The organism is Pseudomonas sp. V98_8, from assembly GCF_029967975.1.
Lineage (GTDB): Bacteria > Pseudomonadota > Gammaproteobacteria > Pseudomonadales > Pseudomonadaceae > Aquipseudomonas > Aquipseudomonas umsongensis.
The window spans coordinates 1-57671 of the sequence record NZ_JASCAE010000030.1 but is presented as its reverse complement, the minus strand read 5'-3'; the positions used below and the strand labels follow the sequence as shown (position 1 = coordinate 57671).

The 57671-nt window shown below is 62.0% G+C and carries 41 protein-coding genes and 2 pseudogenes (1 of these 43 running past the window's edge); 15 read left to right on the top strand and 28 right to left on the bottom strand.

Annotated features, from left to right (window positions below; all coding sequences use genetic code 11):
- The 9 genes from QLG10_RS08665 to QLG10_RS08625 form a co-directional block, all read right to left on the bottom strand.
- Positions 1-657, bottom strand: the 5' end (the start) of a protein-coding gene (locus tag QLG10_RS08665) for an NAD-dependent succinate-semialdehyde dehydrogenase (protein WP_110752928.1). Its footprint begins 795 nt before the window's first position; the window shows 657 of its 1452 coding nt (coding positions 1-657); the start codon lies at positions 655-657; its stop codon lies off the left edge, out of view.
- Positions 658-805: 148 nt separating this feature from the next.
- Positions 806-1291, bottom strand: a complete 486-nt coding sequence (locus QLG10_RS08660; protein ID WP_282486842.1) for a flavin reductase family protein — start codon at positions 1289-1291, stop codon at positions 806-808.
- Positions 1292-1303: 12 nt separating this feature from the next.
- The gene (locus tag QLG10_RS08655; protein ID WP_110752924.1) at positions 1304-2785 is read right to left on the bottom strand and encodes an aldehyde dehydrogenase; all 1482 of its coding nucleotides are present in this window, start codon (positions 2783-2785) and stop codon (positions 1304-1306) included.
- Positions 2782-3615, bottom strand: coding sequence for an alpha/beta fold hydrolase (locus QLG10_RS08650; protein WP_110752922.1), 834 nt, complete (start codon positions 3613-3615; stop codon positions 2782-2784). The genes QLG10_RS08655 and QLG10_RS08650 overlap by 4 nt, the downstream gene beginning before the upstream one ends.
- A gap of 42 nt (positions 3616-3657) precedes the next feature.
- Positions 3658-4248, bottom strand: a complete 591-nt coding sequence (locus QLG10_RS08645; RefSeq protein WP_003225712.1) for an amino acid synthesis family protein — start codon at positions 4246-4248, stop codon at positions 3658-3660.
- A gap of 343 nt (positions 4249-4591) precedes the next feature.
- Positions 4592-5572 carry a helix-turn-helix domain-containing protein gene (locus tag QLG10_RS08640; protein ID WP_282486837.1) on the bottom strand — a complete coding sequence of 327 codons (981 nt, stop codon included), beginning with the start codon at positions 5570-5572 and terminating at the stop codon, positions 4592-4594.
- Between the two features lie 98 nt (positions 5573-5670).
- Complete coding sequence (locus tag QLG10_RS08635) at positions 5671-7761, bottom strand: hydantoinase/oxoprolinase family protein (protein WP_188265622.1); 2091 nt, start codon at positions 7759-7761, stop codon at positions 5671-5673.
- Between the two features lie 34 nt (positions 7762-7795).
- Positions 7796-9541, bottom strand: coding sequence for a hydantoinase B/oxoprolinase family protein (locus QLG10_RS08630; protein ID WP_110752918.1), 1746 nt, complete (start codon positions 9539-9541; stop codon positions 7796-7798).
- A gap of 1011 nt (positions 9542-10552) precedes the next feature.
- Entirely contained in the window at positions 10553-11596 is a 1044-nt protein-coding gene (locus QLG10_RS08625) for an AraC family transcriptional regulator (protein ID WP_020800028.1), read from the bottom strand.
- Between the two features lie 355 nt (positions 11597-11951).
- On the opposite strand from QLG10_RS08625, the gene QLG10_RS08620 reads away from it, so the two are divergent.
- The 7 genes from QLG10_RS08620 (at position 11952) to QLG10_RS08590 (ending at position 23331) form a co-directional block, all read left to right on the top strand.
- On the top strand, positions 11952-12518 hold the full coding sequence (locus QLG10_RS08620; protein ID WP_020800027.1) for an alpha/beta hydrolase: 567 nt from the start codon (positions 11952-11954) through the stop codon (positions 12516-12518).
- A gap of 127 nt (positions 12519-12645) precedes the next feature.
- A complete protein-coding gene (locus tag QLG10_RS08615; protein WP_110751159.1) occupies positions 12646-14649 on the top strand; it encodes a DUF1302 domain-containing protein in 2004 nt (667 codons plus the stop codon).
- A gap of 41 nt (positions 14650-14690) precedes the next feature.
- The gene (locus tag QLG10_RS08610) at positions 14691-16049 is read left to right on the top strand and encodes a DUF1329 domain-containing protein (protein ID WP_020800025.1); all 1359 of its coding nucleotides are present in this window, start codon (positions 14691-14693) and stop codon (positions 16047-16049) included.
- A gap of 209 nt (positions 16050-16258) precedes the next feature.
- Positions 16259-17347 carry a YCF48-related protein gene (locus QLG10_RS08605; RefSeq protein WP_110751163.1) on the top strand — a complete coding sequence of 363 codons (1089 nt, stop codon included), beginning with the start codon at positions 16259-16261 and terminating at the stop codon, positions 17345-17347.
- A 16-nt stretch (positions 17348-17363) separates the two neighbouring features.
- On the top strand, positions 17364-19883 hold the full coding sequence (locus tag QLG10_RS08600; protein ID WP_188264080.1) for an MMPL family transporter: 2520 nt from the start codon (positions 17364-17366) through the stop codon (positions 19881-19883).
- 6 nt (positions 19884-19889) lie between these two features.
- Positions 19890-21668: an acyl-CoA dehydrogenase C-terminal domain-containing protein gene (locus QLG10_RS08595; protein ID WP_188264079.1), complete on the top strand. Its 1779-nt coding sequence runs from the start codon at positions 19890-19892 to the stop codon at positions 21666-21668.
- A gap of 19 nt (positions 21669-21687) precedes the next feature.
- Complete coding sequence (locus QLG10_RS08590) at positions 21688-23331, top strand: fatty acid--CoA ligase (RefSeq protein ID WP_282486822.1); 1644 nt, start codon at positions 21688-21690, stop codon at positions 23329-23331.
- Between the two features lie 13 nt (positions 23332-23344).
- Here the strand turns inward: QLG10_RS08590 and QLG10_RS29605 are convergent.
- Positions 23345-23440 (bottom strand): annotated as a pseudogene (locus tag QLG10_RS29605) (outer membrane lipoprotein carrier protein LolA); the annotation flags it as partial.
- A gap of 205 nt (positions 23441-23645) precedes the next feature.
- On the opposite strand from QLG10_RS29605, the gene QLG10_RS08585 reads away from it, so the two are divergent.
- On the top strand, positions 23646-24971 hold the full coding sequence (locus QLG10_RS08585) for an OprD family porin (RefSeq protein ID WP_110751171.1): 1326 nt from the start codon (positions 23646-23648) through the stop codon (positions 24969-24971).
- A gap of 189 nt (positions 24972-25160) precedes the next feature.
- On the opposite strand, the gene QLG10_RS08580 is transcribed toward QLG10_RS08585, so the two are convergent.
- From QLG10_RS08580 to lldD, 5 genes are all read right to left on the bottom strand, one after another.
- Positions 25161-29258: a bifunctional nitrate reductase/sulfite reductase flavoprotein subunit alpha gene (locus QLG10_RS08580; protein ID WP_282486820.1), complete on the bottom strand. Its 4098-nt coding sequence runs from the start codon at positions 29256-29258 to the stop codon at positions 25161-25163.
- Between the two features lie 423 nt (positions 29259-29681).
- Positions 29682-31388, bottom strand: a complete 1707-nt coding sequence (locus QLG10_RS08575) for an amidase (protein ID WP_282486818.1) — start codon at positions 31386-31388, stop codon at positions 29682-29684.
- A gap of 84 nt (positions 31389-31472) precedes the next feature.
- Positions 31473-31991, bottom strand: coding sequence for a hypothetical protein (locus QLG10_RS08570; RefSeq protein WP_020800054.1), 519 nt, complete (start codon positions 31989-31991; stop codon positions 31473-31475).
- Positions 31992-32250: 259 nt separating this feature from the next.
- A complete protein-coding gene (locus QLG10_RS08565) occupies positions 32251-33018 on the bottom strand; it encodes a metallophosphoesterase (RefSeq protein WP_188264074.1) in 768 nt (255 codons plus the stop codon).
- 37 nt (positions 33019-33055) lie between these two features.
- Complete coding sequence (gene lldD / locus QLG10_RS08560) at positions 33056-34201, bottom strand: FMN-dependent L-lactate dehydrogenase LldD (RefSeq protein ID WP_282486814.1); 1146 nt, start codon at positions 34199-34201, stop codon at positions 33056-33058.
- Positions 34202-34374: 173 nt separating this feature from the next.
- Here lldD and QLG10_RS08555 point away from each other — a divergent pair, with 173 nt between their 5' ends.
- Entirely contained in the window at positions 34375-34590 is a 216-nt protein-coding gene (locus QLG10_RS08555) for a hypothetical protein (RefSeq protein WP_110751179.1), read from the top strand.
- Positions 34591-35180: 590 nt separating this feature from the next.
- Positions 35181-35702, top strand: a complete 522-nt coding sequence (locus QLG10_RS08550; RefSeq protein WP_188264072.1) for a GNAT family N-acetyltransferase — start codon at positions 35181-35183, stop codon at positions 35700-35702.
- Here QLG10_RS08550 and QLG10_RS08545 read toward each other — a convergent pair.
- On the bottom strand, positions 35689-36024 hold the full coding sequence (locus QLG10_RS08545; protein WP_110751187.1) for a hypothetical protein: 336 nt from the start codon (positions 36022-36024) through the stop codon (positions 35689-35691). The genes QLG10_RS08550 and QLG10_RS08545 overlap by 14 nt on opposite strands.
- A 261-nt stretch (positions 36025-36285) precedes the next feature.
- On the opposite strand from QLG10_RS08545, the gene QLG10_RS08540 reads away from it, so the two are divergent.
- Positions 36286-38016 (top strand): FAD-dependent oxidoreductase, encoded by a 1731-nt coding sequence (locus QLG10_RS08540; protein ID WP_110751189.1) that lies wholly within the window; start codon positions 36286-36288, stop codon positions 38014-38016.
- Positions 38006-39832 (top strand): alpha/beta fold hydrolase, encoded by a 1827-nt coding sequence (locus QLG10_RS08535; protein WP_110751191.1) that lies wholly within the window; start codon positions 38006-38008, stop codon positions 39830-39832. Before QLG10_RS08540 ends, QLG10_RS08535 begins: the two co-directional genes overlap by 11 nt.
- 9 nt (positions 39833-39841) lie before the next feature.
- On the opposite strand, the gene QLG10_RS08530 is transcribed toward QLG10_RS08535, so the two are convergent.
- From QLG10_RS08530 to QLG10_RS08505, 7 genes and pseudogenes are all read right to left on the bottom strand, one after another.
- Positions 39842-41011 carry a GGDEF domain-containing protein gene (locus tag QLG10_RS08530; RefSeq protein ID WP_282486809.1) on the bottom strand — a complete coding sequence of 390 codons (1170 nt, stop codon included), beginning with the start codon at positions 41009-41011 and terminating at the stop codon, positions 39842-39844.
- A gap of 120 nt (positions 41012-41131) precedes the next feature.
- A complete protein-coding gene (otnI, locus tag QLG10_RS08525; protein ID WP_110751459.1) occupies positions 41132-41917 on the bottom strand; it encodes a 2-oxo-tetronate isomerase in 786 nt (261 codons plus the stop codon).
- Between the two features lie 21 nt (positions 41918-41938).
- A pseudogene (locus QLG10_RS29600) lies at positions 41939-42019 on the bottom strand (outer membrane lipoprotein carrier protein LolA); the annotation flags it as partial.
- 142 nt (positions 42020-42161) lie between these two features.
- Positions 42162-42800, bottom strand: a complete 639-nt coding sequence (locus tag QLG10_RS08520; protein ID WP_282486807.1) for an aldolase — start codon at positions 42798-42800, stop codon at positions 42162-42164.
- Positions 42797-44089 (bottom strand): 3-oxo-tetronate kinase, encoded by a 1293-nt coding sequence (gene otnK, locus QLG10_RS08515; protein ID WP_282486805.1) that lies wholly within the window; start codon positions 44087-44089, stop codon positions 42797-42799. Before otnK ends, QLG10_RS08520 begins: the two co-directional genes overlap by 4 nt.
- 10 nt (positions 44090-44099) lie before the next feature.
- Positions 44100-45074 (bottom strand): D-erythronate dehydrogenase, encoded by a 975-nt coding sequence (gene denD, locus QLG10_RS08510; protein WP_110751199.1) that lies wholly within the window; start codon positions 45072-45074, stop codon positions 44100-44102.
- A 15-nt stretch (positions 45075-45089) separates the two neighbouring features.
- On the bottom strand, positions 45090-46400 hold the full coding sequence (locus QLG10_RS08505) for an MFS transporter (protein ID WP_110751201.1): 1311 nt from the start codon (positions 46398-46400) through the stop codon (positions 45090-45092).
- A gap of 162 nt (positions 46401-46562) precedes the next feature.
- On the opposite strand from QLG10_RS08505, the gene QLG10_RS08500 reads away from it, so the two are divergent.
- Entirely contained in the window at positions 46563-47348 is a 786-nt protein-coding gene (locus QLG10_RS08500) for a FadR/GntR family transcriptional regulator (protein WP_033043139.1), read from the top strand.
- Between the two features lie 252 nt (positions 47349-47600).
- Here the strand turns inward: QLG10_RS08500 and QLG10_RS08495 are convergent, their stop codons facing one another.
- The 5 genes from QLG10_RS08495 to QLG10_RS08475 form a co-directional block, all read right to left on the bottom strand.
- A complete protein-coding gene (locus QLG10_RS08495; protein WP_282486800.1) occupies positions 47601-49727 on the bottom strand; it encodes a TonB-dependent receptor in 2127 nt (708 codons plus the stop codon).
- A gap of 313 nt (positions 49728-50040) precedes the next feature.
- Positions 50041-51594 (bottom strand): amino acid permease, encoded by a 1554-nt coding sequence (locus QLG10_RS08490; RefSeq protein WP_110751461.1) that lies wholly within the window; start codon positions 51592-51594, stop codon positions 50041-50043.
- Positions 51595-51805: 211 nt separating this feature from the next.
- The gene (locus QLG10_RS08485) at positions 51806-52969 is read right to left on the bottom strand and encodes an iron-containing alcohol dehydrogenase (RefSeq protein ID WP_282486797.1); all 1164 of its coding nucleotides are present in this window, start codon (positions 52967-52969) and stop codon (positions 51806-51808) included.
- 3 nt (positions 52970-52972) lie between these two features.
- Positions 52973-54364: an aldehyde dehydrogenase family protein gene (locus tag QLG10_RS08480; RefSeq protein WP_110751205.1), complete on the bottom strand. Its 1392-nt coding sequence runs from the start codon at positions 54362-54364 to the stop codon at positions 52973-52975.
- A gap of 7 nt (positions 54365-54371) precedes the next feature.
- Positions 54372-55745 carry a glutamine synthetase family protein gene (locus QLG10_RS08475; RefSeq protein ID WP_020796416.1) on the bottom strand — a complete coding sequence of 458 codons (1374 nt, stop codon included), beginning with the start codon at positions 55743-55745 and terminating at the stop codon, positions 54372-54374.
- 206 nt (positions 55746-55951) lie between these two features.
- Here QLG10_RS08475 and QLG10_RS08470 point away from each other — a divergent pair, with 206 nt between their 5' ends.
- A complete protein-coding gene (locus tag QLG10_RS08470; RefSeq protein ID WP_188264064.1) occupies positions 55952-56344 on the top strand; it encodes a GFA family protein in 393 nt (130 codons plus the stop codon).
- Between the two features lie 155 nt (positions 56345-56499).
- On the top strand, positions 56500-57498 hold the full coding sequence (locus QLG10_RS08465; RefSeq protein ID WP_282486787.1) for a bile acid:sodium symporter family protein: 999 nt from the start codon (positions 56500-56502) through the stop codon (positions 57496-57498).
- Positions 57499-57671: the final 173 nt, after the last annotated feature.

The following is a 57671-nucleotide window of genomic DNA, read 5'->3' as shown; positions in this document are numbered from 1 at the left end:
CTCAGCGCCAATGGCGATGGCATCGCCGGTGATCACGTTGAAAATACCCGCAGGAATGCCGGCCTGTTCGGCCAGCGCCGCCATGGCCAGTGCCGAGAATGGCGTCTCCGGTGCCGGCTTGACGATGCACGGACAACCGGCGGCCAGCGCCGGGCCGGCCTTGCGGGTGATCATCGCTGCGGGGAAGTTCCACGGCGTGATGGCCGCGACGACACCGATAGGTTCCTTGCTGACGACGATGCGCGCATCGCCCTTGTGGCTGGGAATCGTGTCGCCGTAGATGCGCTTGGCTTCTTCGGCGAACCACTCGATGAAACTGGCGGCGTAGAGGATTTCACCCTTGGCTTCGGCCAACGGCTTGCCTTGTTCGAGGGTCAGGATTTCGGCAAGGGCATCGGCGTTTTCCAGCATCAGCGCGTGCCAGCGCTTGAGGGTGTTGCTGCGCTCTTTGGCGGTTAACCCGCGCCAGGCCGGCCACGCGTTGTTGGCGGCGACGATGGCTTGGCGGGCGTGCTCGGCGCCAAGGTTCGGCACGCTACCGATGAGTTCACCGGTGGCGGGGTTGAAGATGTCCTGTCGCGCCCCATCGGGCGCATCCAGCCATTGGCCGTTGATGTACGCCTGCTGGCGGAACAGTTGCGAGGCTGCTGGGCTCATGCCGGCTCCTGGAGAAACATAAAAGACCTGCGCGGGCCCCTGTGGGAGCGGGCTTGCTCGCGAAAGCGGTGGGTCAGTCAATATTGATGTCAACTGACACTCGGCCTTCGCGAGCAAGCCCGCTCCCACAGGGCATTGTGTAGAGCCATCAGGCCAGGGTGGGCAGGGGGCCCAGCTTGCCTTTGTGGTAGATCATCGGCGTCACCGGTTGCTCGGGCAGGATCAGGTTCTTCACCGCGCCGACGATGATGGCGTGGTCGCCGCCATCGTATTCACGCCACAGTTCGCACTCGATGATCGCCGTGGCTTTGCGCAGCAGCGGGTTGCCCAGTTCGCTCAAGTGCCACTCGATGCCCCGGGCCTTATCCTTGCCTTTGCCGGCGAACGCATAGGCTTCGGCGGTCTGGTCGGCGGACAGCAAATGAATGGCGAATTGCTTGCTGTCGCGCAGGATCGGGTACGTGTCAGAGGCGTAGTTGGGGCAGAACAGCACCAGTGCCGGATCGATCGACAGCGCGCTGAAGGCGCTGGCAGTGATGCCGACGATGCCGCCGTCCGGGTCCAGGGTGGTGACCACCGTGACCCCGGAAGGGAACGAGCTCATGACGTCTTTGTAAATGCCGGGTTCGATCATTTCTCAGGACTCCTAGCGCATCACAAACGGATCAGGCATCGGTGCCTGGGAAAGATTGATCCACACCGTTTTCAACTCGGTGTAGGCCAGCACGGAATCGATGCCGCTTTCGCGTCCATAGCCACTGTTCTTGAAGCCGCCGATCGGCGCCATGGCCGACACGGCGCGGTAGGTGTTGACCCAGATGATCCCCGAACGCACGTCCCGGGCCAGGCGATGGGCACGCCCCAGGTCGCGGGTCCAGATGCCGGCGGCGAGGCCGAACTGCGAGTCGTTGGCGATCGCCAGGGCTTCGGCTTCGTCCTTGAAACGGATGACCGAGGCCACCGGACCAAAGACTTCTTCCTGCATGATCTTCATCGAGTTGCGGTCGCATTCGAACAGGGTCGGCTCATAGAACCAGCCTTCGCCGAGGTTCTGCGCACGCTTGCCACCCAGGCGTAAACGGGCACCTTCGGCAATGGCATCCGCCACCAGGCCTTCCACCACGGCCAGTTGCTGGGCAGTGGCCATCGGGCCCATTTCACTGCTGTCTTCCTGCGGGTTGCCGATGCGGATGCGCTGGGCGCGTTCCACCAGGCGAGCGACGAATTCGTCGTAGATTTCGTCCTGCACCAACAGACGCGAACCCGACACACAGCTTTGCCCGGACGCGGCATAGATCCCGGCGATGGCGCCGTTGATCGCGCTGTCGAGGTCGGCGTCGGCGAAAATGATGTTCGGCGATTTGCCGCCCAGTTCCAGGGACAATTTCGCGAAGTTCTCGGCACTGCTGCGCACCACATGCCGGGCCGTGGCCGCGCCGCCGGTGAAGGCGATCTTGCGTACCAGCGGATGGCGGGTCAGGGCGGCGCCGGTGCTCGGGCCGTAACCGGTGACGACATTGACCACCCCCGGTGGAATCCCGGCTTCCAGCGCCAGGCGCGCCAGTTCCAGAATGGTCGCCGAGGCGTGTTCGGACGGCTTGATCACGATGGTGTTGCCTGCCGCGAGAGCCGGCGCCAGTTTGATCGCGGTCAGGTACAGCGGGCTGTTCCACGGAATGATCGCGGCGACCACGCCCATGGCTTCGTGCACGGTGTAGGCAAACAGGTCTGGCTTGTCGAGGGGCAGGGTGCCGCCTTCGAGTTTGTCGGCCAGGCCTGCGGTGTAGTGGAAGAACTCCGGCAAATAGCCGACCTGGCCGCGGGTCTCGCGGATCAGCTTGCCGTTGTCGCGGCTTTCCAGCTGCGCCAGTTGTTCCTTGTTTTCGGCGATCAGGTCGCCCAGGCGGCGCAGCAGTTTGCCTCGGGCAGTGGCGGTCAAGCCGCGCCAGGCCGGGCTGTCGAAGGCGCTCTGCGCCGCCTGTACGGCGCGCTCGACGTCGGCTTCGTCGGCATCGGGCAGTTCGGCCCAAGGTTCGGCCAGGGCCGGATTGAGGCTTTCAAAAGTCTTGCCGGACAGGGCATCGACCCATTCACCGCCGATGCACATCTGGAAGCGTGAGAGAGTCATGCAACGATCCCCTTAATCTGATTTGGTCGGGCGTGCGCCGTGTCGAGAAACTCCAGCAACAGCTGGTTGACCAGGCGCGGCGATTCTACGGGCATCATATGCCGCTGCTCGGCGAGTACGGCAACCTTGGCGCCGGGAATGCGCTGGGCCAGTTGCTCGGCCATTTCCGGGGTCGACCCCGGATCGAGTTCGCCGGTAGCGACCAGCGTCGGCACCTGGATGCTGGCCAGGTCATCGGCGCGGTACATGTCCTGGGTGGCGAACAATTCATAAGTAGTCAGGTAGCCCTGCGGATCATTCTGCGCGAGCGTCTGGCGCAAAGCGGCGATCTGCGCCGGATTGGCTGCCTGGTATTCGCGGCTGAACCAGCGCGACAGTGCGGCTTCGGCGTTGGCATCCGGCCCGTGTTCGGCCGCCTGGGCTGTGCGGGCGATGACACCGGCGCGTTGCTCGGCGGTGCGATTGAACACACTGTTGAGCACCACAAGGCTCTGCAGGCGCTGCGGGTAATGCAGGGCAAAAGCCCGCGCCACCAGCCCGCCCATGGAGAAGCCGATCACTGCCGCCTTGGGCAATTGCAAATGATCGAGCAGCTCCAGCAACTGGTCGGCGTAACCGAGCAGCGGCGTGCCGCTTTCCGGACGCGGGCTGGCGCCATGACCGAGCATGTCGTAGGCGATCACGCGGTATTGGGTGGCCAGGCCAACGATCTGGCCGCCCCACATTTCTTTGTTCAGGCCCACGCCGTGGATCAAGACCACGGGCTGGCCTTGGCCGGTCGCCAGGTAACTGGTGCCAGCCGGGGTGCGTTCAGCGGTGAGCCGAATCATGGAGCGCTCCTGCATACCTTTTTGTTGTAGTGACCGACCGGCTTACTGGGCTTTTTCGGCGGCCAGTTCTTCCAGGTCGATGTAGCGATTGCCGATGCGTGGGTGCAGGCGGCCGCCATCGGCGCAACCCAGGACCACGACGATTTCGTCGGCACGCGGCGCGTCTTCGATCTGCATTTCCAGGGTGATGTAGTGCGAACGCAAGCCTTCGTCGTCCTTGTGCATCATCGGGATCTGGATGGAGGTGCCCGGGCCGCCGCGCTTGTTGGTGAAGCTCAGGTAGCTCTTGGCTTTCACCGCTTCGCGGTAGTGGTTGCCGAAACGCAGGGTGTGGATCACCGCGGAAGCGTGTTCGATTTCACCGTCGGCGCCGACCACGGCGGCCTTGCCGTACGCTTCGATTTTCTCGGCACCGCCGATGATGCCCACCAAGCGCTCGACCATCAGCGCGCCGAGGTCGGAGCAGTTGGCGCGGATCTGCGGCTTGAGGTCTTCAACGAAGCCGTTGCCCACCCAAGGGTTCTTCATCACCACGGCCAGCCCGACCATGGTCACGGGCTTGTCGGTGGCCTTGCCGCCTTCAATGAAGGTTTCTTCGACATAGCTGACGATCTTGCGGATTTCGAAACTCATGAGCTGCTCCGTATCAGGGTGAAAAAGTGTCTGTGCGTCTGATGGTATACCATAATACCGGATGCGCAATACCCTGAAGGGAGTTTCTGGTCGGATGGTGATGAAAAGAGGGGGGAGGACAGTAGTGCTGGGCGTGGCCCACGAGGCAGGACCGGAGCGAGGGCATGCCGAGCCTTGGCGAGGCACCGAACGCCAAGGGCAAGAGCCCTTGGTTACTTGGGGTCGGGCGGCGTTCCGTTCTTCCAAGTGACTCGTTGTAAAAGCGAAACCCTAGGTGGTCGTTACCGCAGCAACGGATATGTACACCAAGGGAACGGCTCGGCTGTCAGAGCTGAAACCTGCCTCAGACCCCAAATTTCGAAGAAGCAGCCAACCGAACCCCACTGCGCACTTCCCTGGCCGTACACCCAAAGTGCTGGCGAAAGCTTCGGGTAAATTGCGCCTGGTCGCTGAAGCCCCAGCGCATGGCCAGCTCGCCGATCGACAGGTGGCAGTTGGGGTCGCGCAGGCCTCTGTTGACCGCCTCAAGGCGGCGCAGGCGAATCCATTCCCCGAGGCTGTAGGGCGTGGTGCTGAAGAGTTTATGCACATAGCGTACGGACAGCCCGCAGGCCTCGGCGATCATTGGCGGCGCCAGGTCCGGGTTGCCCAGTTGCTGGTCGACGTATTGCTCTATGCGTTGCAAATGCAGGGCGGCCAGGTTCGAGCTTTCGCTGCTCAGCACCCGCTCGTCATCACGCAATGCCATCAACAACGTTGAAAGGGCCTGCTCCAGCAGCATATGCCGGGCGGCCTCGTCGCACTCGTCGAAACGTGCGGCGCACATCGCCAGTTGGTCGACAAAGACTCGCCCGAGTGCGCGCCTGGCGTCGAAGCACAGGCGCGTGTAGCGTTCGGCGCCGCGCAATTGGCCATGCAGCGCGCGTTCCGGGAGCTTGAACACCCACAGATCGTTGTCGCTGGCATAGTGAAAGCGGTAGGGCGCGTCGCCCCGTTCGAAGATGAAACCACCCGGTTGGCAATGCAGGGCGCGGCCGTCCTGTTCGAAATGCACTTCGCTGCGCCGCGGTACGGTGACGAGGTAGCAGGCTTCGTGATCTTCACTGACCTGGGCCTTGCTGCGCGAGTAGCCCAGTTGAGTGGAGCGCAAGCGAGAAAGGGTCAGTGCAGTGCTGCCGGTTTCCCAGATCTGCAGGCTGCCACTGAAAGGGCTGTCGGGCGCGAATTCCAGGGACAACGGAAAATACGCACTGCCAATGGCCTGGGCCCAGAGCGGTTGGCGTTGACTGTCTGGCCAGGAACGGGTGGAGAATTTGCAGGCCATGGCTGCCCTCGTATCTTTTTTATTATGAGGACGGTGCCAACGCAAAAAAAGCCGTTGGCACCGTGGGGTTGCCATCATTTGCCAATGTTTACGGGCGGTCAATCACCGGGTGTCAGCCGGTAGGTGGCCGATGGCGCCAGCGTGGCCTGCCAGCCAGGGGGGACGACGATGTTGGTGGTCGTCTCTTCGATCACGCAAGGGCCTTGCACCGTTTGCCCCGATTGCAAGTGTTCACCGTTGTATACCGGCGTTTGCTGCCAGGACGACTGGGCGCTGAACAGCATCGACCGATGACCGCTGGCCTTGGGGGCGACATCCTCGGCAGGTGACGGCAGTTCCGGCATGGGCGGACGTTGCAGGCGCGCTATTACCGAACACTCAAGGTTGACCAGTTCTGCCGGGCTTTGCGGTTCGCTATAGGAGAACAGCGCCTTGTGCCGGGTGTGGAACGCCTCACGCAACGCGACCAGGCCCGACTGGTCCAGCCGATCGCAGGTCAGCTCGACGCTGCATTCGTGAATCTGACCGAGGTAGCGGATCTCCAGGTTGTACAGGCATTGGACGTTATTGCCAGCGCCAAAGCCATCGTCGCGCAGGTTTTTCATCCCGCGCTCGCGCAGGTCACGCAAGGTCTGGTTGAGCAACGGCAGGTCGACCAGTTCGTCGTCGAGGCGCATCGGCAGCGTGGTCAATTGGTCGTAGCGGATATCGGAAAGAATCTGCCCATAGGCGCACAGCCCGGAAGCCACTTTCGGAATCAGCACCACTTTGCTGCCGATTTCCTCGGCCAGGCGCATGACGTGCATGCCCGCCGCACCGCCCGCGCCGATCAGGGCAAAGTCCCGTGGGTCATAGCCGCGTTCGACCGACACCCGGCGAATGCCGCTGACCATGTTCAGGTTGACCAGGGTGATGATGCCGATCGCCGCCCGTTCGACGCTGATGCCCAAGGGCTCGGCGATTTTGCTCCGGATCGCCTCTATGGCGGCCTGGCGATTGAGCCGGATGCTGCCGCCCAACAGCGCGCCGTCGGCCAGGTAACCCAGCGCCAGGTTGGCGTCGGTCACGGTTGGCTCGGTGCCGCCCTTGCCGTAGCACACCGGTCCCGGGTTGGCGCCGGCGCTGCGCGGGCCGACCTGGAGCATGCCGAAATCGTCGAGATAGGCGATCGAGCCGCCGCCGGCGCCGAGGGTTTCCACCTGGATCATCGGCACGCCGATGCGATAGCGCAGGAAGTCAGTGTCCTTGCTGAAGTTGGTGCGTCCTGACTTGCTCAAGGTGATGTCGAACGAAGTGCCGCCCATATCTACCGTGATCACGTTGTCGATGCCGAATGGCTGCGCCACGCACAACCCGGCTTGCGGCGCGGACGCGGGTCCTGAGTTGATCGCATTCACCGCACGTTCACGCATTACCACGCCGGGTGCCAGGCCACCGTTGGATTGAAAGTAGCGCGTGGGCTGCTGCGCGCCGAGCTCTTCGAACAAGGCGTCGATGCGTTCGATGTAGCGGCCCATGACCGGGCTCAGGTACGCGTTGACCACGGTGGTCGAGGTGCGGGTGTATTCGCGGATCTGCGGGAACACTTCGTTGCCGGTGCAGACGAATACACCCGGCAATGCCGCGCGCACCCTCTCGGCGGCGCGTTGTTCGTGGCTCGGATTGCGCACCGACCAGACGAACGAAATGGCCACGGCCTTGACGTCCTGTTCGCGGAAATAATCGATTGCTTCAGCAATCGCGTTTTCGTCGAGGGCGGCGTATTCGCTGCCGTCACTGAGGATCCTGCCGCCGATGGGGCGCCGCAGATGACGCGGCACCAACATGTAGGCCGGCGGGTAGCTGGCATCGTAGCGATGCCCGTCTTCCTTGTGGCCCAGGCGGATTTCCAGGCTGTCCTCATGCCCTTCGGTGCACAGCAGGCCAACCTTGACCCCGGTTTTCTCGATCAACGCGTTGAGGGCCACGGTGGTGCCGTTGATGCACAGGTCACAGTCGCCAATGATTTCGGCGGGGGTGCGGCCGATGGCGTCAGCGATTTGCGCCAGCCCGTTGCGGATGGCGATCGTACCGTCCTGCGGCGTCGACGGTGCCTTGAACAACTGCACGTTGCCGTTGCGATCGGCCAGGATGAAATCGGTGAAGGTGCCTCCGGCGTCGATACCCAGGCGATATTGTTGTTTGCTCATGATGAGGGGTTCCAGATAGCTCAAAGGGGGGCGATCAATGTGTGGCGCGGCACGCACGAGTCGCGGCGTCGTCGACCTGGCCGTTGCCGTCGATCACCACGCCGTATTCCAGGCGGGCACCTTCGCGGGACACCAGGCCGTTGCGTACGTCGTCGGCCACGCTGGCGACCGGGCGCCGCCGGGGATCGCCATAGCCACCGCCGCCAGGGTTGATGTTGATCACCCGTTCGCCCGGTTGCGCGATGAGCTGCGCGTTGTAGATAAAGGACTGCTCCTCACCGTCGTTCTTGCGGTGAATCAATCGGCCCAGCTTCGGTTCGAGCAGGACGTTGTTCGCGCCCGCGGCGCCCGACGTCGGCAGTTGTCGGCCCTCGCCAAAACCAACCACGGTCATCGCGTGGTCCAGCGGTTCGATTTCGATTCGCGTGCCAGAACCACCGCGAAATTCGCCGGCACCACCGCTGTCAGTCATCAGGCTATAGCGATGGATGAGGATCGGGTAGGCGTACTCCAGCAACTCGATATCACCGGACATCAACGCGCCGAAACAGCACAACGGACCGCACGCCGGCCAACCGTCCATGGTCTTGTTCGCACCGGCGCCGGAAATGATCGAGGCGAGCACCATGGTCACGTACTCGTCGTTGCCATTGCGCGGATCAAGGCCGGCAATGTTGATCCCGCTGGCGTGACCCCAGGAGGCCGTGACCCGATCGGGGGCCGCTTGTTCCAGGGCCTGGCGCACCGCGTCGGCCAGGGTTTCCATCGGTGTGGTGGTGCTGTTGACGTGGGGCGCTGGTTCCTGGGCGTTGCATAACGTGCCCGGCGGGCCGAGGTCGACGGATACGCAGCGGTACAGCCCTTCGTTGTACGGTGGCGGTACCTGGGCGAACATCATCAGCCCCAGGTACACCCCGGACACCGAGTTGCCGGCGTAGGAGTTGATGAAGTACGGCACCTGCGGCGGACTTTCGATCAGGATGTGCGCCTCGTCGCCGCGAATTTCCACTTGCGCGGTGATCGACAGTTCACCCAACCCATGGCCCGAGTCTTCCAGCACGGCAGTGCCGCTGTAGAGGCCATCCGGTACTTCTCGCAGCAAGGCCCGCATGTGCCGGTCCGCCATGTCTTTCAATTCGGCGATACACGCACGCACCTGCGCCACGCCATAACGATCGAGCAGTTCCAGCAAATGCCGTTCACCCACATTGCAGGCGCCGTACTGGGCGTTGAGATCGCCTTCTTGATAGGCCCGGGCGCGCATGTTGGTCAGCAGCAGGTTGATCACGTCTTCACGGCGCTTGCCTTGGGACCAGAGCTTGACCGGCGGGATCCGCAAGCCTTCGGCGTAGATTTCCCTGGCATCGGGGTTGTAGCCGGCGGGCACCGGTCCGCCGATGTCGGTCAGGTGACCTTTGCACACCGCCCAGAACACCAGCTCGCCTTGGTAGAACACCGGTTTATACATGCAGCAGTCAAGAATATGGCTGCCCATGTAAGCGGGGTCATTGTGATAAATCACATCGCCTTCCTGGACGTCATCGCCGAAGAAACCGGCCACGCATTTCATCGCCGGAATCAGCGATCCGAGGTGAATCGGGATGTCCTGGCCTTGCAGGATCATTTCCGGAAGGTGATCGAAGAGTGCGTTGGAGTAGTCGTGGGCCAGGTTGAAAACGCTTGAACGACCGGTTTTCTCAAGGGTGATGGTCATTTCCCGTTGCGCGGTTTCGAGCGCGCCACGCACGACTGCCAGGGTGATCGGATCTACTGTGCTCATGGGTCACCAGAAATCTTGTTGTTATTCAGGTGGAGGTCAGGACGAACGTCTAACCCACGACACAAAACTACGCGCTCTAGCCAGCGGCTGGCTTGGCGCAAAGTGCACTGGTTTTTGATTGTCAGTGCACTTGTGATGGCGGCCTGACAGCCGACCAGGATGTTGGTGACTGAGTACATATCCATTGCTGCGGTAACGGCCGCCTATGGTTTCGCCCTTACGGCGAGTCCCTTTTTCAAACGCCAAAAAGGAACCAAAAGGCTTTGCCCCACCACTCGGTGCCTCGCTGGGGCTCGGCATGCCAGAACGAAGGCATTGCTCCGTGGGTCGCCGCGATGGGCCGTCCCTGGCCCAGCGCGGCTAAACCGGCGTCCTGCCGGTTTACCCACTGCGCAATGCCTGCGTTCGGCCATCGTGGTTAATGGGGCGCCCAGATCAAAAACAAAAGCGAGGCGGCCTTAAAGCCGACCTGACTTTGACGGGTGTACCTGGATCCCCTGTAGGAGCGAGCATGTCGAATCGTCGCACCGTCGCGATGGTCGTCAACGATGACGCGGGGCACCTGGTAGCCCGCGGTGCCCTCAGGTTCATCGCGAGCATGCTCGCTCCTACAGAGGGTATGCGTATGGCTTCCGATCAGGCCGGCCGGTCGGCCGCCTCGCTTTTGATTGTGATCTGGCTTTTGATGTTCTTGCCCCCTCGAGAGGCCGAATGGAGGTTCTGCGCAGTGGGTAAACCGGCAAGGATGCCGGTTTAGCCGCGCTGGGCCATGGATGGCCCATCGCGGCGACCCACGGAGCAGGACCGGAGCGAGGGCATGCCGAGCCCTAGCGAGGCACCGAACGTCAGGGGCAAGAGCCCTTGGTTACTTGGGGCTCTTCCAAGTGACTCGCTGTAAAAGCGAAACCCTAAGTGGTCGTTACCGCAGGAATGGATATGTACACCTGAAAGAAATTGGTCGGCTGTCAGGCCGCCTTCGCGAGCAGGCTCGCTCCCACAACACGCGTGATATCAAGAGGGCTTGGGTGGGGCCGCATCCGACGGGGCTTTTGCCGAACCCTGCTTTTGCGCGCGCCACGTCGCCGGAGGCATGCCGAACTGGCTGATGAACCAGCGCGTAAACGAACTCGCCATCGAGTAGCCAAGCATGTCGGCAATGCGACTGAGCGAGTAATTCGGGTTGTCCAGGTAACGCAGCACCAGGTCGCGGCGCACGTCGTTGATCACATCGTTGAAGGCACAGCCATCATCCTTGAGGCGACGTTGCAGTGTGCGTACGTTCATGCCCTGGCTCTGCGCGACCTGTTCGATGGTGGCGCGGCCCATGGGCAGTAGCAGGTAGATGGCCTTGCGCACTTCGAACAGCATCGAAGTGCCCTGGTGGCTTTGCAGCGAATCGAGGTAGCTCTGGGCATAGCGTGCCATGGCCGGGTCGGCGTTGGGGTTGGTCATGTCCAGGCTGGCGCCGGCGCAGACGATGCCGTTGAACTCACTGCCGAATTCCAGGGTGCAACCGAACAGGCGGCGGTGCAGTTGAAGGTTGTCGGGGGCCTGGTGGGTGAAATTGACGCTGTAGGGATGCCAGTGTGAGCCGAGCAGGGCGGCGCACAGGCGGAACATCACGCCGATGGCCAGCTCGGTGGCCTGTCGACAGGGCATCGGCGATTCGGTGACCACCTCTTCGCGAATGATCACCATCTTGCCGGCCTCTTCAATGAAGATGGCCAGCGAGTCATTCATCAAGTGCCGGTAATGCACCACCACCTGCAAGGCATCGCGCAGCGTGCGCTGATGGCTGAGCAGCAGGCTGACCACGCCGAAGTCCGAAAGCTGGCGTGATTCGGCCATGCTCAAGCCGAAGGTCTGGCAGCCACTGGCAGCGGCTGAATCCTCCAGCAGGCGCACGGCGGAATCGATGGGGATGCGATGTTCCGGGGCCTGCAGCAAAGCCTTGGACAAGCCAACACTGGCCAGCAAATCGCGAGGGTTGAACCCCAGGTATTGGGTGACCTCCAGGTAGTTGGTCAAGACGGCGGCGCGAACAAGCTTGGTCATGCGAAGGTCTTTCCTGGGCCGATTGCAATTCAAGTGAGCGTGGCGACTATATCCAGCGCATCAGCAATTGCAACAGTTGTTAAGTGAGCGATTGCACCCGCCCATTGCTGTCCGATTTACCACTCTTGAACCTGCCTCATCGAGGCTCACCCATTGATTACAGTGACCCGCACAGAACTTGCTGAGATTTTCGACCGGTGGTCGCACCGCGCCATCACCGAAACGTTTGTCATGAAAAGAAAAGTGCCTGACGTCCAATGAAAAGCGCCTGGGGTGGGCGCTCTTTAATGTCAGTCCTACAAAAAGCCCCTGGCGACAGAGCCAGTCGAGTCATCGAGAAAGCGTAGGTGTTGAAGTGGACAAACTGCAAACTGCCGCAACCGTTCTGATCGTACCGGGCCTGCGTGAGCACGTCGCCGAACATTGGCAAACGTTGCTTGAAGCCAGGCTGAGCAAGGTACGTAGCGTGCCGCCGCTGGAGGCCGACAAGCTCGATTGCAACAAACGCGTGCAAGCGATCCAGCACGCACTGGAACAGATCGACGGGCCCGTGATCCTGGTCGCCCATAGCGCCGGTGTCCTGATGGTCGCGCACTGGGCCGCGCAGCATAGCCGGCCGATCAAGGGCGCGCTGCTGGCCGCTCCACCTGACCTCGATGCCCCTTGGCCGTCTGGCTACCCATCGCCGGAAACCCTGCGTAGCCAGGGGTGGGACCCTCTACCCAAAGGCCCGTTGCCATTTCGCAGCCTCGTGGCCGCCAGTACCAACGACCACCTCGCCAGCCTGCAAGCCGTTACGCACTTGGCCGAAGGCTGGGGCAGCGAGCTGCTCAACCTGGGTGATGTCGGTCATCTCAATCCTGCTGCCGGGTACGGGCACTGGCCGCAAGCCGAAGCCCTGATCCTCGAGCTGGATCGCTAGTTCAGGCGCCGGTTGGCCCGCGCCATCCGGTATCCGCCCCTATCCTGAAAAACGTAAACCCCTGGCACAAGGGGTTACGCGGGGCCTGCTGCGCTTAAAACAAATACAAAAAGGCGGAGACAACGCTATGCACCACAACAAGAGTCACGGGTTCACCGCTTCACGCTACACCTTGCTGGCCTCTGCCATTCTCGCGGCAACGGTGCCGACGGCCCATGCGGTCGAGATCGAGACAGGTAACCCGGACTGGAACGTTCGCGTGGATAACACCGTCAAGTACAACTACGGCGTACGCACCGAAAGCGCGGACAAACGTATGTTGGGCACGCCCAACAACAACGACGGCGACTACAACTTCCGTAGGTCTGGCACCAACATCACCAACCGCGTCGACCTGTTGACCGAGATGGACGTGGTCTATCAGAACCACATGGGCTTTCGCGTGAGCGCCGCCGGTTGGTACGACAAGGCCTACGAGAACACCGGTTCCAATTCCAACCCGTTCGTCAACGGCAACGGTTCGACCTCGGGCCTGATCGCCAACGACCCACGCCTGGCCGCAGTCACCAATGACAACGTCGGCAATGGCAGCCCGCACCTGAGCAACTATGCCCAGCGTTACTACACCGGTCCGTCCGGCGAAATCCTCGACGCCTTCGTGTTCTACAGCACCGAAGTGGGCGAGGAGTCGATGCTGAGCTTCAAGGCTGGCCAGCACAACGTGTTCTGGGGCGAGACCATTCTCAATCCGGTGCATTCGATCAGCTACGGCCAGTCCGGCCTGGACCTGGCCAAGCTGGCCGCGTCGCCTGGCACCGAAGCCAAGGAGCTGTTCGTACCGCGCAATCAGCTGTCGATGTCGTTCACCGTCAACCCTGAGTTGACCCTGGCGGCCCAATACTTTCTCGACTGGGATGAAGCGCGTCTTCCAGAAGCCGGCACCTACTACGGCGGTTCCGACCTGGTCGGTTTCGGCGCGCAGTCGTTCCTGCTGGGTAACACTAATGCTGTCGTGCCTGGCAGTCCTCTGGGTTGCGGCCTGGCGCCGTGCAACGGCTTGACCAACGTGCGTCGAGGGCACGACCTGACCCCGGACAAGCGCGGCGACTGGGGCCTCATGGCCAAATGGTCACCCGCCTGGCTGGACGGCACCCTCGGCGTCTACTACCGCGAAACCTCGGAAATCCTCCCGCAGGCCTGGCTCGATGCCCGTGGCCTGAGCTCGGCCAACCCGAACGGAACCCGGCCAGCCGGCCAGGTGCCCGCGGTCATCAACACCCTCAACTCGCTGAGCACCGCCACCTATCAGATGGCCTATGCCGACAACATCAAGATCGTTGGCCTGAGCCTGTCCAAGGACGTGGGCGGGGTGAGCGTGGGCTCGGACCTGAACGTTCGGCACAACATGCCGCTGGCCAGTATCCCGGCCGTCGTCAGCACCACCAGTCCCCTGGGCCTGGGCCAGGGGCTCGGCCTGCTGCCGGCACGCACACCCGGCACTGGCGTGATCTACGACACCCCGGAAAAGGGCGACAGCATGGCCGCCACCGGCGACACCCTGCACTGGACGGTCAACGGTCTGATGACCATGCCGAAAACGCCCGTGTTCGATTCGGCGACCCTGCTCGCCGAGTTGTACTACAGCAACTTGCTCAAGCTCGATAGCAAGAACGAAGCGCTCTACAAAGGCAAGGGCACCTACCACGGTATCGATCAGCCGACCCGGGACAACTGGGGCATCGCGGTCAACTTCACACCGACCTGGTACCAGGTGTTTCCCGGTGTCGATCTCAACGCGCCAATGTCCATCAACCTCGGTCTCGATGGCGTGTCACCGGTCGCAGGTGGCGGTGCCAAGGACACCGGTAACTACGCAGTCGGCCTCGGCGCCATTGTGTACAACAAATACTTCGTCGACCTGAAGTACGTGGACTCTTTCGGCAAGGCCGACAAGTGCAATGTCAGTGGCGTGAGTACTGGCCCGACCGGAGGTGACGGCGCTGCGCCGAATGCCTTCAGCGGCAACGAAAACTACGCCTGTTACGCCGGTGGCTACTCGTCCTTTTCCGGTGGTGGTGCCACGACTGAGGACCGTGGCGCCGTGTACCTGACGATGAAAACAACCTTTTGATGCACCACTGATTTGCTCAATGCAAGCAGGAGAATAACAAGATGAAATTCGTGAAAACCGTGTTGGCCGCTTCGCTGGCCATGGTCCTTGCCGCCCAGGTACAGGCCGCTGTTTCGACCCAGGACGCTGCCAAGCTGGGCACCAGCCTGACTCTTGTGGGCGCCGAAAAGGCCGGCAATGCCGATGGTTCGATTCCGGCCTACAACGGTGGCCTGACCACGCCGCCAGCCAGTTTCAAGGCGGGTGACAGCATGCGCCCGGACCCGTTTGCCAGTGAAAAACCGCTGCTGGTGATCGATGGCAAGAACGTCGACCAGTACAAGGGCATGCTCACCGCCACCACGGTGGAACTGGCCAAGCGCTTCCCGACTTTTCGTGTGGACGTGTTCCCGACCCACCGCACCGTTTCGCTGCCAAAAGCCATCCTCGATAACGGCGTGAAAAACGCCAGCGGTGCCAAGTCCCTCGAAGGCGGCCTGGCGATCGACAACGTGCTGCCGGGCGTGCCGTTCCCGATTCCGCAATCGGGCAACGAAGCGATGTGGAACTTCCTCTTGCGTTATCAGGGCGTGAGCATCAACTCCAAGTACGACTCCTGGAACGTTGACTCCGCCGGCGTGCCAAGCCTGGCCACCACCGGGCAGGCGTTCATTTCCTATCCGATCTACGAAAACCTGACGCAGCCAATCAGCAGCGCCGATGTGTACTACCAGATGAAGCTGTCCTACACCGGCCCGGCACGTCGCGCCGGCGAAGCGGTGATGCTCAAGGATGCGGCCAACCCGCTGCAGCAACCACGCCGCGCCTGGCAATACCTGCCGGGGCAGCGTCGGGTGAAGCTGGCGCCTAACCTGGCGTACGACACACCGAACCCAGGGACTGCGGGAGCGGGCACTTATGACGATGTGTTCGTGTTCAACGGTGCGCTGGATCGCTACGACTGGAAGCTGGTGGGCAAGCAGGAAATGATCGTGCCCTACAACACCTACAAGCTGACCTACGCCCAGGATCCGAAGTCGCTGACCACTGCCAACCACTTGGCACCGGACTTCGTGCGCTGGGAAAAACACCGCGTCTGGGTCGTGGAAGGCAACCTCAAGGCCGGTGCCCGGCACATTTATGCCAAGCGCCGCTTCTACCTCGACGAAGACAGCTGGAGCGCTCTGGCCTCGGATCAGTATGACGCCCGTGGCCAGCTCTATCGTGGTTCCTTCGCGTTCCTCAGCCAGAGCTATGACAAGCAGGTGCCGGACTCCACGCCTTTCATGATCTACGACCTGGTCGGGGGTTCCTACAACATCAACGGTGTAGTCGGCCCTTACGGCGGCATCAAGTACATCGATCCGCTCTCCAAGGCCCAGTGGTCGTCGGAATCCCTGGCCGGCAGCGGCATTCGCTAAGCAAACCGCAAGCAGACGCTCGCACGATCCACTGTGGGAGCGAGCCTGCTCGCGATGGACGTTAACGATGACGCGTGCTGTCGGGATGCCCGCGTCGCCCTCTGGTCCATCGCGAGCAGGCTCGCTCCCACATGACCTGCACGGCGCAAGGTTTGAACGTCAGGCACACCGATGTGTGTCCCGGCGCGGTTTTCCGAAGAGGACGCGGTATGTGTTCGAATAAGAATTATAGGCATGTGGCGTTTGGCGTTGTGCTTGGCTTGTTGCAGGGCATCACCCACGCAGCCGATTACGTTGATGTGCTGGACCTGCCTGCCAGGGTCAGTGCCTTGGCCCTCAAGAGCCCATTGTCTGGCATGGCCCGCGCCGGTGAGCGCGTGATCGCCGTCGGCCAGCGCGGCCATATCCTGTTCTCCGATGACGGTGGCAAGCACTGGCAACAGGCTGCCGTGCCGGTCAGTGCCGACCTCACCGCCGTGAACTTTGCCAGCGCTACCCAAGGCTGGGCGGTGGGCAATGACGGCGTGGTGCTGCACACGAGCGACGCTGGCGCGACCTGGAACAAGCAACTCGACGGTCGCCAGATCGGCGACTTGCTGGTCAAGCATTACACGGCGCTGGCCAGTGCCGAGCCGGGCAACGAACAGTGGCCGCTGCTGGTCGCCGAAGGTCAGCGCCTGCTAGAGCAGGGCGCCGATAAACCGCTGCTCGATGTGTGGTTCGCCAATGACCAGGTCGGCTATGTGGTCGGCGTGTTCAACCTGATCCTGCGCACTGACGATGGCGGCCAAAGCTGGACGCCGTTGCAGGATCGCACCGACAACCCGCAGGGCTTGCACCTCAACGCCATCGCCTCTACCGGCGACAACCTGTACATCGCTGGCGAACAGGGCCTGTTGCTCAAATGGGATGACCAGGTCCAGCGCTTCGCCGCCGTGCCAACGCCCTATCAGGGCAGCTTCTTCGGCGTCGTTGGCAAGCCTGGCGAAGTGTTGGTCTACGGCTTGCGCGGCAACGTGCTGCGCAGTACCGATGGCGGCCAGAACTGGAGCGCGCTGGACACAGGTCTGCACGTCAGCATCACCGCCGGCCTCGTCGATGCCCGGGGCAATTACCGCCTGTTCACCCAGGGTGGGCAGATGCTGGTCAGCCAGGGCTCGGGTGCGCAAATGCACCTGATGCAGCAACCGGCACGCACCCCGGTCTCCGGCGCCACCCAGTCCGCCGACGGCGCATTGGTGGTAGCGGGCAGCCGTGGCGCCCAGGTATTAGCCGCCGATCCAGCCCTCGAACCCTAAGAGCGAGAACCCAGACATGGGCAATATCAAACAAGACGCCATGCCGGTGATCCGCGAGCTGCGTGATTTCGACCGCCGCTCGGGCAACCTGCTCGAACGGCTGGTGTTCAACTACCGTCCGCTGTTCATGCTGCTGATGGCCTTGGCCACCGTGGTCCTGGGCTTCATGGCGGTGACCCGCCTGGAACTGCGCCCCAGCTTCGAAAAAATGATTCCGCAGAGCCAGCCGTACATCCAGAACTTCCTGGAGAACCGCCAGTCGCTGCGCGGCCTGGGCAACTCGGTGCGGGTGGTGGTCGAGAACACCCAGGGTGACATTTTCGACCCTCAGTACCTTGACGTACTCAAACAGGTCAACGACCAGTTGTTCCTCACTGAAGGCGTCGACCGTGCCTGGATGAAGTCCTTGTGGAGCCCGGCGGTACGCTGGACTGAAGTCACCGAGCAAGGCTTCCAGGGCGGCCCGGTGATGCCTGATACCTATGAGGGCAAACCTGAGCAAATCGAACAGCTGCGCCAGAACATTTCCCGCGCCGGCATCGTCGGCAGCCTGGTGGCCAGCGACTACAAGTCGAGCATGCTCGTCGTACCGCTGCTGGACAAGTCCGCCGCAGGTGGCCAGCGCATCAACTACCATCAGTTCTCGCAGATGCTTGAAGAGCAGTTGCGCGACAAGATCGAATTCGCCGGCGACAGCGCCGCGCGTAAATCCGGGGAAGAGGGCAAAGGCCCGTACAAGGTGCGGGTGATCGGTTTCGCCAAGCTGATGGGCGACCTGATCGACGGCCTGATCCAGGTGATGATGTTCTTCGGCCTGGCCGTGGTCACCTCGCTGATCATCATCTACGCCTACACCCGTTGTGTGCGCAGCACGCTGTTGGTGGTCGGCTGCTCGCTGATCGCGGTGGTCTGGCAACTGGGCATCGTCGCCTGGCTGGGCTACGCCATCGATCCGTACTCGGTGCTGGTACCGTTCCTGATCTTCGCCATCGGTGTGTCCCACGCCGCGCAGAAGATGAACGGCATCATGCAGGACATCGCCCGTGGCACCCACAAACTGATTGCCGCGCGTTACACCTTCCGCCGCCTGTTCATCGCTGGCGTCACTGCATTGCTGGCCGACGCCGTGGGCTTTGCCGTGCTGATGCTGATCGACATTCCGGTGATCCAGGACCTGGCGATCACCGCCAGCATCGGTGTCGCGGTACTGATCTTCACCTCACTGTTGCTGATGCCGGTGGCGCTGTCCTACATCGGCGTCGGCCGCAAGGCGGCCGAGCGTGCGCTGAAGATCGACAACCGTGCCGAGCACCACAAGGGCTTCGGCAAACTCTGGGACCTGCTCGATCGTTTCACCACGCGCAAGTGGGCGACGGGCGCCGTGCTGGTCGCGGTGCTGATGGGCATTGGCGGCTTCATGGTCAGCCTGCAACTGAAGATCGGCGACCTTGAAAGTGGGGCGCCGGAGTTGCGCGCCGACTCGCGCTACAACCGCGACAACGCCTACATCACCAGCCACTACGCGCTGTCCAGCGACCTGTTCGCGGTGATGATCAAGACCGCGCCAGAAGGCTGCCTGAACTACAAGACCCTGATCCTCGCTGACCGCCTGGCCTGGGAGCTGCAACAGTATCCGGGTGTGCAGGCGACGTCCTCGCTGGTCAACGCGGTACGCCAGATCACCGCCGGCACCTATGAAGGCAACCCCAAGCTCAACAGCATCCAGCGCAACCAGGACGTGCTGAACTACGCCGCCCAGCAAGCCTCGGTCAACTCGCCGGAGTTGTTCAACAATAACTGCTCGCTGATGCCGGTGATTGCCTTCCTCAAGGATCACAAGGCCGAGACCCTGGATGCGGTGGTGGCGATTGCTGACAAGTTCGCCAAGGAAAACAGTACTGACGATCGCCAGTTCCTGTTGGCGGCCGGCAGTGCCGGGATCGAAGCGGCCACGAACATCGTGGTGCGCGAGGCCAACCGTACCATGCTGCTGTACGTCTATCTGGCGGTAACCCTGTTTTGCCTGATCACTTTCCGCAGCTGGCGCGCCACGCTGGTGGCGCTGCTGCCGCTGGTGCTGACTTCGATCCTGTGCGAAGCGCTGATGGTGGCCATGGGCATCGGCGTGAAAGTCGCGACCTTGCCGGTGATCGCCCTGGGTGTGGGGATCGGTGTGGACTACGCACTGTATCTGCTCAGCGTGCAATTGCACTTCCAGCGCCAGGGCCTGCCGCTGTCCCAGGCCTACCGCAACGCCGTGTCGTTCACCGGTCGGGTGGTCGGGCTGGTCGGTATCACCCTGGCCGCCGGCGTGGTGTGCTGGGTCTGGTCGCCGATCAAGTTCCAGGCCGACATGGGCATCCTGCTGACCTTCATGTTCCTGTGGAACATGCTCGGTGCGCTGATCCTGATTCCCGCCCTGTCGTACTTCCTGCTGCGTGAACGGGCACCGCAACCCGGCGCTGTTGCGGCAGCCGAAATCATTGAATCCACTGAACGTCCCGGCATGCCCCATGCCGTGACCACTTCCGAGTAAGTCAAGATGTCTGATTACAAAGCTCCCCTGCGCGACATGCGCTTCGTACTCAACGAGGTCTTCCAGGTATCCCGGCTGTGGGCCAGTTTGCCTGGCCTGGCCGACGTGATCGATGAAGAAACCGCTGCCGCCATCCTCGAAGAAGCCGGCAAGATCAGTGGCGAAGTCATCGCACCCTTGAACCGCGCGACCGACGAGCAGGGCTGCACCTGGAACAACGGTTCGGTGACCGCCCCGGACGGTTTTGCCCAGGCCTATCAAGCCTTCGCCGAAGGCGGTTGGGTCGGTGTCGGCGGAGATCCGCAGTACGGTGGCATGGGCATGCCCAAGGCCATTTCGGCCCAGGTCGAAGAGATGGTCAACTCGGCCAGCCTGTCGTTTGGCCTGTACCCGATGCTGACCGCCGGCGCCTGCCTGTCGATCAAGGCGCACGCCAGTGAAGAACTCAAGGCGCGTTACCTGCCGAACATGTACGCCGGCACCTGGACCGGTTCCATGTGCCTGACCGAGGCCCATGCCGGCACCGACCTGGGCATGATCCGCACCCGCGCCGAGCCCCAGGCCGATGGCAGCTACAAGGTCAGCGGCAGCAAGATTTTCATCACCGGCGGCGACCACGACCTGACCGAGAACATCATCCACCTGGTTCTGGCGCGACTGCCGGATGCCCCGGCGGGCCCAAAAGGCATCTCGCTGTTCCTGGTGCCCAAGGTGCTGGTCAACGCCGACGGATCGCTGGGTGAAAACAATGCGCTGTCCTGCGGCTCCATCGAACACAAGATGGGGATCAAGGCGTCGGCCACCTGCGTGATGAACTTCGACGGCGCCACCGGCTGGATCGTCGATGCGCCGAACAAGGGGCTGGCGGCGATGTTCACCATGATGAACTATGAGCGCCTGGGCGTGGGCATCCAGGGCCTGGCGCAGGGCGAGCGTTCCTACCAGAACGCCGTCGCCTATGCCCGTGATCGCTTGCAGAGCCGTGCACCTACCGGCGCGCAGAACAAAGACAAGGCCGCCGACCCGATCATCGTCCACCCTGACGTGCGGCGCATGCTGTTGACCATGAAGGCCCTGAACGAAGGTGGCCGTGCGTTTTCCAGCTACGTGGCCCTGCAACTGGACATCGCCAAATACAGCGAAGACCCGACAGCCCGCACCCGTGCCCAGGAACTGGTGTCGTTGCTGACCCCGGTGGCGAAGGCATTTCTCACCGACATGGGCCTGGAAACGACCCTGCACGGGCAGATGATTTTCGGCGGCCATGGCTACATTCGTGAGTGGGGCCAGGAGCAACTGGTGCGCGACGTGCGCATCACGCAAATCTACGAAGGCACCAACGGCATCCAGTCTCTGGACTTGGCCGGGCGCAAGATTGTCGGCAGCGGCGGGACGCTCTACCGGCTGTTTGCTTCGGAAATCCGCAACTTCACCGCCAACGCCAGCGCCGAACTTGATGAGTTCACCCAGCCGTTGAACGCCGCCGTGGACACCCTCGATGAACTGACCGCGTGGCTGCTGGATCGGGCCCAGGGCAACCCGAATGAAATCGGCGCGGCCTCGGTCGAGTACCTGCACGTGTTCGGCTACACCGCGTACGCCTACATGTGGGCGCGCATGGCCAAGGCCGTCGTGAGCGGCGATGCCGAAGACGATTTCTACACCAGCAAGTTGGCCACCGCGCGTTTCTACTTCGCCCGGTTGCTGCCGCGTATCCACTCGTTGAGCGCATCGGCCAAAGCCGGTAGCGACTGCCTCTACGAGCTGCAAGCCGACCAGTTCTAAAGGACAAGGAACCTTAATCATGATGGCGACAAAAATAATTCCACCCGCCGAAGGCGCCTATGCCTATCCCTTGCTGATCAAGCAATTGCTGCTGTCCGGGGCGCGCTACGAACCGGGTCGGGAAATCGTCTACGCCGACAAACTGCGCTACAGCTACCAGACCCTCAACCAACGCATTCGCCGCCTGGCCAATGCGTTGACCGCGGCCGGGGTCAAGGCCGGTGACACCGTGGCCCTGCTTGACTGGGACAGCCACCGCTACCTGGAATGCTTCTTCGCCGTGCCGATGATTGGCGCGGTGCTGCACACGGTGAACATTCGCCTGTCGCCGGAGCAGGTGCTGTTCACCATGAACCACGCCGAGGACGACGTGGTGCTGGTGCATGATGACTTCCTGCCGCTGGTGGAACAGATTCAGGGCCGGTTGACCACGGTCAAAGGCTTTGTGCAGCTCACCGAAGACCAGGCATCCGATACTTCGTTGCCGGTGCTGGGTGAGTACGAGCAGTTGCTGTCCCAGTGCCCGGACCAGTACGAGTTTCCCGATTTCGACGAGAATTCGGTAGCGACGCTGTTCTACACCACCGGCACCACCGGTGATCCCAAAGGCGTGTATTTCACCCATCGCCAATTGGTCTTGCACACCTTGAATGCCGTGGGGACATTGGGCGTCTACCAGGGGACGCCGCTGCTGCGTTCCGATGACGTGTACATGCCGATCACGCCGATGTTCCATGTGCATGCCTGGGGCGTGCCTTACGTCGCGACCCTGATGGGCATCAAGCAGGTGTACCCCGGCCGCTACGAACCCAACAGCCTGGTCCGGCTTTATCAGGAGGAGAAGGTGACCTTTTCCCACTGTGTGCCGACCATCCTGCAAATGCTCCTCACCTGTGAGCAAGGCAAGTCCGCCGATTTCAATGGCTGGAAAATGCTCCTGGGCGGCAGTGCGCTGCCCTTGGGTCTTGCCAGCGAAGCCAGTGCCAAGGGCATGGTGGTGCACGCCGGCTACGGCATGTCGGAAACCTGCCCGCTGCTGTGCCTGACTTACCTGCGCGATGAAGACCGCAAGCAATCGGCCCAGGCGCAACTGCCGACACGCATCAAGACCGGTACGCCGGTGCCGATGGTCGACCTGAAAATCATCGATGCCAGTGGCAATGACGTGGTCCATGACGGCGAGTCCCTGGGCGAGATCGTGGTGCGCGCGCCGTGGTTGACCCAGGGGTACTTGAAAGAGCCGCAAAAAGGCGCCGAATTGTGGCAGGACGGCTGGTTGCACACTGGCGACATGGCTTCCATCGACCCGTTGGGCGGTGTGGAAATCAAGGATCGCATCAAGGACGTGATCAAGACGGGCGGGGAGTGGATCAGCTCCCTGGAGCTGGAAAGCCTGATCAGCGAACACCAGGCGGTGCTGTCGGTCGCGGTGGTGGGCATTGCCGATGAGCAATGGGGTGAACGGCCCATGGCCCTGGTGGTGTGCGAGCCGGGACAGTACCTGGACCGCAAGATCCTCGAGGCGCACCTGCAAGGGTTCGTCGAGCTCGGTCGGATCAATAAATGGGCGATTCCCAAGCAGTTCAAGTTCGTGGCTGAGATTCCCAAGACCAGCGTCGGCAAGATCAACAAGAAGCTGATCCGGGAACAGGCGCTTGCCTGAGCAACCGTGACGCACAACCCACTGTAGGAGCGAGCATGCTCGCGAGAAACCCGAGAGCACCGCGGGGTGTCAGGTAGCCAGCGTCATCGTTGACGACCATCGCGAGCATGCTCGCTCCTACAGGGGGCCTTCGGCACGTCCCCTTTCGATGAAAATCCCCCCGGTCGTTTTTCAAAAACCATGAGGTTGCGTACCTCATTGCGACAACTCTTATCCCTCTACGGAAATTACTTTCATCTCGTTTGAAGTTCGTGCCTCGAAATGTTCTAAGAGTTTCACAAATATTTCGACGTGACCCTCTTGAGGAGTACCGCATGTTCAAACGAGCAATTCCCGCCGCCATTCTGTTGTTCGGCGGTTCGATCGGCGCACAGGCAGCAGAGCCCGGCGCACGCGGCTTTCTGGAAGACAGCAAGGCCAGCCTTTCCATGCGGACCCTGTACTTCAACAGCGATAACCGCGACGGCAGCGCAGACCCTTCCAAGACCGAAGAGGCGGCCCAGGGTTTTGTGCTGCGTTATGAGTCGGGATTCACCCAAGGCACCCTGGGGTTCGGGCTTGATGCCCAGGCGTTGCAAGGGATTACCCTGGACAGCGGCGCTGGTCGCCACGTCGGCAGCGGCATGATTCCCTCGAAGGGCGACGGTGCGGCCGATGCCTGGAGCAGCTTCGGTCCCACGGCGAAGATGCGCATCGCCAAGACCGAACTGCGTTACGGCACGTTGTTGCCGAAGCTGCCGATACTGCTGTCCAACGATGCCCGCGTGCTGCCGCAATCGTTCACCGGCGGCCAGGTCACGTCAAAAGACATCGATGGCCTGACCCTGACCGGCGGGTTGCTGGAGCACGCAGTCGGTCGTGCCTCGACCGATCGAACCGGCCTGTCGGTTGCGGGCGGTACCCGGGAGAGCAACAAGTTCTATTTCGCCGGGGGCGACTACGAGGTGACCAAGGCGCTGAAGGCACAGTACTACTTCGCGCAGCTGGAAGACTTCTACAACCAGAACTTCCTCGGCCTGACACACAGCCTGGCCATCGACAGTGCAAGCGCCATCACCACGGACCTGCGCTATTTCCGCACCACCTCCAGCGGTGCCAACAGCTCCGCCGCAGGTAGAGCGCAAGGCTATCGCGTCTCGGGTTACACCGATGACAACAACGGTGAAATCGATAACGACACCTGGGCTGCCATGGTGACCTATACCAACGGCGGACATGCCGTGGCGCTCGGTTACCAGCAAGTGGGCGATGGCAGCAACTTCGTCCAGCCCAACCAGGGCAGCCTGGTGGACAAAGGCGCGGGTGGCGGCAGCGTCTACCTGCCCACCGATCGCATGATCCAGAACTTTGCCCGCGCCGGGGAGCAAACCCGTTTCGGTCAATACACCTATGACTTCGCGCCCCTTGGAATCCCGGGCTTGAAGGCGTCAGTGGCGTATCTCAAGGGCACGGACATCAAGGCGCAAAACGCTGCGGATCAGTCTGAGTGGGAGCGTGATATGACGCTGGACTATGTGATTCAGTCGGGTTCGTTCAGGGGGCTTGCCTTCAGTGTGCGTAACGGCAAGTCGAACACCGATGCCGGGCGCAATGTTGAGCAGAATCGGTTCATCATCAACTACTCCCTCTCACTGCTATAACGGCCGCTACACCCTCACGGCGAATGAAATCCCGGGTAACCGACCAATCAGCGGATTCACTCGATCCACTGTAGGAGCGAGCATGCTCGCGATGGAGGTCAACGATAACGCGGGGAGCCTGGCCCCCCGCGGTGCTCTCAGGTTTTTCGCGAGCATGCTCGCTCCTACGATGCCCAACCTGACCGCCACTCAATAAACATCCCGCAAATAACGCTTCTGCTCACTCATCTTGCGCCAGTAGTCAGCGGCGCCTTGCGAGTCCAGTCCACCGTGGTGCTGCGCGACCTGGCGCAAGGCCTGGTCGACGTCCTTGGCCATGCAGCTGGCGTCGCCACAGATGTACAACCGGGCGCCGTCCTGCAGCCAGCGCCAGAGTTCGGCGCCTTGTTCGCGGATGCGGTCCTGCACGTAGATTTTCTCGGCCTGGTCACGGGAAAACGCCAGGCTTAGTTGCGTCAGCAGGCCATCGTGTTGCATGCCTTGCAATTCGTCGCGGTAGTAGAAGTCGCTGGCGGCGTGCTGTTCACCGAAGAACAGCCAGTTCTTGCCCTGGTCGCCCCGCGCCCGGCGCTCCTGCAGGAAGGCGCGGAAGGGCGCGACCCCGGTGCCGGGCCCGATCATGATCATCGGCACATCACCTTCGTTCGGCACGCGAAAGTGTCTGGCTGGCTGGACGAAAACCGGTACCTCGGCGTCCTGCGCGCGGTCGGCGAGGAAGGTCGAGGACACGCCCTTGCGCTTGCCGTAGCGCACCGCCGCCACGGTCAGATGGACTTCCCGTGGATGCGCCTTGGCGCTCGAAGCGATGGAATACAGGCGCGGTTGCAAGCGCTTGAAGGTGCCCAGGAGCTCGCTCGCCGAGCAGTCCAGCGGATATTCCTGCAGTACGTCCGCCAGTTGCCGGCCCCACAACCATTCTTTCAACTGGGCCTTATGCTCAGTCCCCAGCAACTGTTTCAAACCGGGATTGGCGCTGCGTTCGGCGATGAAAGCCAGGGTGTCGCTGTTGGGCCGGGCGATTTCGAAGTGTTCGGTCAGTGCCTGGCGTAACGACACTTCGGCGCATTGATCGACATTTACCAGGGTCTCGCCATTCAACCGGGTCAAGTCGAGCAACTCGTCGACCAGTTCCGGGCAATTGCGCGGATGGACGCCCAGCGCGTCACCCGCCTCATAACCCAGTCCCGAATCCGCCAGGTCCAGGGAAAACATGCGGGTTTCCTTGTGCGGGCTCTGGCGGTTCAAGTGAAGATTGGCCAGCAGCCGCGAAGCATGGGGCTTGGCCTTGCCGGGTGTCTGGGCAGCGCTGGCGGCAGTGTGGCTATGCGCGACGACCACAGCTTCGGGCCTGAGCGTCTTCTGCAATTGCGCCAGCCAGGTATCGGCGCGCTCCTCGAATTCGGTGTCGCAATCGACCCGTTCCAGCAGGCGGGTGGCGCCCAGTTCCTGCAGGCGCTGATCGAGCTGTTTGCCGTGCTGGCAGAATCGGTCATAGGCCGGATCACCCAGGGCCAGCACCGCAAAGCGCAAGGACTCCAGACGCGTCTGGGCGGTGCTGAGGGTGTGCCAGAAACCTTCGCCATTGTCCGGCGGATCGCCATCGCCGAAGGTGCTGCTGATCAGTGCCAGATTCTGCGTGCTGGCCAACTTGCTGGCGGGGAAGTCGGCCATCGCGCTCAGCTCCACGGCGAAGCCGTTATCGCGCAGGCGCGCGGCCAGGCGCTCGGCCAGGGTTTCGGCATTGCCGGTTTGCGACGCCCAGAGCAAGGTCACCGCGGGGGCATTTTCTGCAACGGCGGGCGCCAAAGTTGCAGCATGATCAGCTACACCCGCATCAACCCGACTGAACAAACCGCCCAGGAGCCCGTCCAGCCACAGACGAGTCTCGGTGGCCAACGGCGCGCTGGGCGGCAGCACCGGCACACCAGCCGCCTGGCGACCGGCCGGGGATTGCAGGCCACTGAGAAAACCGGCGAGGTAGGTGCGTTCACTGTCGTTCAATGGCGGGGAGGGCAGGCAACGGATGCCCGCGAGATCGGCAAAGGTCTCGATGCTCGACATGGCGAGTTCCTCTGGTAAGGGGGATGAGTCGACGGTGGCCGGCGCTGGCGTTTGCAGGAACTGATGGTCGATCAGTTCGACACGTTGCAGGGCGACCGCACAGAATTTGAATTCGGGCTGCTGCGAGATCGGGTCGACGGCATCGTTGGTCACGGCATTGATCGCCAGGTTCTCGCCAAACACATCGTTCCAGTGAAAAGGCGCAAAACAGTTGCCCTGGCGCACGCGGTCGCTCACCAGCGCAGGCAACACGGCCCGACCTCGTACCGAACGTACCTCGACCGGGTCCTTGTCCTTGATGCCCAGGGCGCTGGCATCCTCGGGATGGATCTCGACGAAGGGGCCCGGATTGAGCTTGTTCAGGGTCGCCACCTTGCCGGTCTTGGTCAGGGTGTGCCACTGATGCTGCAAGCGCCCGGTGTTGAGCACGAAGGGAAAGGCTTCATCCGGCATTTCAGCGGGAGCCATGTGCGGACGGGCGAGAAAGATGCCTTTGCCGCGCTCGGTGGGGAAGACGATCGTCGGCTGGCTGCCGTCGGCTTCGACCCTGAGTGCCTGACTCTCGCCATTGTTGAGGTAGCGAATCGGATTGCGTTCCGCCGCGCTAGCGCTGGCGCAGGGCCATTGCAAGGGTTTGTTGCGCAGGCGCGGGTAGCTGGCGCCGCGAATGTCATAGCCGGTCTTGGGGTTCCAGGCGCGCTTGATCTCTTCGAACACCGCGTCGGCAGTGCTGTAGGTGAACGCCGCGGCGAAGCCCATTTCGCAGGCCACCCGGGCGATGATCTGCCAGTCGGGCAGCGTCTCGCCCGGGGGCTCCACGGCTTTTTGCATCAGCGTCAGGTTGCGCTCGGAGTTGATCATAACGCCCTCGGCCTCGGCCCAGAGCGCGCCGGGCAGCAGGATGTCGGCGTAACGGTTGGTCTCGGTGTCGAGGTAGGCGTCCTGGGTGATGACCAGCTCGGCCGCCTGCAGGCCGTCGATCACTTTCTGGCGGTTGGGGCCCGACGCCACCGGGTTGGTGCAGATGATCCAGCAGGCCTTGATCCGTCCTGCGCTCATGTCTTCGAACATCGACACGGTGCCGCCACCTGCGTTGCGCGGCAGTCGGTCGCGGGGGATGCTCCACAAGTTCTCGATGAACGCGCGGTCCGCCTCTACCAACAGCGAACGCTGGCCGGGTAGGCCAGGCCCCATGTAGCCCATCTCACGGCCACCCATGGCGTTCGGTTGCCCGGTCAGGGAGAACGGCCCGCTGCCCGGCCGGCAGATCGCCCCGGTGGCCAGGTGCAGATTGCACAGGGCGTTGGTGTTCCAGGTGCCGTGGGTGCTCTGGTTCAGCCCCATGGTCCAACAGCTCATCCACTGTGCGGCTTCGCCGATCCATTGCGCGGCCTGGCGAATGTCCGCCTCGGGCAGACCGGTGAGGTGTGCGACCTTGGCCGGCGGATAGTCCTCGAGAAATTCCGGCATGGCCTCCCAGCCTTCGGTGAACGCCGCGATGAACGCCGGGTCGGTGTGGCCGTTTTTCACCAGCAGATGCAGCAAGCCATTGAGCAATGCCAGGTCGGTGCCCGGCTTGATCGGCAGGAACAGGTCGGCTTTGTCCGCGGTGGCGCTGCGCCGTGGATCGACCACGATCAACTTCGCGCCGGCCTTGACCCGGTCCATCATGCGCAGGAACAAAATCGGGTGACAGTCGGCCATGTTGGCGCCGATGACGAAAAACAGGTCCGCCTGGTCGAAGTCCTGATACGAGCCCGGAGGGCCATCAGAACCGAGGGAGAGCTTGTAGCCGCTGCCGGCGCTGGCCATGCACAGGCGGGAATTGGACTCTATGTTTGCGGTTCCGACAAAACCCTTGGCCAGTTTGTTGATCAGGTATTGGGCTTCCAGCGACATTTGCCCGGACACGTAGAACGACAATGCATCGGGGCCGTGGCGATCGAGGGTGTCGCGCAGTCGGTTGGCCGTCTCGCTGATGGCTTTATCCATGGCAATGCGCACCGGATCGCGGCGGCGTTCCTGGCGCAGGTAGGCGTGTTCCATCCGGCCCGACTCGGCCATGGCCTGGCCGCAGGTGGTGCCCTTGGTGCAGAGCCTGCCGGCGTTGCTCGGGTGCTCCTTGTCGCCGCTGACCTTGACCACGCGGTTGTTTTCGACCTGCATGACGATGCCGCAGCCCACACCACAATAGGGACATACACTGCGTACGGTTTTGCTTGTCATCCTCGTCCCTCGAATCTTTTGCCGGCCGTTGCCGATGCCGGAAACAAAAAAGGCGCCATGCGGCCCACCGTCAGAAAAAACGGGGGACACACGGCGCCTTTGTCGTATGCATGCAATCAGCGTTGACTGCAGGGTTGAGGTGTTCCTAGCAAGTCACGCGCCAAAAATGCCCTTGAGGTCGTGATCGTTGTCGATGCGCAGGCGGGCGGGGCTACGCGCGCAGGGCTTTGACGGATGAAAAGCGCGGTCTTGTGCGGATCGCCGGCGAGGGGAGTGCAGGAGGGAAATCGTTGAACAGCGGTTCAAATGAACGGTGCAGCACCGGTTGCCTGCACTTTTATAAAGCGCCATGTGCACCCAGGTGCACCAGTCGGTGGCGGCGTCGGGACTGGCGCCTGTGTCGCGCCAGTCCCGACCGGGTTATCACTTGCCCAGCGGTGGCGTGCGCGGTGGAATCAAGCGCTTCGAACCACAGGCCTCGAACGCCGACGCCAGGCGCAGCAGGCTCGAGTCGTCATAGGCGCGACCGGCAAAGGTCAGCCCCACGGGCATGCCGATGTCCGGCATGACACCCATCGGCACGGTGACTGTCGGCACACCCAGGTGACGTATGGCGAGGTTGCCGTTGGCCACCCATACACCGTTGCTCCAGGCGATGTCCGCCGCTGCCGGATCAACGTCGGCATTGGCCGGGCCGACGTCGGCGACCGTCGGGAAAATCACTGCATCGAGCCCCAGTCGGTCCATCCACTGTTCAAGATCGATCTGGCGGGTCTGTTCCAGGCCGCGCAGGCCATCAGGCACCGTCGGGATCTGGTCCCACGGGGTAATGCCGCGCTCGGCCATGCGCACGTACTCGTCCATGCCGGCGGCCAGGTCGCCTTCGCGGTTGGGCAGGGTGCCCGGGTCGTGCGGGAAAATCAGTGGCCCATCGACATCCACCAGACGGTTCAATTTCGGATCGCCGTTGGCCTGCAGGAAATCGTCGAACGCCCAGGCCGTCAGGTCCCACAGCTCGTGATGCAGGAATTCCTTGGACACGATCCCGCGATTGAACACGGTCGGTGCACCGGGGCGATCGCCTTCACAGTTGGAGACGAGGGGAAAATCGACCTCGACGACTTCGGCGCCGGCGGCCTGCAAGGCCTGGCGTGCCTGTTCCCAGAGCCCGATCACCGAAGGCCGGGTGTGGATGCGCTGCCCGGTCGGGCCGCCGATGCCAGGGGCTTCACTGGTGCCGGCTTCAGGGTCGGCGTTGATGTACATGCGCGGAACGCCCAGGCGCTTGCCGGCCAGTGCCGCGGCATTGGCGGCCAGGTCCTGGTAAGACGCGGGGCGGACCGAGGCGACGGGTGGAATCGGCACCCAGGGTTGCATGCGCCACAGGTCGCCGCGGGTGTCGGGGTCCTCGGCCACCACCACGTCAAGCACCTCGAGCAGGTCGGCCATGGTCCTGGCAAACGGCACGACGACGTCCATGGTCGGCGTCAACGGCCAGTTGCCGCGCACCGAGATCACGCCGCGTGACGGCGTGTAGGCACACAAGCCATTGTTGGACGCAGGGCCGCGACCGCTCGACCAGGTTTCTTCAGCCAGGCCGAAGGCGGCAAAACTCGCGGCGGTGGCCGTCCCTGCGCCGTTGGAAGAGCCCGAGGCGAAGGGGGCGGTGAGGTAGTCGGCGTTGTACGGGCTTTCTGCGCGGCCGTACACGCCACGCTGCATGCCGCCGTTGGCCATCGGCGGCATATTGGTCTTGCCCAGGCAGATGGCACCGCCAGCACGCAAGCGCTCAACGGTGAATGCATCGCGATAGGCGACCAGGTCCTTGAAAGCCGGACTGCCGGAGGCGGCGGTGAGCCCCTTGACCAGATAACTGTCCTTGGCCGTATAGGGGATGCCATCGAGCGGGCCCAGCGTTTGGCCCTTGGCTCGACGGGCATCGCTGGCCTGTGCCTCTTTCAAGGCGTCGGGGTTGCGCACCACCACCGCGTTGAGCGCGGTGGGCGTCTGGGGCGTGTCGTAGGCATCGATCCTGGCCAGATAAGCCTGGACCAGCTCAACGGCAGTGGTCTGGCCGGATTCGAGCGCAGCGCGCAGTTGGGCAATGGAAACTTCGGTGACTTCGATCATGCGGTGACTGCCGAGTGTTGATGGGGGATGCGCTGAGTGAGGCATCCGGGTACGCCCGTCATGTTAGCACCGCGCTCGTCGAAGTCAGCGATCGACTTGAAGACGCAGGCGCTGGTTCACCGGATTGAAACAGGTGCGCAAATGGTCGATGACCTGGTCGATCGAAGGCCCTTCAATGGCCGGTAGTTGCGAGTTCTCGCCAAATTCACGCCAGATGAACAGGGTCATTTCAGCGCCATCGGTCAGTGTACGCGCGGCGGCGCTGGTGCCGAAGTTTTCCAGCAGCCGGTAGCGCTCATCCTCCCAGAACTGGTCCTCGACCCACTGGTAGACCGGTATGTAATGAAAATGGATGGGGAAGCGTGGGTCATGGCCGAAGCGGCTGATATAGAGCCACTTGGGCTTCAACTCCGCTTGCAGGGTTTTCTGGATGCTGGCGAGCAGCACGCCCATCTCCACCAAGGCCTGCTCGGGCAGGTCGGACAGCGAATTGGCGTTGTGCCGGGTGCCCAGCACCAGATAGCCGGGGAGCGCCGAAGACATATGGTGGTTGAGGATCCAGTGGGCGGTTTCATGAATGATGAAACGGGGTGCGATGTCCATGGGTCTATGTCCGTTGGCGAAACTGCCGAAGGGGGCGAGTGGGGGTGGCCACGATCGATTCTAAATCCAGCATTGCGCGGTGCGATACGCTTTTTGCGCCGAGTCCATGAGCAGGGCCCACAGGGTTTATGGCACTGTGCCCTTCAGGTACTGGCAATGTAGGGGTAAACATTGCTCGCGACCACTGGACAAGGGTGTAGCAGGGTAATGCTTTGGTATGAGGCGGGCAGGGGCCGCCAGCCGAGCATGGCAACGGGTTTCACAGGTTCAGCTCGATCACATGGGCGGCATTGAATCGAGCATTTTCATTGACGCCCTCTTTGGCATAGCCCCGGGCATTGCAGATGACCCGGGTGTCGCCGATCCGGTAATCGAAGCTGCCATGGGTATGGCCATGCAGCCAAAGCGCGGGCTGCCACGCCTCGATCCGCGCCTGCAGGTCTGAGACGAAGCTTGCGTTGATCGGCGAATCGGCGAACGCCGGGCTGATGCTCGACCGGGTCGGCGCGAAATGCGAGATCACTACCGTGGGGATGCCGGGGTCGGCGGCAAAACATTCTTCCAGCCAGGCGACCGTCTGCATGAACAGCATCTGGGAAAGGGCCGGCGTGAACAGGTCTGGGAAGTCAGGCGCAACCTTGATGCGGCTGAAGTCGCGGATCAGCCGGGTGGCCATGTCGATACCCTGCGCCCGATCTTCCGCTCGATCGAAGAGACGGTAGTCTGACCACAGGGTACAGCCCAGGAAGCGTACGCCGTGATGAACGTATGCGGTGCGTTCCAGGACGTGGATCGGAGTGCCTTGCGACAACCTGTGCAACTGCTCGTAGGTAGAGATCAGGTCACTGCCATAAAATTCGTGATTGCCCGCCACATACAACACCGGGGCCGGGCTTGACCTGGCCCAGTCGATGGCCGCGGCCGGTCGGGAAATGTCACCGGCCAGGACCACGATATCGGCCTCCACAGCCGGGAATGGCATGGCGTCTACGGACAAGTGGATATCGGAAAGCAAGGCGATGCGCATGGAACGGTTCCTGACAGGATTGAACGTCGTCGGCTGGTTACTTGAGAGGATGACGCACCAGAATCGATTCGTCGATCCGGTCGATGGCGGTGACGCCTGTCAAGGTCATCGCCACGCGCATTTCCTTGGCGAAAATATCCAGCATGTTTTCCACCCCGCGTTGACCGTCGGCCGCTAAGGCATAGGCCATGGAGCGTCCCAGGAGTACCCCCTTTGCTCCCAGGGCCAACATGCGCACCACGTCCAGTCCCGAGCGGATCCCCGAGTCGACCAGCACCTTGAGGTCATCGCCGACCGCTTGCATGATAGGCGGCAAGGCTTGGGCCGTGGAGAGCACGCCGTCCAGCTGGCGGCCGCCGTGGTTGGAGACGACAATGCCGTCCGCACCAAAACTGACCGCATCCCTGGCATCCTCAGGGTCGAGAATTCCCTTGATGATCATCGGGCCCTTCCAGAAATCGCGAATCCACTCCAGGTCGCTCCAGCTGATCGAGGGATCGAAGTTGTTGGCCAGCCAGCCGATGTAGTCTTCGAGGGTAACGGCCTTGCCGAGATACTTCGAGACATTGCCCAGGTCATGCGGGCGGCCCAGCAGGCCGACGTTGAGAGCCCAGTCGGGTCGCGTCATGGCCTGCAGTATGCGCCGGGACGATGCGTAGGGACCGGACATGCCCGAATGGGCATCGCGATAGCGAGCGCCGGGTGTGGGCATATCGACCGTAAACACCAGGTTCTGCACGCCGGCAGCCTTGGCGCGTTCCAGCGCATTTCTCATGAAGCCCCGGTCCTTGAGCACATACAGCTGGAACCAGATGGGCTGCCGACTGTTGGCGCAGACTTCTTCGATCGAGCATACCGAGACAGTGGACAGGCACAGCGGGATGCCTTTTTTCTCGGCAGCCTTGACCGCCTGCACCTCGCCCCGGCGGGCGAACATGCCCGTCAGGCCTACCGGCGCCAACACGATGGGCATCGACAGTGGTTGATCGAACAGGGTGGTTTGCAGGCTCAATGCTTCGACGTTCTTGAGGATACGTTGGCGCAGGCTGACCTGCGTCAGGTCGGCGCTGTTGGCCCTCAGCGTATGCTCGGCATAGGCTCCGCCATCGATGTAGTCGAACAAAAAACGCGGGAGCTTGCGCCGCGCTGCCTCGCGATAATCGGATGCGGACGAAATGATCATATGGCCGATGCCTCGGGCTGATGAGGGACGGTGACGTCTGTCGAGCGTGAACGCAGATTAGCCCATGCAATCGCATCCCTGCAGAAAATGCCATTCAAACTGTTTGTGGCTGCAACATGGACGAAACATAACGCGCCTATGATCCGCCTCAACCAAAACTCAGGGAACGACCCATGAATCGGCCATCAAGAAGCCTGCGCAAACTGCTCGACGCCGTCGCCACCAACAATGAAGGCGCGGCGTTGGATGTGATGCGTGCAGCTGAACAGCTCAAGGACGAAGTGTTGCGCCAACGCTTGCTCAACCTGATTCATCGACTCAACCAGGACGCCATTGACTTGCGGATTGCGCGGGATGAGATTCAGGGGGGTGGGATCAAGTTGGCGTGAGGGGCGCCCGTCAACTTGCTGAAAGGGTGCCAGGGGGCAGCCGATCCAGGTCACGTCATCCGTCCACTCCTGGCGCAAGGTGGTCTCACCAAAGATGGCGTCAGCCGAAATGGTTGTTGGGTTGCCGAATTTTAGTAGCGAGCATGTCGAATCGTCGCACCGTCGCGATGGAAGTCAACGATGACACGGGGGAGCCTGACACCCCGCGGTGCCCTCAGGTTTTTCGTCGGAACGCCGCCCGGAGCATGCTCGCTCCTACAGGATTGCCCACTGCGCAGAACCGGATTTTGCAGGTATACCGATCCCCTGTGAGAGCGGGCTTGCCCGCGAAGGCGGCCTGACAGTCGACCAATCTCCCGCGGCTGTCCACGATCCAGGCAATATCTGTAGGAAGAATACGAGGCGACATCGCCCTGCCATTTCAAACGCCGTATGATGCGAGCCTCATTGTCGATAAGGACGTCGCCATGTCACCAAACAAGGCTTGCCCCGTCATCCTCTCCAGTACTATCGGGCCACGCATCCTTCTGTTCCGCCACCCCCTTGCGCCGGGCATTCACGCTTGGCCTCATGTACAGGAGAGTTGATGCATGAACAGATTCAGGATTCGCGAGCTGAACAGCATGGATGCGGACGCCTTGCTGGCCTTCGAAATCCACAACCGTGCATGGTTCGAATCGCATATTGATGCGCGCGACCCTTCTTTTTACTCATCGCAAGGCGTCGCCGAACATATCGAAGGCTACTTGTCCGGTTTTGCCATCGGCACCTGGCATCCGTTTGTTATTGAGGACGGCAGCGGAACAATTGTAGGGCGGGCAAACTTGAAAGGCATAAACCCATCGACCGGTTGCGCAGAGGTTGGCTATCGGATCGGTCGCGACGCCTGCGGGCAGGGCCTGGCGACACAGGCGCTCAGGCATCTGATCGAGCAAGCGCAGGCGCGTTGGCAACTGACGCAACTGGTGGCTTATGTATTCAAGGAAAATGTGGGCTCAAAAAAAGTGCTGTCCCGGTGCGGATTCAAGCTTGAACAACCCCGCAGCAACGAAGAACCGGAAGCCGAATGCCGATTCGTCCGCGCGCTTGTTCCAGACACTAATGCACAGTGATCGCCCAGGTGATGAACCCTGCAATGGCCGTGGTACAGGTCAAGGCGATAAGGAAAAGAATGTCGACCAGTTTTTCCAGGAAGTGATTGCGGTTCACGTTGCTGGTGCGCAACGCCCAGTAGGACAGCAGCGTGGTAATCAAATACAGGATGGCGTTTATCGCAAGAAAGTCATCACCCAGGGAGTCTTCACTTCTCAGCGTGGTAACCACCTGGAAAATACCGATGACCGTAATGCATACGCCCACCATGGCCGCTGAAGCGGTAAAGACATGCACGCAGATATCTTCATTCAAACTGACCGGCGATTTTTTTTCGTTCATGTCATTTCCCGTCAGCCAGCGCAGTGAGCCACTGGTTTTGCGCGAGACTTTTGCGCAGTGTAGAACAGGTCGGGTGACTGGCAAGTAGCTAGGAACCGCCGTTACAGCAATGAGATGAAATGAGCTTTTTCCCCAGGTAAATACCTTCATTCGGCGATTTTCGTCTGTCAGAGATGCCTTTCCTGGTTTTTCCAAGCGGCTGGTCGTCTACGCTGGATACACAAGCCTGCCACGTAAACTCATCCACCGGAGCGTGAAGACATGTCCGAACATTTTGACGTGGTGGTTGTGGGTTCTGGTTTCGGTGGATCGGTAATGGCCTACGAACTGGCTAAAGCCAAAATGAAGGTTTGCCTGCTGGAGCGTGGCCAGGCCTTTCCCCCAGGCTCTTTTCCGCGCAGCCCGCGTGAAGTGGCGCGCAATTTCTGGGACCCCAGCGAGCGTCTCTACGGCATGTTTGACCTCTGGTCATTCCGCAAGAGTGAGGCCGTGGTGGCGAGTGGGCTGGGCGGCGGGTCCCTGATCTACGCCAACGTGCTGATTCGCAAACCTGCGGCATGGTTCGAGCGTGACCTGGCGGGTGGGGCGCGGGGGCCATGGCCCTTGAGCTACACGGCGCTCGAACCGCATTACGAAGAAGTCGAGCGGATGCTGGGGGGGCAGGTGTATCCATCAAGCGATCTGCCGAAGGAGGCAACGACCAAGGCGCGAGCGTTCGCTGAGGCGGCTGCCAAGGTCGGGCTCAATCCATATTACCCATTGTTGGGCGTGTCATTTGCCAATCCAGGCAGACGGCCGGCCATGGGCGAGCCAATCAGGGAGACCGAGCCAAACCTGCACAACGCACCTCGTTCCACCTGCAGGCACTGCGGTGAATGCGATATTGGCTGTAACTATGGAAGCAAGAATTCACTCGACTTCAACTACCTCAGTGCGGCGAAACGCTTGGGTACGGATTGTCGAACGCTGTGCGAAGTGCGAAGTATCAGCCCGATCGATCACAGCGATCCCTCGCGAGGCTACGAGGTCTCATACGTTCGACACACACCTTTGGCTCAAATGCCTTCGAGTCATTTGCCCCTTGATGTGATGACCTGTGATCGGTTGATACTCTGCGCCGGGACGTTGGGGACAAGCTATCTGTTGCTCAAGAACCACCATCGCTTCCCGCGAATCAGCCACCTGCTTGGCAGCGGATACTCAACCAACGGCGACCTCCTGGCCTTTGTCATGCGCTGCCGCGACGGCACCTCCCGCCCGCCGCAACCACGCGTTCTCGATCCAAGCCGCGGCCCGGTAATCACGACGTCTGCACAAATCGACTTCGGCCCGGGGCGGGGAGGCATGATCCAGGACGCCGGCTATCCGGAGTTCGTCAACTGGTTGGTCGAAGCGAGCGACATGGGTGGAGTCATGCCGCGAGCGCTGCGGTTCGTCATCAACCGGATCCACGCATGGTGGTCGGCCAGCCCGCGCAGCGAGTTCGGTTTCGAGATAGCGAAGCTGCTTGGGCCAGCGGCGTTGAGTAGCAGTTCCCTCCCGCTACTGGGCATGGGGTGTGATAAGGCAGATGGTCGTCTGAGGCTGCGCAAGGCGCAACGCGGGAGCGCTTATCTGGATGTTGACTGGACGTCGCGCCACTCGGCCGAGTGCTTCGATACGCTGACCGAATGGTGTCGCAAGATCGCCGTGGAGATGGGGGGCACGCTCGCTTCAAATCCCTTGACCCGATATCTGCAACGCATCATTACCGTTCACCCGCTCGGTGGGTGTCCGATGGGCAAGGATGCCCACTCGGGGGTGGTCGGTACTGATGGTGAAGTCTTCCATTATCCCAATCTCTACATCGCCGACGGCTCGATCATGCCCGGCCCCGTCGGCGCCAATCCCAGTCTCACCATTGCAGCGATGTCGCGCCTCATTGCCCAGGGCATCATCGATCGCAGGAACGGTAGCAACACCCCGCAGGAGGGCCTGCGCCATGACCAATGACAAAGGTTCGGCCACGTCGTCACTGCAGTTTACCGAGACCATGAAAGGGTATGCAGGCGCAGGGCAGAAGGACTTCCAAAGTGGCTATGAAGCAGGTAAAGGCGTCTCGTCTTCTATCGCCTTTACGCTCACTATCAGCATTGATGACGTCGAGCGCTTCATAGACTCGCCTTTGCACCAGGCCGATGCGGCTGGTCACCTCAATTGTGGTTTGCTGGGTGGTCGTGTGCCTGTAGAGAGGGGGCGCTTCAACCTCTTCGTGGACAGTGTCGGTGATCGCCTGCGCAAAAAGATGTTGTACCGTTTGTTCGTGCGCAACCGGCAGAACGAGCCGTTGACGATTGCAGGTCATAAAGACATTTTCGATGACCCTGGTCCTGACCTGTGGTCAGACACGACGACCCTCTACGTGTCGATTCTCCGTGGGCACGTGGAACCGGCAGATGACTCGAAGGCTGATGTTGTTGCCGCAGGCATCATGCACCTGGGCGCGCTTGATTTCATGAAGCAGATGGCGACGTTTCGTTGTTTCGCCGCCACCAGGTCCAAGCGCTGGGCAGCGTTGGAACGCTTCGGTCGCTTCTTTCTGGGTAACCTGTGGGGCGTGTACGGTCGCCCCGATTTTTCGCTGACAAACACTCGGTACGAGCGGGAGATTGCGCTGTTCACCACAGAAGGCGTGCCGGATGCACAGTGCACCCACCACGCCATCACCACGGCCGATAAACTCGGATTGGGAATGCTCCGATTCACGCGTGCCGCGTGCGATGACGTGGTGCTGCTGATACATGGGCTGACCTCTTCCAGCGACATGTTCATCATGCCGGAGCACTACAACCTCGTCAGCTACCTGCTGGACCATGGGTTTACCGACATCTGGACGCTCGATGGCCGAATGAGCAATCGCTTGCCCTACAACTTGCTGCGGCACCGCTACACGATGGACGACGTCGCCCTGTTTGACTACCCGCCAGCGCTTGAGCGGATCAGGGAGGCGGTGGGGTCGTCGGTACGGATCCATGTCATTTGCCATTGTCTGGGGGCCGTGTCCTTTACCATGAGTCTTTTCGGCAAGGCTGTGACGGGTGTGAGCAGCGTTGTGGCCAATAGCGCGGCACTGACACCACGGGTCCCCGGCTGGTCCAGGGTCAAACTGACGATCGCGCCGTTCGTGACCGAGTACATTTTGGGGATGACCTATCTGGACCCTTTGTTCAGTGAGCGACCAGGGCTGACCCTTGGCAAGATCATGGGCAAAGTCACGAGCTGTTTTCACCGCGAGTGCGATGTACCTGCGTGCCATATGCTGAGTCTCATGTGGGGTGCAGGCAGCCCGGCGCTCTACAACCACAAGAACCTCGCAGACATCACCCACCGGCGCGGGGGCGACCTCTATGGCCCGACGAGTGTGCATTACTACCGCCATGTGCTGAAGATGGTGAAAGCGGACAACACCGCAGTCAAGTATGACCCATTGAATACGGAGCACAGCGCGTTACCCGACAACTACATGGCGTATGCTCACGAGATTGAAACACCTGTCCTGTTCATGACGGGCCAGGAGAATCATGTGTTCAGTGATTCCAACATCCTCTGCCATGCCAGGCTCGAGCAGAGGGTGCCAGGCCGTCATCAACTGCGCGTCATTCCAGGGTACGGGCATCAGGACGTGTTCATGGGCACCCATGTTGATCGCGATATCTTTCCCCATATTCTTGAGTTCCTGACTGCCAATGCTCGTCCGGTGCGGGACTCGAAGGAACAGGCAGAATTTAGCTCGCCAGTGTGTTATCAGAGTGATTTCCCTGATTATTAGGCCTGTAAATCAGAGCGATTCATTGCTGGCAAAGGTCTGATCGACCAACCGTATGCTGTCGCGTCCGCCACGTTTGGACTGGTAAAGCGCCGCATCGCCTTGCTCGATCAATGCCGCGAGGCTCGCTGGCGGATGGTCGAACAGGTTGGCGCCGATGCTCAGGGTTACCGCTTGCGGTGTGGCGAACGCCTGTGCGGCAGCGTGGTGGAACTGCTCACGCAGCGCGTTGCCCAGCCCGACGATTTGCTCATTCGATGCGTTGCGCAGCAGGATCACGAATTCATCACCGCCCAGGCGCGCTGCCAGTGCGCCTTCAGGCAGGACCGAACGGATTATTTCGCTCAGCGTGACCAGCAGGCGGTCGCCAGCGGTATGCCCGTAGAGGTCGTTGACCTGTTTGAAGTTGTCGATATCGATCAACAGCAAGGCACCGGGTCTTGCCGTGGAGACGTTATCGAGCAGGCGCGCTGCTCGCACTTCGAGGGCGCGGCGGTTGTACAGGGCGGTCAACGGATCACGGGCGGCCAACCGGGCGATGCGTTTCTCACGCCTGTAGCGTTCGGTACCGGTCATGGACAGGGCGATCAGCATGATCGCCATCGCGCCCTCGACCAGGGAAATCTGAATGATCTCGCCACGAAACGCGGCAAGATCGATCAGCGTGCCGGGAACGATGGCGGTGATCGACTTGGCCAGATAGAACAGTCCATGGACCAGCAGCACATAGCGCAGTTGCACCGCCCCCACGCTCAACGACTTGCCATGGGGACGCAGGAGGAAACTGGCCCTGAATGTCACCAGGGCCACCAGCAGCGAATTGGCCAGCAGCATGACCTTCGACCACGACGGCTCGTCGGGCAACAACAGCAAGGCCGCCCAGGCGACGAAGATCAGGTACCAGGCACGCGAAAGCCGCGTCTGCGTGAAGCGCGCGACGCCCAGCAGGAAACACCAGTGGGCCACCACCAGCAGGCCATTGGCGAACCAGATGCCGACCAGCAGAAGGCCGGCCCCGCGCAGCAAGGCGAGGGTCGACCCCAGGGTGATGGTGGCGAAGCCCGCACTCCAGAACAGCAGCGAGGGTTCGCGAATGCTCCGCCATTCGATCGCCAGGTACAGCGCGGCGGTGGCTGCGAGGGCGGTCGAAATCGTCAACATCGTGGGAGGGTCGAGCGCCATAGCCTGAAAAACCTTTCTGATCTGCGATGAAAGGCGTGATTGTAAAGGCTGGGCTGGTTTTTCGCAGATCCCGACGCATTGAAAAAGGTGCTGCGGGATCCCACGCTGCGCATTAATGATTCAGCGGGCCTGCCAATCGCGCATCCATTGCAACCCCTCGCTGGTGTTGCCGCGCGGCCGGTACTCGCAACCCACCCAACCGTTGTAGCCCAGTTGATCGATGAGCTCGAACAGGTTGGGATAATTCAACTCGTTGTGCAGGTCCGGTTCGTGGCGATCCGGTACGCCCGCGATCTGGATATGCCCGATGCCGGCGAAATCCCGACGCAGCTTCGTCGTCACGTCACCTTCCACGATCTGGCAGTGGTAGATGTCGAACTGGACCTTGAGGTTGTCCTTGCCGACGGCTTTGCAGACGGCCTGGGCCTGGTCCTGGCGGTTGAGGAAAAAGCCCGGCATGTCGCGGGTGTTGATCGGCTCCAGCAACACGGTGACGCCGACCTTGGCCGCTTGCGTCGCCGCGTGACTCAGGTTCTCCAGGTAAGTCGCGTGGTGTCGGGCACGGTCTGCTTCGTTCGCCAGCAGTCCGGCCATCACGTGGATGCGGTCATTGCCCAGGATCGCGGCGTATTCCAGGGCCTGGTCGAAACCTTCGCGAAACTCCGCTTCACGGCCAGGCAAGGAGACGACCCCTCTTTCGCCTGCCGCCCAATTGCCGGGCGGGGCGTTGAACAGGGCCTGGACCAGGCCGTTGTCGTCCAATCGTTGTTTAAGTTGTTGCGCGCTGTAGTCGTAGGGGAACAGGTATTCCACCGCCTGGAAACCATCGGCGGCGGCCGCGGCGAAGCGGTCGAGAAAATCGTGCTCCGGGTAGAGCATGCTGAGGTTGGCAGCGAAACGAGGCATGGTGACTCCTGAAATCGAAATTATTGTAGGAGCGAGTTTACTCGCGAAAAACCTGAGAGCGCTGTGGGGTGTCAGGCTGCCCGCATAATCGTTGGCGTCCATCGCGAGCAAGCTTGCTCCTACAGGTACCGCGTAGTTCTTGTGGGAGCGAGCCTGCTCGCGAAGAGCTTGAGAGCGCTGTGGGGTGTCAGGCTGCCCGAGTTATCGTTGTCGTCCATCGCGAGCAAGCTTGCTCTTACAGGGGTTACCACTGCACGCCAAAGACTTCGCGCAGTTCATCCAGTGCGGCCTGGTCGAGCGGGGCCGGCCTGGGGTTGCTCATCAGCCAGAGGCGTGCCGTTTCTTCCAGCTCTTCCAGGGCATAGCTGGCCCGCGAGACCGAGCTTTCCCACACCACCGGCCCCAGTCGCTCGAGCATGACCCCACGCACGCTGGTGGCCAGTTGCGCCACCCGCTCGGCTACCTTCGGCGAGCCGGGACGTTCATAGCCGATCAACGGGATATGCCCGACCTTCATCACCTGATAGGGCGTCAGCGGCGGCAGGATGTCATCCTGCTGCCAGACCCCGGCCAGCGTCAACGCCACCAGGTGCGTGGAGTGCGTGTGCACCACGCCGCCGACCCCCGGGTTGCGATCATAAACCTCCCGGTGCAAGGCCAGGGTCTTCGACGGTTTGTCGCCGCTGACCCATTCCCCTGCCAGGTTGACCTTGGAGAGGGCGGCCGGATCCAGGCGGCCCAGGCACGCGTCCGTGGGCGTGATCAGCCAGCCATCGTCGAGCCGGGCGCTGATGTTGCCGGCACTGCCTACTGTGTAGCCACGGCGGTACAACAGGCCGCCTACGTCACAGATTTCTTCGCGCAGGGCGTTTTCGTTGCTCATGCTTGAACTCCCGCCAAGTGTTTCAGAGCCTTGGCGAAGAAGTCAGGGCCACCGAAGTTGCCGGACTTGAGCGCCAGGGCCAATGGTTCCCCAGGCGTGCTGACGCAAGCGGGCACCCCCGGATCAATTTGCGCACCGATCTGCAACAGCTGGATATCCAGCGCTTGCACCACGGCCCCGGAGGTTTCCCCGCCGGCGACCACAAATCGCTGCACACCGGCCTGGCGCAGCCCGCTGGCTATCTTGCCCATGGCCTGCTCGACCATATTCCCCGCGCGCTCGGTACCCAGTTCACGTTGTACGGCCTTGACCTCATCCGGGGAGCTGGTGGCGTAGATCAGCACCGTTTCCGCCGTGTCAGCGACGAAGGCCAGTGCCTGTTCGATGACCGACGCTCCCGCCGCCAAGGCCAAAGGGTCGATCCGAAAGGCTGGGCGACCGGCCTGCAGCCAGTTCGCCACTTGCCCGTTGGTGGCTTGCGAAGCGCTGCCCGCGAGCACCACTTCGCCACCGTCGACCTTAGGCACTAGAGCGGCGTCCAGGTCGCGCAGTTTACCCGCCCGACGGAAGTTGTCCGGCAAGCCCAGCGCCAGTCCCGAACCGCCCGTCAGCAGGGCAAGACCGGCGCAGGCTTCGCCCAATAGATGCAGGTCTGCATCGGACACGGCATCGGCGATCGCCATGCGCACACCCTCGGCGCGAAGCTGCGTCATGCGGGCGCGAATGCTCCCCACGCCCCTGGACACCGTGTCATGGCGCAACAGGCCGACTTTGCCCTGACTCTGCGCTTGCAGCACCCGAACCAGGTTCGCGTCGGTCATCGGTGTCAGCGGGTGATGCTGCATGCCCGACTCGCTGAGCAACTGGTCCTGCACGAACAAATGCCCACGAAAGACCGTGCGCCCGTTTTCCGGGAAGGCGGGGCAGGCCAGGGTGAAATCACTGTCCAGCGCTTCCAGCAAGGCTTCGCTCACCGGGCCGATGTTGCCGTCAGCGGTCGAGTCGAACGTCGAGCAGTACTTGAAGAAAATCTGTTCGCAGCCACGTTCGCGCAGCCAGCGCAGCGCTTCGAGCGACGCCTCAACGGCGTCGGCGGCCGGCACGGTGCGAGACTTCAGGGCGATGACGATCGCATCGGCGTCGAGGTGTTCGGCAACCTCGGCGCCGGGTATACCGATGCTTTGCACGGTGCGCATGCCGCCGCGCACCAGCATGTTGGCAAGGTCCGTGGCACCGGTGAAATCGTCAGCGATGCAGCCCAGCAGAGGGCGGGCAGGGGCATTCAACATGTCGGGTTCCTCATCCGGGCAGATAATCAGTCATGTACTGCTTGATCACAGCGCGCAAATCTTCATCTGCGGTGAAGCCCAGGTCCCGGGAATAGGTGGCACAAAAGGACCCCGGCCACGAACCGACGATGCGCTCGATCGCCGGATTGCGCTCCAGGCTGATCCGCGCGGCCACTTCCGTACCAGCGACCTCGCGCAGGGCATCGATCATCTGTTCGACGGTAATCGACAGGCCCGGCATGTTGATCACCCGACCCTCGGTCATCTGCTCGCCGGCCAGTTCATGGCCATGGATCAGGTTGGCGATCGCTTGCGCTGGCGACATCAGCCAGAGCCGCGTATCGAGGGGTACCGGACACACGCTGGATTGGCCATTGAGCGGTTCGCGGATGATCCCGCTGGCGAAGCTGGAAGCGGCCAGGTTGGGTTTGCCCGGGCGCACCACGATGGTCGGCATGCGCAGGCTGCGGCCATCGACAAAACCGCGCCGGCTGTAGTCGGCGAGCAGCAGGTCGTTCATCGCTTTTTGCGTGCCATAGGAACTCTGCGGTGCCCAGACCTGATCATCGCGCACGCGTTCCGGCAGTTGCCCGCCGAATACCGCGACGGAGCTGGTCATCACCCATTTCGGGCAGGTGCCGAGCAGGCGAATGCGTTCGAGCATGTTCTGGGTCGCGGTGAAGTTGATGCGCATGCCCAGTTCGAAGTCGGCCTCCGCCTGGCTGGAAACCACCGCAGCCAAATGGAAGATGCTGTCGGTGCTGGCGTCGATAAGGCTGTCCAGCACTTCAGGGTTGGCGATGTCGCCACACACCACCGTTACCCGAGGATCATCGATGCCCTCGAGCGCGACCATATCGAAGGCGACGATTTGCCCGATGGGCTGGGGCTGGCCTGCACGGTCGGTGAGCGAGCCGCGCAGCAGCAGGGCTTCGATCAGACGGCGGCCAAGGAAGCCGGCTGCACCGGTCACGAGAATTTTCATGAGTTGCTCCAAACGTCAGCGGTTGACGAGTTTTCCGGGAATTTTGAAGACCAGCAGGGCGCCGAGGAACAACGCGCTTGCCATCACATACATGCCGATCGTGGTGCTGTGGGTGGTGTCCTTGAGGAAGCCCATCAGGTACGGCGAGACGAAGCCCGCCAGGTTGCCCCAGGAGTTGATCAGGGCAATGCCGGCGGCTGCGGCGGTGCCGCCGAGGAAGGCCGTTGGCAGGCTCCAGAACAGCGGCAGGGTGCTCATGGCCCCCATGGAACCCAGGGTCAGGCCGATCATCGAAATCGTGAAGTTGTCGCTCCAGGTGGCAGAGATGAACAGGCCGACACCGCCCAGCACCGCAGTCAGCGCCAGGTGCCAGCGACGCTCGCGCAACCGGTCGGCGCTACGCGACACCAGGATCATGGTCATCGCGGCGGCGGCATAAGGGATGGCGGTGAGCATGCCGACCTGCAAGACATCGCTGACGCCGGCCTGGCGGATCAGTGTCGGCAACCAGAAGCCCACGGTGTAGAAGCCAGCAATCATGCAGAAGTAGATGCCTGTCAGCAGCCAGATGCGCGGCTGCAGGAACACCTCTTTGAGGCTGTGGGTTTGATGGCCAGCGGTTTCGGCGTCGATACGGGTCTGCAGCAGGGTTTTCTCTTCCCGGGTGAGCCAGCCGGCACTGGAGATGCGGTCGCTGAGACAGAAGATCACTAGGATGCCGACGGCAATCGAGGGCAGCCCTTCAAGGAAGAACAGCCATTGCCAGCCGGCAAACCCATGGTCACCGTTGAAGGCGCTCATGATCCAGCCGGACAGGGGCGCACCGATCAGTCCCGAGAGCGGCACGGCCGTGGCGAACAGGGCGTACATCTTGCCGCGGCGATGGGTCGGGAACCAGTAGGACAGGTAAAGGATGACGCCCGGGTAGAACCCGGCCTCGGCGATGCCCAGCAGGAAGCGCATGATGTAGAAGGACATCGGCGTACTGACCAGGGCCATGGCCGAGGAGATGATGCCCCAGGTGATCATGATGCGCGCGATCCACAACCGCGCACCGACACGATGCAGGATCAGGTTGCTGGGAATTTCCACGAGGAAATAGGCAATGAAGAAAATCCCTGCGCCGAGACCGTAGACGGCTTCGGAAAATTGCAGATCGTCGGACATCTGCAATTTGGCGAAACCCACGTTCACCCGATCCAGATAAGCGACGAGGTAGCACAGCAACAACAACGGCAGGATCCGCCACGCGGCTTTGCGATATGCAAGGTCCTCGAAGCGATCGGCGGGCGCGATGGCACCGGTTTGAATCACAGATTCAGTCATGTGTTTCCCCCATCCTTATTTTTGTAGTGGGTGACGTTGTTTTTATCGGACTTACATGAAGATCGGTTTTTTATCATAATACGTCATACGAATTCAAGGCGCAGAATCCAAAGAGGACGACGGATCTAAAATGCAGTACCGTTCACCGATTTGAGCCCAGAGATGCCTATGCCCACTCCTGACAAATCCCCCTGTTCCGCCGAGGCGCTGGCCGTTCTGAAGGACTCCGCCAAGGGCACGCTGTCCGATCAGGTGACGGCGGCCCTGAAGGCTTATATCGCCAATGGTGAAGTGCTGCCGGGCGCTCGCCTGCCCACCGAGCCCGTGCTCTCGGAGCGATTCGGGGTGAGCAGGACGGTCATCCGCGAGGCGATCTCGCGCCTCAAATCAGCCGGGCTGGTGGAGGTCCGCCAAGGCAGCGGTACCGTCGTCAGCGAAGGCGCGCACATCAAGGCGTTCACCATCGACCTGGATGTCAGCGGCTCGATCGAGGCGGTATTGCGGGTTACCGAACTGCGCCGCGGTATAGAAGGGGAGGCAGCAGCATTGGCGGCACAGCGGCATTCACCAGCACAACTGGAGGCCATCCACCAAGCGCTCAAGGCCATCGATGCCGCCGAGCAGGCGGGGCGCGATGGCGTCGAGGAAGACCTGGCGTTCCATCACTCCATTTCCAGGGCAACGGGCAATCCGCTGTACCCGTCACTGCACGAGTTCATCGCTCAGTACATCAAGGAAGCGATCCGCATCACCCGCTCCAACGAGGAACGCCGCCACGACCTGGCCAGGACGGTGCATGTCGAACACTCTGCCGTGTACGAAGCCATCGCCGCACGAGACCCTGAAGGCGCGCGCCATGCCGCCCTCAACCACATCAACAATGCGGTCGAGCGGCTCAAGAGTGCCGATCCTGCGTTCTGGCAGAATCCGGGGGCGAGAACCTCTTAGCCTGATCTGTAACGGCCCGGCTTACCGGCGAAGGCTGCGTAGAATGTTGCGCTGACGTTTCGGCCCGCTTCGCCGGCAAGCCTGGTTCCTACGGTATTTGTTAACGCCGGGCGAGGCGTCGTGATCACCGCTGGCCTGTAGGAGCCCGGTTTGCCGGCGGTGGCGTCCTCGAATATTGCATTTACCTTTCTGGCCTCATCGCTGGCAAGCCAGCTCCTACAAAAGCTGGGGGCCGGACTTCCTGCCAATGTCTTACAGCAGGCTCCACGACACCCCGATATACACCCCCATACCTTCACCCGGCGTCGACCGCGCCGCGTCCAACCCTTTGTCGTCGTAGCCCGGCGTGACAGTGGCGGCGTAGTGCTTGTCGGTCAGGTTGCGCATGTCCACCCAGGTCTGCCAGTCACCCTTGGGCGCGTTGTAGCCCAGGGTCGCGCCAAACAGCGCGTAGGGATCGGCGTAGTAGCTGTTGGCGTAATCGACCGCGACCTTGGACACCCATTGCGCGTTGAGCGCGGCGAAGAATCCCTGGGGCCAGTCGTAACGCAGTTCGCCCTGGTAGTAGTGCATCGGCAGGCCTGGCAGGCGGTTGTCGCCGAAGCGTTCGTCGTCCTCGTAGTGGAAGTCACTGAAGGTATAGCTCTGGCGCAGACTCAGTTGACCGCCATCGTTACCCGACCACAGGTTACTCGACAGGCTGGCTTCCACGCCCTGGTGCACGGTGGGGCTGGCGTTGAGTTCGTAAGGCGTGGTGGCGTTGGCATCCGGCAACACCGAGAGCAATTCGTGGCGCACCTGGGCGTAGTACCAGGCCAGGCTCCATTGGCCCATCGCGCTGTCGCCGCGACCGCCCAGCTCCAGGGTGGTCGCCGTCTGGTTTTGCAGCTCGATAGGATCGCGCTGGGTACCCGTGGCGGGGCCGCCGCCGGCCGGGAAGCGAATGTTGGAGCTGTAGATCAGCGACCAGGGGTGCGGTGCCTCGACCGAACGGCTGAGATTGCCGAACAGTTGCAGGTCAGGTGTCAGTTGGTAGCGCAGCCCCAGGCGCGGGGCATAGTCCCAGTCGCCCTGACTGGTCTTGCCACCGCCTTGCGGGTAGGTCACCGCGCTTTCGCGGCGGGTGTAGATGGCCGCCAGGCCCGTGGTCAGCCACAGGTCGTCGGCAATCTCCAGGTCATTGCCCGCGTGCAGGACGCTGTCCGAGCCCTGGTAGGTGAAGTTGCGCATGGGCGTGCCCGGCGCATAACCGGCCGTGTTGCCGGTGGGGATGCGCACCTGTTCGCTGGCGCCGGCGTTGGGCAGGTGCTTGGTCACGCGCAGGCCCAGGGTGCTTTGGCTCTGCAGGCCCCAGAGGGTGTCGCGACGCTTGTAGTCAAGGGTGCCGCTGACATCCGTGTAGGCCACCTTCAGGCGGTTGGGACCTTCGCGCAAGTCCATGGGGTAGTCATGGTAGGCAAGGCCGGCCTGGATGCTCGAATCGTCATCGATGAACCAGGTGGTCTTGTTGCCGATAAAGGTGCTGCCCGGCTGTTCGCGGCGATCGTCGCGCGCCACGTAGGCAGGGTTGGCCGCGCGCGGGTCGTGCTCGATGGAGTGTTTGGTGACCCGGCCGGCGAGGTCGTTGTCGGTCTGGCGGTAGCGCAGGTAGAAGCGCGTTTCCAGGTTCGGGTTGAAGCGATAGCCGAAGTTGGCGATGACGCCCTGGCTCTCGCTGGCGGTGTGATCCTGATAGCCGTCCGCGCGAGCGTCGGTCAAGGCCAAGTAGTAGTCGAAATCGCCCAGCACCTGCCCGGAGCTGACCTGGCGTTGCTGATAACCGTGGCTGCCCGTGGCATAGCGCACCTGCAAGCGCGGTGCGTTGTAGCCGGTATGGCTGACGTAATCGATGGCCCCGCCCAAGGCCAGGGCACCGCGGTCGAAACCGTTGGCGCCGCGCAGCACCTCCACATGGTCAAGCCATAGCGGTTCCAGCAGCTCATAGGGTGTGCCGCCGGGACCGGTCAGCGGCAGGCCGTCGAGCATGGCGTACAGGCCCGAGGCATGGGCGCCCGGCGCACGGTTGATGCCCGACCCGCGGATCGAGATCTTCACGCCTTCATTGCCTGCCGACTGGGCATAGATGCCTGGCTGATAAGCCAGCACATCCTGATTGCTCGCTACCCGGCCCTGCAGGGGGCGGCGCATGTCGACCACGTTGGTGCCGCCGGGTACCTGTTCGAGCCGCGCCTTGGCGTCCTCGATCCCCTGGTCCTCGTCACTCGGGTTGTCGGCCCCGATCAGCACTTGCCCCAACTCCAGGCTCTGGGCCTGGGCGATCGCCGGACAGACAAGGGCCAGGCCCAGCAACGCGGCGGACAGGGATTGGGGCGAGGGCATTGAGAAAACTCCAGACAGGGGGATACGGGCAGTGAAGTCTGCGACGCATGAAAGAACGGAGGGAGCACATGATGATTTTGCTGTTGCGCCAGGATCAGGCTTATCGGCAGGGGCGAGCCTGGCGTGAAATGGCGACCGTCCATGTCGTCGCGCTGCGGGAGGGCGCCTACTGTCGAACAGGCGCAAGGTTCACTGTAGGAGCGAGCATGCTCGCGATGGTCGTGAACGATAACGCGTTGAACCAGATGCCCCGCGGCGCCCTCTGGTTTTTCGCGAGCATGCTCGCTCCTACAGGTAGGCAGTCGCGGTTGTTTCAGCGTTTGTTCAACGCCGCTTCCGCCGCCGCGATTTCAGCCTGGCGCTTGAGGATCACGTCGCCCACCGGCGGTCCCTGGAAGCGTCGCGCTTCGAAACCGAACCAGACGATAGCCGTCAACACCAAAAAGCCGATGGTGATGTACAGCGCCCAGTCGTTCGGTGGCTGGATGCCGATGACGAAAATGATCACCATCGACAGGACCGAGAGCAGGGCGAACAGCGTGTACCAGAAGCGCCCCATGTTCCACGGCCCCATGGTCGGCCATTTCGAGGTGCCGTAGGCAAACAGGCCCAGCACGATGGGAATAATGAATGAGAAGAACAGGAAGATCACTGTGCAGGAGACCACGATGGTGTAGACCGGTGTTTCGCCGATCGATATCACCGACGATCCCCAGACGAACAGCACCGCCAGTGTGGCACCGGTCCAGATGGCTGCCACCGGGCTGCGGAAGGTCGGCGAAACCGAGGCCAAGGCTTTGGAGCAAGGCAGGCCGCCATCGCGGGAAAACGCGAAGATCATGCGTGAAACCGAGGTTACGGTCGCCAGGCCACAGAGCACCTGCGAGATGAAAATCGCCACGTACAAGCCGTCCTTGAGCAGCGGGTTGACTTGGGTATTCATGGCCCAGAAGAACACGCTCCAGCCCTGCTTGGCCGCTTCGTCCATGCTCGGCAACATCAGCACGAATGCGCTGAGCATCACCCAGCCGAACAGCAGCGACCAGACCACCGACATGACCATGCCCCGCGGCACCGACATGGCCGCATTGCGGGTTTCCTCCGAGGTGTGGGCAGAGGCGTCGTAGCCAGTGATGGTGTAGATCGGCAGCAGCAGGCCGAGCATGAAGACCCAGCCGTTGGAGACTTCCGGCCAGACACCGCCGCCCGCTGCGCCGGAGTAGTTGCCGAAGGTCACCAGTCGCGAGAATTCGTAGCTGGGGGCCGAGATCAGGCAGACGATGGTCAGCGCCAGTGCGGTGGCGAAGATCAGGTAGCCGGAGAAATCAGTGAGCCTGGCGGTCAGGCCGATCCCCAGGTGATTGCACAGGGCCTGGAGACCGGTGAGGATCGCCAGGAAAATCACCCGGGTCGTGGTGGTGTCTTCCATGCCCAGCGTGGGGCCAAAGGCGCCGAAAAAGAAGTAATAGGTGCCGACGTTGATCGCCCCCAGCACCGTGACCAGCCCCAGCAGGTTGAACCAGGCCGTGAGCCAGCCGGTAAAACGGTTGCCGAGGATCGAGCCCCAGTGATACAGGCCGCCTGCGGTGGGGTAGGCCGAGGAAATCTGCGCCATGGCCAGGGCGAACACGCCGGAAATCAGGCAACCGATCGGCCAGCCAATACCGATCGAGGCACCGCCGGCGCCCGAGGTGCCCTGGGCCAGTGAGTTGATGCCACCGGAAAGGATGCAGATGATCGAAAAGGAAATCGCAAAGTTGGAGAAAACCCCCATTCGTCGCGAGAGCTGTTGGGCATAGCCCATGCTGTGCAGCACCTTGACGTCATCGTCGTGCGCGTCGGTGCCGGGCTGGCTTGCTGGGTTCATTGTCGTGTGCCCCTTCAGGTTTTGATACGCAGCCATCCGGCGCTCCGGATGGATTGGCTTTCAACCCCTTGTCGTACTGCTCCTGTTTCCTATTGGTGAAACCTGCCTGCTTTTGTGTAGGAGCGAGCATGCTCGCGATGGAGGTTAACGATTACTCGGGGCGTCAGGTTCCCCGCGTTATCGTTGAGGTCCATCGCGAGCGTGCTCGCTCCTACAGAAGGCGGCCGTGGAGGGCCGCCTGGAAAATTTCCGCTACACCGGCCCGGGTCAAAGGCAGCGGGTTGCCGCCGGCCGACGGGTCGACCACCGCCATGTCGGCGATCAGGTCGGCTTGCTGGTCGTCCACCCCCAGCTCGAACAGCGTATGTGGCACGGCGATGTCCTTGCGCAATTTGAGGACGAAGGCCAGGAAGCTGTCGAAGCCCGGGGAGGGCAGGTGCAGGTACGCCGCCAGGCGTGTAATGCGTTCCTCGATGGCCGGACGATTGAACTTCAGCACGTAGGGCATCAGGGTGGCGTTGGTCATGCCGTGGTGGGTGTCATACAGGGCGCCGATCGGATGCGCGAGGGCGTGCATCCCGCCCAGGCCTTTCTGGAATGCAGTGGCGCCCATCGCTGCCGCCGCCAGCATTTGCCCGCGTGCACCGAGGTCCGAAGGGGTGTGGACGGCGCGCACCAGGGCATTGCTCACCAGGCGCATGCCTTCGACCGCAATGCCATCGGCCATGGGATGGAAACCAGGGGCGCAGTACGACTCCAGGCAGTGCGCCAAGGCGTCCATGCCTGTGCCTGCGGTGACTTTGGCCGGCATGCCGACGGTCAGGGCGGGATCGCTGATGACCACGCGCGGCATCATTTTCGGGTGGAAGATGATGCGCTTGGTGTGGGTACGATCGTCGATGATCACCGCCGCGCGGCCCACTTCCGAGCCCGTACCCGCAGTGGTCGGCACCGCGATGACCGGGGCAATGCGGCTTTCATCGGCGCGGGTCCAGTAGTCGCCGATGTCTTCGAAATCCCAGACCGGGCGGGTCTGGCCACTCATGAAGGCGATGAGCTTGCCCATGTCCAGGCCGCTGCCTCCGCCAAAGGCCACCACGCCATCGTGGTTGCCCGCGCGCCAGGCGTCGAGCCCGCCTGCCAGGTTGGCTTCGACCGGGTTGGGCTTGAGGTCGCAGAACAGCGCGGCGCCCAGCCCTGCATCGCGCAAGGCGTCCAGCGCAGCCGTGGTGATCGACGCACGCCCCAGACCGCTGTCGGTGACCAGCAGCGGGCGCTGGATCCCCTGGCTGCGACAGACCTCGGCCAGTTCCGCGATGCGGCCGACACCGAAGCGGATGCTCGTGGGGTAGTTCCAGTTTCCAGTCAGGCTCATGGCTCAGATCTCGTGGCGCAGATGGAAGGATTTGGCGCGGGTCAGGTGTTCGTATCCCAAGCGGGAAAGGGTCACGCCGCGCCCACTGTTCTTGACCCCTGTCCAGGCCAGGGCCGGGTCCAGGTAGTCGCAGCGATTCATGAACAGGGTGCCGGTTTCGATCTGCTCGCCCAGGCGTTCGGCGGCGGCCAGGTCCCGGGTCCAGATGGACGCGCTGAGCCCGAACTCACTGTCGTTCATCAAGGCGACGGCCTCGTCGTCGCCGGCAACTGGCATGATGCCGACCACTGGCCCGAAGCTTTCATCGCGCATCACCGACATCCGATGGTTCACATCCACCAGCACTTGCGGGGCCAGATAGGCACTGCCGGGCACATCGGCGGCGAAGGCTTGCGCGTCGATCAGCGCCGTGGCGCCCTCACTCAATGCCTCGGCGATCTGCCCGCGCACGAAATCGGCCGCTTGTGGATTGACCATCGGTCCGAGGGTGGTGGCGGGGTCCAATGGATTGCCCAGCACGTACTGGCGGGTCAATTCGGCGAAACGCTGGATGAAGGCAGGATAGATTGCCTGATCGACATAGATGCGCTCCACGGCGCAACAACTTTGTCCCGAGTTGAAGAAGCTGCCGTCCACCAGGTTTTCCACCGCGTGTTCGAGGTCGGCATCGGCCCGAACGTAGGCAGGGTCCTTGCCGCCGAGCTCCAGGCCGGTGCCGATGAAGCCTGTGAGTGTCGCCTGTTGGACGATCTTGCCGGCCTCCACCGAGCCGGTGAAATTCACCTGCTGTATGTCGCCGGAGACAATGGCCAGCGCAGTCGAGGCGTGCTCAAGCACCAGGTTCTGGAACAACCCTTCAGGCAGATGCGCCCGACGAAAAGCTTCAGCGAAACGCTCACCCACCAGCAGGGTTTGCGAAGCGTGTTTGAGGATGACGCCGTTGCCAGCCATCAGCGCCGGAATGACCGAGTTGACTGCCGTCAAGTAAGGGTAATTCCACGGGGCGATCACCAGCACCGTACCCAGCGGTTCGCGCTTGATATAGCGCTTGAAACCCGCGACAGGCACCGGCTCCACCGCTGCCAGCGCATCAGGCGCAATGGCGATCATGTGCCGTGCGCGTTCTTCGAAACCGCGCAGTTCGCCGGCGCCGAAACGCACCGGTCGGCCCATCTGCCAGGCCAGTTCCGGGACGATGTCATCCTTCATGGCCAGCATTGCGTCCACCGCTGCGCTGCAAATGCCCGCGCGTTCGTTCAGTGGCCGGCGTTTCCACTGCGCCTGGGCATCGGCCGCCGCCTCCAGTGCCCGATAGAGCTGGCCGGTATCGGCGCAGGGACGTTCAGCATAAACCCGGCCATCGACCGGGGAGATGAGTTGAATCGTCTTGGTCATGGCAATCTCAATAGCGCTCGAAACCGCGCTGCAGTTCCCAATCGGTAATCCGCCGGTCGTACTCCTTCTGTTCCCATTCGGCGGTGTGTACGTAGTGATCGATGACCTCGTCACCGAACGCCTCGCGCAACATGCTCGACTTCTGCAATGCGGCGCTCGCCTCACGCAAGGTCTTGGAAACCTCGGGCAAATGCTCGTCTACGTAGGCATCGCCCTCGAAGGGCGCGGCGAGCTCGAGCTTTTCATCGATGCCTGCCAGCCCCGCGGCGATCAAGGCGGCGAAGGCCAGGTAAGGGTTGAGATCGGCACCGCCAATGCGACATTCGATACGGATCGATTTGCTGCCCTCGGCGCACAAGCGAAAGCCCGCGGTGCGATTGTCCCGGCTCCACACCGCGCGGGTAGGGGCGAAGGTGCCGGCCTGGAAGCGCTTGTAGGAATTGATGTAGGGCGCAAGAAAGCAGGTGATGTCGTTGGCGTACTTGAGCTGCCCGGCCACCCAGGCACGCATCAGCTTGGACATGCCGAACTCGGCCTTGGCATCGAAGAACAGCGGTTTCTTGGCGTTCTTGTCCCACAGCGAGTTGTGGATGTGGCTGCTGGAGCCGGCGGCGTCATAGCGCCACTTGGCCATGAAGGTGATCGCCTTGCCCTGCAATTGAGCGATCTCCTTGCACGCATGCTTGATGATGACGTGATGGTCGGCCATGGTCATCGCGTCGGCGTAACGGATGTTGATTTCTTCCTGGCCCGGGCCCCATTCACCCTTGGAGTTTTCCACGGGAATGCCGCTGGCCTGCAGATGCTTGCGAATCGCCCGCAGCACCGGCTCTTCGCGGGTGGTCTGCAGGATGTTGTAATCCTCTATGTAGTGCCCGGCGGTTTTCGGCTTGTGATAGTTGCGCTTGTGGATGGCCTCGTAGCTCTCGTCGAACAGGTAGAACTCCAGTTCGGAAGCAAACATGCCGGTGTAGCCGCGTTCACGCAGGCGCTCGACCTGTTTTTTCAGGATCGCCCGCGGGCTGTGGGGCAGGTCCTCTCGATGGTGATGGTCCAGCACGTCACACAGGACCAGCGCCGTGCACTCAAGCCAGGGCACCTTGCGCAAGGTGCGCATGTCGGGCTTGAGCACGAAATCGCCGTAGCCTTTGCTCCAACTGGCGGCGGCATAGCCGGGCACCGGCTCCATGTCGATGTCGTCGGCCAGCAGGTAATTGCAGCAGTGGGTTTCTTCATGGCCGCTGTCGATGAAAAACTCGACCTGGAAGCGCTTGCCAACCAGGCGCCCCTGCATGTCGACCATGCACACCAGTACGGTATCGATCTCGCCAGAGGCGGCAGCACGCTTGAGTTGGTCAAAACTGAGGAACGGCTCGGTCATCACGGCAATCCTGCGCAAATTGTTTGGGCCTGTCTGAGATAGCTGTTGCAGACGCTCTCCAGATAAAACCAACAACTGCCGCCGCGAGCATCGTAGGCAATAAGCTGAGGTAAGCTTAGCCTACTGTCGCTTTTCGCAAGTTTTTGCTGCGCAGGGTGTGTGACCCTCTACGATCGACTTTCAAATTGTTGAAGAGGAGGTGCGGCATGCAGCGATTTACTGGCGGTTGCCTGTGCGGCAATGTGCGGATTGTGGCGTCGGGGCAGCCCTATCGGGTCGGCCTCTGTCACTGCCTCGACTGCCGCAAGCACCACGGTGCGCTCTTTCACGCCTCGGCGATATTCCCTGAGGACGCGGTGATGATCGAGGGCGAAACGCGCGACTACGCCGGGCGCTATTTCTGTCCGCGCTGTGGCTCGTCGGTGTTTGCCCGCAGCGACGACGAAATCGAAGTGAACCTGGGCTCGCTCGATGCCCCTGACCAGTTGAAGCCAACCTATGAAAGCTGGACGGTGCGGCGCGAGTCCTGGTTGCCGGCGTTCCCGCTCGCACGGCACTACAAGCACGATCGAGAGGGCACCGGCCGATGTGACGGCTAAATGATATGGCTTGTAGGAGCGAGCATGCTCGCTCCTACAGAAGATCAGCGCGTCGCCCTGTCCGTTAGGCGATATCTCCTGGCTTGTTAGCGTTAGCCGGCAATCAGGGCGCGCGCTATTGTGGTCGCACGTTCCCGGCCGCCTGGATGATCCCGATGACCCGCCCCCGTTTCTTGCCTGATAACTTCACCCTGACCCTGATCGGCGTGGTCCTTCTCGCCAGCCTCCTGCCCGCCAGTGGCCAGGTGGCCGTGGGCTTCGGCTGGTTGACCAATTGCGCTATCGCGCTGCTGTTTTTCCTGCACGGCGCAAAGCTGTCCCGCGAGTCGATCATTGCCGGCGCCGGCCACTGGCGCTTGCACTTGCTGGTCTTTGGCCTGACGTTCGTCCTGTTCCCGCTGCTCGGCCTGGCGCTCAAGCCTGTGCTGTCGCCGATGATCGGCGCCGACCTGTACATGGGCATGCTCTACCTCTGCGCGTTGCCGGCCACGGTGCAGTCGGCGATTGCCTTTACCTCGTTGGCGCGAGGCAACATTCCGGCGGCGATTTGCAGTGCGGCAGCGTCCAGTCTGTTCGGGATCTTTCTTACGCCATTACTGGTGACCTTGCTGCTGGACGTGCACGGCGAGGGCGGCTCGACTTTCGACGCCATCGTGAAGATCAGCGTGCAGTTGTTGCTGCCGTTCATTGCCGGGCAGATCGCTCGCCGCTGGATCGGCGCCTGGGTCGCACGCAACAAGGGCTGGCTGAAATTTGTCGATCAGGGCTCGATCCTGCTGGTGGTGTACGGCGCTTTCAGCGAAGCGGTGATCGAAGGCATCTGGCACCAGATTCCATTGCGCGACCTGGCCGGGCTGGTGGTCGCCTGTTGTGTGGTTTTGGGGTTGGTGTTGCTGGCGTCCACCGTGCTGGGCAAGGCCTTGGGTTTCAACCAGCAAGACCGCATCACCATCCTCTTCTGTGGTTCGAAGAAAAGCCTGGCCACGGGTGTACCGATGGCCCAGGTGCTGTTCGCCGGCAGCACCATCGGCGTGTTGATCCTGCCGCTGATGCTGTTCCACCAGATTCAGTTGATGGTCTGTGCGGTGCTGGCCCAGCGGTTCGCCAATCGCCCTGAATCGGTGCCTGAATTGATGGCACAGGTCGACCCTTGATGGTAAGTCGCTGTTTTAAAATAAAATAATGATGCAGGGGGGTTCCCAGGCGGCAAGAAAGTTGATAAATTGCCGCCCATTCCTGCAGGGGGCCATCCACGGCTCTCCAGGTAGCAGCTACAGGGGCGTCGCCAAGCGGTAAGGCAGCAGGTTTTGATCCTGCCATGCGTTGG

Bases quoted from the DNA above. Each gene is read 5' to 3' on its own strand.
- QLG10_RS08500 (WP_033043139.1), top strand. From the start codon at position 46,563: ATGCCTATGCCCACTCCTGACAAATCCCCCTGTTCCGCCGAGGCGCTG.
- denD (WP_110751199.1), bottom strand. From the start codon at position 45,074: ATGAAAATTCTCGTGACCGGTGCAGCCGGCTTCCTTGGCCGCCGTCTG.
- QLG10_RS08595 (WP_188264079.1), top strand. From the start codon at position 19,890: ATGTCTGATTACAAAGCTCCCCTGCGCGACATGCGCTTCGTACTCAAC.
- QLG10_RS08630 (WP_110752918.1), bottom strand. From the start codon at position 9,541: ATGAGCACAGTAGATCCGATCACCCTGGCAGTCGTGCGTGGCGCGCTC.
- QLG10_RS08505 (WP_110751201.1), bottom strand. From the start codon at position 46,400: ATGACTGAATCTGTGATTCAAACCGGTGCCATCGCGCCCGCCGATCGC.
- QLG10_RS08475 (WP_020796416.1), bottom strand. From the start codon at position 55,745: ATGACCGAGCCGTTCCTCAGTTTTGACCAACTCAAGCGTGCTGCCGCC.
- QLG10_RS08495 (WP_282486800.1), bottom strand. From the start codon at position 49,727: ATGCCCTCGCCCCAATCCCTGTCCGCCGCGTTGCTGGGCCTGGCCCTT.
- QLG10_RS08625 (WP_020800028.1), bottom strand. From the start codon at position 11,596: ATGACCAAGCTTGTTCGCGCCGCCGTCTTGACCAACTACCTGGAGGTC.
- QLG10_RS08530 (WP_282486809.1), bottom strand. From the start codon at position 41,011: ATGGCGCTCGACCCTCCCACGATGTTGACGATTTCGACCGCCCTCGCA.
- QLG10_RS08635 (WP_188265622.1), bottom strand. From the start codon at position 7,761: ATGAGCAAACAACAATATCGCCTGGGTATCGACGCCGGAGGCACCTTC.
- QLG10_RS08575 (WP_282486818.1), bottom strand. From the start codon at position 31,388: ATGATCGAAGTCACCGAAGTTTCCATTGCCCAACTGCGCGCTGCGCTC.
- QLG10_RS08655 (WP_110752924.1), bottom strand. From the start codon at position 2,785: ATGACTCTCTCACGCTTCCAGATGTGCATCGGCGGTGAATGGGTCGAT.
- QLG10_RS08610 (WP_020800025.1), top strand. From the start codon at position 14,691: ATGAAATTCGTGAAAACCGTGTTGGCCGCTTCGCTGGCCATGGTCCTT.
- QLG10_RS08545 (WP_110751187.1), bottom strand. From the start codon at position 36,024: ATGAACGAAAAAAAATCGCCGGTCAGTTTGAATGAAGATATCTGCGTG.
- QLG10_RS08550 (WP_188264072.1), top strand. From the start codon at position 35,181: ATGAACAGATTCAGGATTCGCGAGCTGAACAGCATGGATGCGGACGCC.
- QLG10_RS08570 (WP_020800054.1), bottom strand. From the start codon at position 31,991: ATGGACATCGCACCCCGTTTCATCATTCATGAAACCGCCCACTGGATC.
- QLG10_RS08585 (WP_110751171.1), top strand. From the start codon at position 23,646: ATGTTCAAACGAGCAATTCCCGCCGCCATTCTGTTGTTCGGCGGTTCG.
- lldD (WP_282486814.1), bottom strand. From the start codon at position 34,201: ATGATCATTTCGTCCGCATCCGATTATCGCGAGGCAGCGCGGCGCAAG.
- QLG10_RS08555 (WP_110751179.1), top strand. From the start codon at position 34,375: ATGAATCGGCCATCAAGAAGCCTGCGCAAACTGCTCGACGCCGTCGCC.
- QLG10_RS08580 (WP_282486820.1), bottom strand. From the start codon at position 29,258: ATGACAAGCAAAACCGTACGCAGTGTATGTCCCTATTGTGGTGTGGGC.
- QLG10_RS08465 (WP_282486787.1), top strand. From the start codon at position 56,500: ATGACCCGCCCCCGTTTCTTGCCTGATAACTTCACCCTGACCCTGATC.
- QLG10_RS08605 (WP_110751163.1), top strand. From the start codon at position 16,259: ATGTGTTCGAATAAGAATTATAGGCATGTGGCGTTTGGCGTTGTGCTT.
- QLG10_RS08600 (WP_188264080.1), top strand. From the start codon at position 17,364: ATGGGCAATATCAAACAAGACGCCATGCCGGTGATCCGCGAGCTGCGT.
- QLG10_RS08640 (WP_282486837.1), bottom strand. From the start codon at position 5,572: ATGGCCTGCAAATTCTCCACCCGTTCCTGGCCAGACAGTCAACGCCAA.
- QLG10_RS08520 (WP_282486807.1), bottom strand. From the start codon at position 42,800: ATGAGCAACGAAAACGCCCTGCGCGAAGAAATCTGTGACGTAGGCGGC.
- QLG10_RS08480 (WP_110751205.1), bottom strand. From the start codon at position 54,364: ATGACCAAGACGATTCAACTCATCTCCCCGGTCGATGGCCGGGTTTAT.
- QLG10_RS08470 (WP_188264064.1), top strand. From the start codon at position 55,952: ATGCAGCGATTTACTGGCGGTTGCCTGTGCGGCAATGTGCGGATTGTG.
- QLG10_RS08490 (WP_110751461.1), bottom strand. From the start codon at position 51,594: ATGAACCCAGCAAGCCAGCCCGGCACCGACGCGCACGACGATGACGTC.
- otnK (WP_282486805.1), bottom strand. From the start codon at position 44,089: ATGTTGAATGCCCCTGCCCGCCCTCTGCTGGGCTGCATCGCTGACGAT.
- QLG10_RS08615 (WP_110751159.1), top strand. From the start codon at position 12,646: ATGCACCACAACAAGAGTCACGGGTTCACCGCTTCACGCTACACCTTG.
- QLG10_RS08485 (WP_282486797.1), bottom strand. From the start codon at position 52,969: ATGAGCCTGACTGGAAACTGGAACTACCCCACGAGCATCCGCTTCGGT.
- QLG10_RS08660 (WP_282486842.1), bottom strand. From the start codon at position 1,291: ATGATCGAACCCGGCATTTACAAAGACGTCATGAGCTCGTTCCCTTCC.
- QLG10_RS08535 (WP_110751191.1), top strand. From the start codon at position 38,006: ATGACCAATGACAAAGGTTCGGCCACGTCGTCACTGCAGTTTACCGAG.
- QLG10_RS08565 (WP_188264074.1), bottom strand. From the start codon at position 33,018: ATGCGCATCGCCTTGCTTTCCGATATCCACTTGTCCGTAGACGCCATG.
- QLG10_RS08650 (WP_110752922.1), bottom strand. From the start codon at position 3,615: ATGATTCGGCTCACCGCTGAACGCACCCCGGCTGGCACCAGTTACCTG.
- QLG10_RS08645 (WP_003225712.1), bottom strand. From the start codon at position 4,248: ATGAGTTTCGAAATCCGCAAGATCGTCAGCTATGTCGAAGAAACCTTC.
- QLG10_RS08590 (WP_282486822.1), top strand. From the start codon at position 21,688: ATGATGGCGACAAAAATAATTCCACCCGCCGAAGGCGCCTATGCCTAT.
- otnI (WP_110751459.1), bottom strand. From the start codon at position 41,917: ATGCCTCGTTTCGCTGCCAACCTCAGCATGCTCTACCCGGAGCACGAT.
- QLG10_RS08540 (WP_110751189.1), top strand. From the start codon at position 36,286: ATGTCCGAACATTTTGACGTGGTGGTTGTGGGTTCTGGTTTCGGTGGA.